Source organism: Kumtagia ephedrae (genome assembly GCF_003012745.1).
In the GTDB taxonomy this organism is placed as follows: Bacteria; Pseudomonadota; Alphaproteobacteria; order Rhizobiales; family Rhizobiaceae; genus Kumtagia; species Kumtagia ephedrae.
The window spans coordinates 1-57,349 of the sequence record NZ_PXYK01000014.1 but is presented as its reverse complement, the minus strand read 5'-3'; the positions used below and the strand labels follow the sequence as shown (position 1 = coordinate 57,349).

General features: G+C 67.7%; 48 protein-coding genes (1 of these 48 cut by a window edge). 27 read left to right on the top strand and 21 right to left on the bottom strand.

Features of this window, described 5'->3' with window-relative positions:
* The 4 genes from C7I84_RS15485 to C7I84_RS15470 form a co-directional block, all read right to left on the bottom strand.
* On the bottom strand, positions 1-143 hold the beginning of the coding sequence (locus C7I84_RS15485) for an ABC transporter permease (RefSeq protein WP_106773106.1). The gene continues 709 nt to the left of window position 1, outside the view; only the first 143 of its 852 coding nucleotides appear in the window; the start codon lies at positions 141-143; the stop codon falls past the left edge of the window.
* Complete coding sequence (locus C7I84_RS15480) at positions 136-1,146, bottom strand: ABC transporter permease (protein ID WP_106773105.1); 1,011 nt, start codon at positions 1,144-1,146, stop codon at positions 136-138. Before C7I84_RS15480 ends, C7I84_RS15485 begins: the two co-directional genes overlap by 8 nt.
* Before the next feature lie 140 nt (positions 1,147-1,286).
* Positions 1,287-2,822: an ABC transporter substrate-binding protein gene (locus C7I84_RS15475; protein WP_106773104.1), complete on the bottom strand. Its 1,536-nt coding sequence runs from the start codon at positions 2,820-2,822 to the stop codon at positions 1,287-1,289.
* 38 nt (positions 2,823-2,860) lie between these two features.
* On the bottom strand, positions 2,861-4,429 hold the full coding sequence (locus C7I84_RS15470) for a phytoene desaturase family protein (protein WP_106773103.1): 1,569 nt from the start codon (positions 4,427-4,429) through the stop codon (positions 2,861-2,863).
* Between the two features lie 136 nt (positions 4,430-4,565).
* On the opposite strand from C7I84_RS15470, the gene C7I84_RS15465 reads away from it, so the two are divergent.
* The 16 genes from C7I84_RS15465 (at position 4,566) to copM (ending at position 24,213) form a co-directional block, all read left to right on the top strand.
* Positions 4,566-5,357: a cyclase family protein gene (locus C7I84_RS15465; protein ID WP_106773102.1), complete on the top strand. Its 792-nt coding sequence runs from the start codon at positions 4,566-4,568 to the stop codon at positions 5,355-5,357.
* Between the two features lie 3 nt (positions 5,358-5,360).
* On the top strand, positions 5,361-6,926 hold the full coding sequence (locus C7I84_RS15460; RefSeq protein ID WP_106773101.1) for a phytoene desaturase family protein: 1,566 nt from the start codon (positions 5,361-5,363) through the stop codon (positions 6,924-6,926).
* Complete coding sequence (locus C7I84_RS15455; protein WP_106773100.1) at positions 6,923-7,408, top strand: MarR family winged helix-turn-helix transcriptional regulator; 486 nt, start codon at positions 6,923-6,925, stop codon at positions 7,406-7,408. Before C7I84_RS15460 ends, C7I84_RS15455 begins: the two co-directional genes overlap by 4 nt.
* Positions 7,409-7,418: 10 nt before the next feature.
* A complete protein-coding gene (locus C7I84_RS15450; protein WP_106773099.1) occupies positions 7,419-9,572 on the top strand; it encodes a thiamine pyrophosphate-dependent enzyme in 2,154 nt (717 codons plus the stop codon).
* Entirely contained in the window at positions 9,569-11,143 is a 1,575-nt protein-coding gene (locus tag C7I84_RS15445) for an indolepyruvate oxidoreductase subunit beta family protein (RefSeq protein WP_106773098.1), read from the top strand. The genes C7I84_RS15450 and C7I84_RS15445 overlap by 4 nt, the downstream gene beginning before the upstream one ends.
* Positions 11,144-11,324: 181 nt before the next feature.
* Positions 11,325-11,843: a MarR family winged helix-turn-helix transcriptional regulator gene (locus tag C7I84_RS15440; RefSeq protein WP_106773097.1), complete on the top strand. Its 519-nt coding sequence runs from the start codon at positions 11,325-11,327 to the stop codon at positions 11,841-11,843.
* A gap of 310 nt (positions 11,844-12,153) precedes the next feature.
* On the top strand, positions 12,154-14,487 hold the full coding sequence (locus tag C7I84_RS15435; protein ID WP_106773096.1) for a bifunctional salicylyl-CoA 5-hydroxylase/oxidoreductase: 2,334 nt from the start codon (positions 12,154-12,156) through the stop codon (positions 14,485-14,487).
* A 28-nt stretch (positions 14,488-14,515) separates the two neighbouring features.
* Positions 14,516-15,295, top strand: a complete 780-nt coding sequence (locus C7I84_RS15430; RefSeq protein WP_106773095.1) for an SDR family NAD(P)-dependent oxidoreductase — start codon at positions 14,516-14,518, stop codon at positions 15,293-15,295.
* Positions 15,296-15,344: 49 nt separating this feature from the next.
* A complete protein-coding gene (locus C7I84_RS15425; protein WP_106773094.1) occupies positions 15,345-15,803 on the top strand; it encodes a cupin domain-containing protein in 459 nt (152 codons plus the stop codon).
* Positions 15,804-15,843: 40 nt separating this feature from the next.
* Complete coding sequence (locus tag C7I84_RS15420) at positions 15,844-16,686, top strand: enoyl-CoA hydratase family protein (RefSeq protein ID WP_106773093.1); 843 nt, start codon at positions 15,844-15,846, stop codon at positions 16,684-16,686.
* Positions 16,687-16,689: 3 nt separating this feature from the next.
* On the top strand, positions 16,690-17,904 hold the full coding sequence (locus C7I84_RS15415; protein ID WP_106773092.1) for an acyl-CoA dehydrogenase family protein: 1,215 nt from the start codon (positions 16,690-16,692) through the stop codon (positions 17,902-17,904).
* Positions 17,901-18,338 (top strand): RidA family protein, encoded by a 438-nt coding sequence (locus tag C7I84_RS15410; RefSeq protein ID WP_106773091.1) that lies wholly within the window; start codon positions 17,901-17,903, stop codon positions 18,336-18,338. The genes C7I84_RS15415 and C7I84_RS15410 overlap by 4 nt, the downstream gene beginning before the upstream one ends.
* Before the next feature lie 6 nt (positions 18,339-18,344).
* Positions 18,345-20,306 carry a 3-hydroxyacyl-CoA dehydrogenase NAD-binding domain-containing protein gene (locus C7I84_RS15405; protein ID WP_106773090.1) on the top strand — a complete coding sequence of 654 codons (1,962 nt, stop codon included), beginning with the start codon at positions 18,345-18,347 and terminating at the stop codon, positions 20,304-20,306.
* Positions 20,307-20,815: 509 nt separating this feature from the next.
* Positions 20,816-23,308, top strand: coding sequence for a heavy metal translocating P-type ATPase (locus C7I84_RS15400; protein ID WP_245428453.1), 2,493 nt, complete (start codon positions 20,816-20,818; stop codon positions 23,306-23,308).
* A 78-nt stretch (positions 23,309-23,386) separates the two neighbouring features.
* On the top strand, positions 23,387-23,779 hold the full coding sequence (cueR, locus tag C7I84_RS15395; protein WP_106773089.1) for a Cu(I)-responsive transcriptional regulator: 393 nt from the start codon (positions 23,387-23,389) through the stop codon (positions 23,777-23,779).
* Positions 23,780-23,829: 50 nt separating this feature from the next.
* Complete coding sequence (gene copM, locus C7I84_RS15390; protein WP_106773088.1) at positions 23,830-24,213, top strand: CopM family metallochaperone; 384 nt, start codon at positions 23,830-23,832, stop codon at positions 24,211-24,213.
* A gap of 56 nt (positions 24,214-24,269) precedes the next feature.
* Here the strand turns inward: copM and C7I84_RS15385 are convergent, their stop codons facing one another.
* The 4 genes from C7I84_RS15385 to puuE form a co-directional block, all read right to left on the bottom strand.
* The gene (locus C7I84_RS15385; protein WP_106773087.1) at positions 24,270-24,863 is read right to left on the bottom strand and encodes a nucleoside deaminase; all 594 of its coding nucleotides are present in this window, start codon (positions 24,861-24,863) and stop codon (positions 24,270-24,272) included.
* The gene (locus C7I84_RS15380) at positions 24,860-25,366 is read right to left on the bottom strand and encodes an ureidoglycolate lyase (protein ID WP_106773086.1); all 507 of its coding nucleotides are present in this window, start codon (positions 25,364-25,366) and stop codon (positions 24,860-24,862) included. Before C7I84_RS15380 ends, C7I84_RS15385 begins: the two co-directional genes overlap by 4 nt.
* 202 nt (positions 25,367-25,568) lie before the next feature.
* Positions 25,569-26,402 carry a bifunctional allantoicase/(S)-ureidoglycine aminohydrolase gene (locus tag C7I84_RS15370; RefSeq protein ID WP_106773084.1) on the bottom strand — a complete coding sequence of 278 codons (834 nt, stop codon included), beginning with the start codon at positions 26,400-26,402 and terminating at the stop codon, positions 25,569-25,571.
* Positions 26,403-26,411: 9 nt separating this feature from the next.
* Positions 26,412-27,854 (bottom strand): allantoinase PuuE, encoded by a 1,443-nt coding sequence (gene puuE / locus C7I84_RS15365; RefSeq protein WP_106773083.1) that lies wholly within the window; start codon positions 27,852-27,854, stop codon positions 26,412-26,414.
* 174 nt (positions 27,855-28,028) lie between these two features.
* Between puuE and uraH the strand changes: the two genes are divergently transcribed.
* From uraH to xdhC, 4 genes are all read left to right on the top strand, one after another.
* A complete protein-coding gene (uraH, locus tag C7I84_RS15360; protein ID WP_106773082.1) occupies positions 28,029-28,394 on the top strand; it encodes a hydroxyisourate hydrolase in 366 nt (121 codons plus the stop codon).
* 233 nt (positions 28,395-28,627) lie between these two features.
* Positions 28,628-30,103, top strand: a complete 1,476-nt coding sequence (gene xdhA / locus C7I84_RS15350) for a xanthine dehydrogenase small subunit (RefSeq protein ID WP_106773081.1) — start codon at positions 28,628-28,630, stop codon at positions 30,101-30,103.
* A gap of 130 nt (positions 30,104-30,233) precedes the next feature.
* Positions 30,234-32,579 (top strand): xanthine dehydrogenase molybdopterin binding subunit, encoded by a 2,346-nt coding sequence (xdhB, locus tag C7I84_RS15345; protein WP_106773080.1) that lies wholly within the window; start codon positions 30,234-30,236, stop codon positions 32,577-32,579.
* A 262-nt stretch (positions 32,580-32,841) separates the two neighbouring features.
* Complete coding sequence (xdhC, locus tag C7I84_RS15335) at positions 32,842-33,837, top strand: xanthine dehydrogenase accessory protein XdhC (RefSeq protein WP_106773079.1); 996 nt, start codon at positions 32,842-32,844, stop codon at positions 33,835-33,837.
* Between the two features lie 392 nt (positions 33,838-34,229).
* On the opposite strand, the gene C7I84_RS15330 is transcribed toward xdhC, so the two are convergent.
* On the bottom strand, positions 34,230-34,772 hold the full coding sequence (locus C7I84_RS15330) for a winged helix-turn-helix transcriptional regulator (protein WP_106773078.1): 543 nt from the start codon (positions 34,770-34,772) through the stop codon (positions 34,230-34,232).
* A gap of 118 nt (positions 34,773-34,890) precedes the next feature.
* Between C7I84_RS15330 and C7I84_RS15325 the strand changes: the two genes are divergently transcribed.
* Positions 34,891-35,358 (top strand): SRPBCC family protein, encoded by a 468-nt coding sequence (locus C7I84_RS15325; RefSeq protein ID WP_106773077.1) that lies wholly within the window; start codon positions 34,891-34,893, stop codon positions 35,356-35,358.
* Positions 35,359-35,777: 419 nt separating this feature from the next.
* On the opposite strand, the gene dps is transcribed toward C7I84_RS15325, so the two are convergent.
* The gene (dps, locus tag C7I84_RS15320) at positions 35,778-36,260 is read right to left on the bottom strand and encodes a DNA starvation/stationary phase protection protein Dps (RefSeq protein ID WP_106773076.1); all 483 of its coding nucleotides are present in this window, start codon (positions 36,258-36,260) and stop codon (positions 35,778-35,780) included.
* A gap of 98 nt (positions 36,261-36,358) precedes the next feature.
* On the opposite strand from dps, the gene C7I84_RS15315 reads away from it, so the two are divergent.
* Together C7I84_RS15315 and C7I84_RS15310 are read left to right on the top strand one after the other, a co-directional pair.
* Positions 36,359-36,583, top strand: coding sequence for a hypothetical protein (locus C7I84_RS15315; protein ID WP_106773075.1), 225 nt, complete (start codon positions 36,359-36,361; stop codon positions 36,581-36,583).
* Positions 36,584-36,628: 45 nt separating this feature from the next.
* Positions 36,629-37,624, top strand: a complete 996-nt coding sequence (locus C7I84_RS15310) for a hypothetical protein (protein ID WP_106773074.1) — start codon at positions 36,629-36,631, stop codon at positions 37,622-37,624.
* 48 nt (positions 37,625-37,672) lie between these two features.
* On the opposite strand, the gene C7I84_RS15305 is transcribed toward C7I84_RS15310, so the two are convergent.
* Complete coding sequence (locus tag C7I84_RS15305; protein WP_106773073.1) at positions 37,673-38,593, bottom strand: LysR family transcriptional regulator; 921 nt, start codon at positions 38,591-38,593, stop codon at positions 37,673-37,675.
* A 145-nt stretch (positions 38,594-38,738) separates the two neighbouring features.
* On the opposite strand from C7I84_RS15305, the gene C7I84_RS15300 reads away from it, so the two are divergent.
* From C7I84_RS15300 to C7I84_RS15285, 4 genes are all read left to right on the top strand, one after another.
* Positions 38,739-39,959: a urate hydroxylase PuuD gene (locus C7I84_RS15300; protein ID WP_106773072.1), complete on the top strand. Its 1,221-nt coding sequence runs from the start codon at positions 38,739-38,741 to the stop codon at positions 39,957-39,959.
* Positions 39,960-40,431: 472 nt separating this feature from the next.
* A complete protein-coding gene (guaD, locus tag C7I84_RS15295; RefSeq protein ID WP_106773071.1) occupies positions 40,432-41,748 on the top strand; it encodes a guanine deaminase in 1,317 nt (438 codons plus the stop codon).
* A 163-nt stretch (positions 41,749-41,911) separates the two neighbouring features.
* Positions 41,912-42,415 carry a heme-degrading domain-containing protein gene (locus C7I84_RS15290; RefSeq protein WP_106773070.1) on the top strand — a complete coding sequence of 168 codons (504 nt, stop codon included), beginning with the start codon at positions 41,912-41,914 and terminating at the stop codon, positions 42,413-42,415.
* Positions 42,416-42,447: 32 nt separating this feature from the next.
* A complete protein-coding gene (locus tag C7I84_RS15285) occupies positions 42,448-43,713 on the top strand; it encodes a glycerate kinase type-2 family protein (protein ID WP_106773069.1) in 1,266 nt (421 codons plus the stop codon).
* A 561-nt stretch (positions 43,714-44,274) separates the two neighbouring features.
* On the opposite strand, the gene C7I84_RS15280 is transcribed toward C7I84_RS15285, so the two are convergent.
* From C7I84_RS15280 to C7I84_RS15235, 10 genes are all read right to left on the bottom strand, one after another.
* The gene (locus C7I84_RS15280; protein ID WP_106773068.1) at positions 44,275-44,964 is read right to left on the bottom strand and encodes a UdgX family uracil-DNA binding protein; all 690 of its coding nucleotides are present in this window, start codon (positions 44,962-44,964) and stop codon (positions 44,275-44,277) included.
* 133 nt (positions 44,965-45,097) lie between these two features.
* Positions 45,098-46,486, bottom strand: coding sequence for a glutamine synthetase family protein (locus C7I84_RS15275; RefSeq protein ID WP_106773067.1), 1,389 nt, complete (start codon positions 46,484-46,486; stop codon positions 45,098-45,100).
* Positions 46,487-46,518: 32 nt separating this feature from the next.
* Positions 46,519-47,895 carry an aspartate aminotransferase family protein gene (locus C7I84_RS15270; RefSeq protein ID WP_106773066.1) on the bottom strand — a complete coding sequence of 459 codons (1,377 nt, stop codon included), beginning with the start codon at positions 47,893-47,895 and terminating at the stop codon, positions 46,519-46,521.
* A gap of 302 nt (positions 47,896-48,197) precedes the next feature.
* Positions 48,198-49,868 carry an ABC transporter ATP-binding protein gene (locus C7I84_RS15265; protein WP_106773065.1) on the bottom strand — a complete coding sequence of 557 codons (1,671 nt, stop codon included), beginning with the start codon at positions 49,866-49,868 and terminating at the stop codon, positions 48,198-48,200.
* A complete protein-coding gene (locus C7I84_RS15260; RefSeq protein WP_106773064.1) occupies positions 49,868-50,692 on the bottom strand; it encodes an ABC transporter permease in 825 nt (274 codons plus the stop codon). The genes C7I84_RS15265 and C7I84_RS15260 overlap by 1 nt, the downstream gene beginning before the upstream one ends.
* 9 nt (positions 50,693-50,701) lie before the next feature.
* Entirely contained in the window at positions 50,702-51,658 is a 957-nt protein-coding gene (locus tag C7I84_RS15255) for an ABC transporter permease (RefSeq protein WP_106773063.1), read from the bottom strand.
* A 16-nt stretch (positions 51,659-51,674) separates the two neighbouring features.
* Positions 51,675-53,258 carry an ABC transporter substrate-binding protein gene (locus C7I84_RS15250; RefSeq protein ID WP_106773062.1) on the bottom strand — a complete coding sequence of 528 codons (1,584 nt, stop codon included), beginning with the start codon at positions 53,256-53,258 and terminating at the stop codon, positions 51,675-51,677.
* Between the two features lie 149 nt (positions 53,259-53,407).
* Positions 53,408-55,414 carry a CocE/NonD family hydrolase gene (locus tag C7I84_RS15245; protein ID WP_106773061.1) on the bottom strand — a complete coding sequence of 669 codons (2,007 nt, stop codon included), beginning with the start codon at positions 55,412-55,414 and terminating at the stop codon, positions 53,408-53,410.
* Positions 55,411-56,364, bottom strand: a complete 954-nt coding sequence (locus C7I84_RS15240; protein WP_106773060.1) for an alpha/beta hydrolase — start codon at positions 56,362-56,364, stop codon at positions 55,411-55,413. The genes C7I84_RS15245 and C7I84_RS15240 overlap by 4 nt, the downstream gene beginning before the upstream one ends.
* 175 nt (positions 56,365-56,539) lie before the next feature.
* On the bottom strand, positions 56,540-57,322 hold the full coding sequence (locus C7I84_RS15235; RefSeq protein WP_106773059.1) for a carnitinyl-CoA dehydratase: 783 nt from the start codon (positions 57,320-57,322) through the stop codon (positions 56,540-56,542).
* Positions 57,323-57,349: the final 27 nt, after the last annotated feature.

Sequence of the window (57,349 nt, the reverse complement as noted above, 5' to 3'; positions counted from 1 at the left end):
AGCATCAGGTCCTGCGCCAGCGGGTCCTGCGGGCTGATGAGCGGCGCGAAGATCGCGCACAGCGCGACGAAGCCGAGCCAGAGCGCCGACAGCCACAGGCGCGCCCCGGCGCGCCGCTTGATCGCACCGCGTCCGTCAAGCATTGCGCAGCCTCGGATTGAGCAGCGCGTAGGTCATGTCGACGGCCAGGTTGACGAAGGTGAACATCAGCGCGAACAGGATGACGATGCCCTGGATCAGCGGCAGGTCGCGGTTGATCACCGCGTCGATCGCCATGTTGCCGAGCCCCTCATAGGAAAACAGCCGCTCGATGATGACGGTGCCGCCCATCAGGAAGGTGAACTGCACGCCGATGAGCGTCAGCGTCGGCAGCACTGCGTTGGGCAGCGCCTCCGACAGGATGACGCGGGTCTCGGAATAGCCCTTGGTGCGGGCGAGCACGGCATAGTCGAGGTTGACCGTCTCCTTGAGCGACTGCTTGAGCAGCTGCGAGATGATCGCGGCGAGCGGCAAAGCGAGCGCCAGCGCCGGCATGAACATGTGGTCGACGAGGTCGGCCAGGATGTCGAAGCGCAGCGTCACGATGCTCTCGAGCAGGTAGAATTGCGTCGAGAACGGGATGTCGAGGCGCGGCGAGACGCGGCCGGAGATGTGGAACAGCGGCCACAGCACGCCGAACAGCAGGATCAGCACCAGGCCCCACAGGAAATCCGGCACCGACAGGCCGATGCCGTTGGCGAGATCGACGCCGGCCTCCGCCTTGCGGCCGCGGAAGCGCGTGCCGAGCACGGCGAGGCTGCCGCCGAGCGCCACGGCGATCAGCAGGGCCACCAGGCTGAGCTCCAGCGTCGCCGGCAGGCGGTTGAGCACCAGCGACAGCACCGGCTGGCGGGTCGAGATCGACGTGCCGAAATCGCCGTGCAGCACATTGCCGAACCAGATGGCGAATTGCTGCGGGATCGATTTGTCGAGCCCGTAGAGCGCCCGCAGCCGGTCGATGTCGGCGTCGGTCGCGCCGGGCGGCAGCATCATGGCGATCGGATCGCCGGGAACGATGCGGACGATGAAGAAAACGATCACCGCCACGCCGATTAGGGTGATCAGCGTGGTGGCGAGACGCCCGAAAATGGTACGCGCAAGCTGCATGTAGGGTGTCTGCTCGCCGGACTAGAGCGCAACGCGATCAATATGAATCGGCATTCCGCTCTGTCTCTTTATCTGGGCATGATCCGTCCCGAAGAATCTGCGATTTTTCGGGATCATGCACCGGCCGGCGGGCCACTGTCTCAGGCGCGCTTGATCAGGTGCGGCAGCAGCGCGCCCGACTTGTGCGGCGTCACGGTTATCCCGTCGCGATGGACGATCGGCTGCGCGTACTGGATGAGCGGGACCACCAGGCCCTCCTCGGCGATGTAGCGGGAGACGTCCTTCCAGCCCTGGATGCGCTTGTCCTCGTCCTTCTCGCCCCACAGCGGCCCGATCTTGTCGATGAGATCCTGGCCGTCCCACACCGAATGCGGGCTCGGGCCGAACATGGCGAAGCCGGTCGAGGTGGTCGGGTCGCCGACGGCGTTGCCCCAGTTGTAGAAGGCGGCCGGGGCCAGCTTGTCGGCGGCGCGCAGCTCGTAATGCTGGGCGATCTCGTAGACCTCGATCTCGGCCTCGATGCCGACCTTGCGCCACATGCCGACGATCGCCTGGATCATCTCGTAGTCCTTCGGCTTGAAGCCGCGCGTGGTCTGAAGCTTGAACTTCACCGGCTTGTCCGGCGAGTAGCCGGATGCGGCGAGCAGCTTAGTCGCCAGCTCGGCGTCGTAGGGGACCTTTATGGAGGCGTCGTAGGCGACGTATTCCGGCGTCTCCAGCGTCGACAGCGGCACGCCGTAGCCACGCAGCAGACGGTCGACCAGAAGCTGCTTGTCGATGGCGTGGTTGGCCGCCAGCCGCACGTTCTTGTCCAGCATCGGATCGACATCGTTGAGGAAGATCATGGCGATGTCGGAGATGGTCTCGTTGGAGCCCTTCAGCCCGCCGGCGGTCAGGCGGTCGTATTCCTCGTAGGGGATCTCCAGCGTGACGTCGGAATTGCCGGATTCGATCTCGGCGACGCGGCTCGCCGCGTCAGTGACGAATTTTATGGTGACCGTGTCGAAATCCGGCTTGCCGCCCCAATAGGTCGGGTTGGCCTTCAGCCGCACGAACGCGTTGCGCTCGTAGCGGTCGACCATGTAGGGGCCGGTGCCGATCGGCTTGGCCTCGAAACCTTCGGCGCCGACCTTCTCGTAATAGGCCTTGGGCAGGACGTAGCCGGTCAGGAACGACATCCACTTGAAGATGGTGGGCTCGAATTCCAGCACGTCGGCCTCGACCCGGTTGCCGTCGACCTTGAAGTTGCCGACCTTGGCCCAGACGAACTGGATCGGGTTGCCGGTCTCGGCCTTGCCGGCGCGCTCCAGCGACCAGGCGACGTCCTCGGCGGTGAAGGGGCTGCCGTCGTGCCAGGTGACGCCTTCGCGCACCACCAGGAAGATCTTGCTGCGGTCGCCGTTCCAGCCCCATTCGGTGACCAGGCCGGGACCGAAGCTCAGGTCCGGGTTCTGGTGGATGAACATGTCGAAGACGGACTGGTAGAAACCCTGGATGGTCGGGTTGACCGCCGAGGGGCCGACCGTCGGGTCCCAGGACGGCAGGTTGACGTTATAGGCGATGGTGAGTTCGTCGGCTTCCTGCGCGGAAGCGAGCTGCGGGATGCCGAGCCCCGCGGCGGCGATGCCGGCGCCGGTGAGCTTCAGGAGGGTGCGTCGATTCGGATGTCTGGTCATGTCTGCGTTCCCCAGGTGTCGTTATGAAATCGATGAAATCAGCCGCCCGCCAGCTGCTGGGCGAGCCGGTAGCCCGACCCCGCGCCGACGCCGGCCCCGGGCCAGGTCGAGGCGCCGGTGAGATGGAAATTCTTGACCGGCGTCTTCCAGCCGGCGGCGCCCGGCGCCGGGCGGAACAGGAAATTCTGCGACAAATGATGGCTGCCGCCGACCTGGTCGCCGCCGACCAGGTTCGCATTGTCGCGCTCGAGGTCGAGCGGGGTGACGACGCGGCGCGCGATGATCTTCGATGAAAGACCCGGCGCGTAGCGCTCGACGATGCCGATCACCCGCTCGGCGTAGAGGTCGCGCACCGTTTCCCAGTCCGTGCTGGCGATCGCGCCGGCGGCGTCGCCGCGGATTTCGGCCGGCACCATACGCACCTGCACCCACAGCACGTGCTTGCCCTCGGGGGCGCGGCTGGGATCGACGGCGGTGGGCTGGCCGACCACCAGCACCGGCTCGGTCGGCAGAAGGCCGGCCTGCGCCTGCGCATAGGCGAGCGCCATCGCGTCCATGCTCGGCGACAGATGCACATAGGCGAAGCGGCGGAGCGCCGCGTCCGGCCAGTCCGGCAGGTCGTCGAGGGCGAGATGGATCATCATCGTGCCCGGCGCATGGCGGAAGTCGCGCATGTGCCGGTCGAAGCGCTCGTCGCCGGAACCATGCGGCAGCAGTTTTGCGAGCGCCCGCGGTGCGACCGAGCCGATGACGGCCTTGGCAGCGGCGATGCGGCGCCCGTCGGCGAGCACGACGCCTGCAGCGCGGCCGCCCGCGGTCTCGACCCGCTCGACGGCGGTGCCGCATTCGACGCTGCTGCCGCCGGCCTTCACCATGGCGACGAGGGCGGCGATCATGGTGTCGGCGCCGCCCTTGCCGAGCGCCATGCCGAAACTCTGGTTGGCCATGCCTTCGAGGTAAGGAAACACCGCGCCGCCGGCGATGTCGGGAGCGAAGTCGAGATGCATACCCCAGGCGGCGAGCAGCGCCTTGACCTGCGGGCTTTCGAAGGTCTCGTCCAGCCAGGCGCGCGGCGACGACAGCAGGAAGCGCAGCAGTTCCTGCGCCCCGGAGAAGCCGTGGCGACGCAGGGTTGAAAACAGGATACTTGCAATCGCACGCTTTTTCATGGGGCTGCCGAGCAGCGCGAACAAGGTCTCCGCGCGCGCCGGGAACTCCGCCACCAGCCGCGCCCAGGTCTCCGCATCGCGCGGCGAGAAGGCGCGGATGCGTTCCTGCGTCGTGGCTAGGTCGGTCGACACGCCGAGCCAGCGGCCGTCCGGAAACAGCGAGGCGAAACAATCGGCCACCGGCACGAAGGCAAGGCCGTGCGCCGCCAGATCGGATGCATAGGTCTTATGGAAAGCCGAGCCTGCGAACAGGCTGAGGTTCATCGCCGCGAAGTCGTGGCGGAAGCCGGGCGCGGTCAATTCCAGCGTCTTCACGGCGCCGCCGGGCCGCTCCGCCGCCTCGAACAGCGCCACCTTCCAGCCCCGCCTCGTCAGATGCGCGGCGCACGCCAGCGCATTGTGACCGGCGCCGATGATCACGGCATCGTATGTGGTCATTCGTTTTGTTCACCCTCGACAGAGATATTTGCATATGCATCTAATTCCGTCTAGGCTGTTTTTCGGAGCGGGCCGGAAGAGGCCGCGCCAGGGAACGCGGCGCCGTTGGGGGCGCCCATAGCGAGGAGATTTCGACATGAGTGCTGCGACCGCGCTGGGCGATTTCGCCGAGTTGCTGCTGACCGGAAGGATCGAGGTCGTCGACCTGTCGGCGCCGCTCGGGCCGGACACGCCGATCCTGAAGCTGCCGCCTGAACTGGCCAGGGACACGCCGAAGATCGAGGTGCACCGCATTTCCGAATACGACCAGGACGGTCCGTTCTGGGCCTGGAACTGGCTGAAGCTCGGCGAGCATTCCGGCACGCATTTCGACGCGCCGCACCACTGGATCACCGGCAAGGATTTTTCCGACGGCTACACCGACACTATTCCCGTCCGCAATTACGTGGCGCCGGTCAACGTCATCGACTGCTCGGCCGAGGCGGCGGAGAACGCCGATTACCTGCTGACCGCCGACGCGGTGAAGGCGTGGGAAGCGAAACACGGCGCCATCGGCAAGGGCGAGTGGGTGCTGATGCGCACCGACTGGGACCGCCGCAACGGCTCCGAGGAAGCGTTCCTCAACGCCGACGCCAACGGCCCGCATTCGCCCGGACCGACGGTCGACTGCATCGAATACATCCTCGAGCGCGGCGCCATCGGCTGGGGCACGCAGTGCATCGGCACCGATGCGGGTGCCGCCGGCGGCATGACCCCGCCCTTCCCGGCGCACAATCTGGTGCACAAGGCCAACCGCTACGGCCTAGCCAGCCTGTGCAACCTCGACAAGCTGCCGGCCAAGGGCGCGATCCTGATCGCCGCCCCGCTGAAGATCGTGAACGGCACCGGCAGCCCGGTGCGCGCGCTGGCGCTCGTGCCCAAGGGCTGAGGCGTGGCCTACGATCACGTCATCATCGGCAGCGGCGTCAACGGCCTCGTCGCCGCGGCGCTGCTGTCGGGCAAGGGCGGCAAGGTGCTGCTGCTGGAGCGCTCCGACCGCCTCGGCGGCTGCATGATGAGCGCCGAGGCCACCTTGCCCGGCTTCGTCCATGACGTGATGGCGGCAACCTTCGTGCTGTTCATCACCGGTCCCGCGCATGGCGCGCTCGGCGCCGACCTTGCCCGCCACGGGCTGGAGTTCTGCCATACGCCGCATCCGACCGCCGTGCTTCGGCCGGACGGTACGAGCGCGGTGCTCACCACGGACCGGGTGGCCAATGTCGCGGCCTTCAACACGCTCGCCCCCGGCGACGGCGAGCGCCACGCGGCCGATGTCGGCGGCATCGAGGCGAACGCGCCGCTGCTGTTCGGCCTGCTCGGCGGTGATCTGTGGAGCACCGCCACCGCAAAGCTTTTGGGCCGCGAGGCGTGGCGGCGCGGGCCGCGTGGCCTGGCCGCCTATCTCGGCGGCGCGCTCGCACCGGCGCGCGGCTGGCTGGAGAACGGATACGCTTCACCAGAACTGCGGGCGCTCTATGCGCCGTGGACGCTGCATTGCGGCCTATCGCCGGAAGACGCCTATTCCGCCGAGATGGGCAAGGTCGTCGCCTTCGCGCTGGAGGCCGCCGGAGCGCCCATCGTGAAGGGCGGCGCCGGAAAGGCGGCGGCGGCGTTCCGGGCCCTGATCGAGGAACGCGGCGGCACGGTGCGGGCCGGCGCCGAGGTCGAGCGCATCCTGGTGCGCAACGGCCGCGCCGCCGGCCTGCGGCTGGCGGGCGGCGAGGAGATCGCGGCGGCGAAATCGGTCATCGCCTCGGTGGCACCGGGGCAGCTTTATGGCCGGCTGCTCGGCCAGGACGCGCCGGAGCCGGAGAAGAAGGCTGCCAAGGCGTTCCGTCACGGCCGCGGCGACTTCCAGCTTCACTACGCGCTGGACCGTGCACCGCGCTGGATCGCCGACGGGCTGGAGAAGGTTGCGCTCATCCATCTCACCGACGGCATCGACGCGGTGTCGAAATCCCACAACGAGGCGACGCGCGGCCTGCTGCCGGAGACGCCGACGCTGTGCGTCGGCCAGCCGGCGGCGCTCGACCCGTCGCGCTGCCCGGACGGCAAGGCGATCCTGTGGATCCAGGTGCCCGACGCGCCGCGCGTCATCAAGGGCGACGCGGCCGGCAAGATCGCGACGTCCGGCGGCTGGGACGAGCCGACGCGCGAGGCGTTCGCCGACCGCATCGAGGCGATGCTGGCGCATCACATCCATGGCTTCCGCGACACCGTGCTGGCCCGGCGCGCCTATTCGCCGGCCGACCTCGAGGCGCTCAACGTCAATCTGGTCGGCGGCGACCCCTATGGCGGCGCCTGCACCATCGACCAGTTCTTCGCCTGGCGGCCGTTCCCCGGCTCGGTCAACCACCGCACGCCGGTGAAGGGCCTCTACCATATCGGGGCGTCGACCCATCCGGGGCCGGGCCTGGGCGGCGGCTCCGGCTTTCTCGTCGCGAAGGAGATCGGATGAACGACCGGGTGGTCATAGGCGACGACACCGAAGGCCCGCGGCTGGGCGAGATCGGCCTGCAGCAGTTCGCGCCCTATCTGATGAACCGCATCATGGGGCGCTACAATGCCTCGCTGCGCGACGACCTGGCCAAGCTCGGCCTGACCACGCCGAAGATGCGGACGCTCGCCGTGCTGTCGGTCATCGACAATCTGGTGATCAGCCGGCTCGCCGTCTATGCCATCGTCGAGCAGTCGACGCTGAGCCGCGCTCTGGACGCGCTGGAGGCCGACGGCCTGGTGCGCCGCGCCGCCGACCCCGACGACAGCCGCGCCACGCGCGTCTCGATCACCGATGCCGGCCGGGCGGCGTTCGAGCGGCTGTGGCCGACCATGCGGCGGAGCTACACCAGGATGTTCGCGGGCATCGATGCGGAAGAGCGCGCCAACTTCGTGGCGACGCTGCAGAAGATGCTCGTCAACGTCCGCAAGCACGACTTCTGAGGAGATACCCATGGCCGAACGGTCATTCGCGAAAGAGGTCCGGAAGCTCAAGCTGGGCGAGGGCGAGACGTTCACCGGCGAAGGCATTCTGGCCATCACCAAGGCGCTGCTGCAATGCGGCGTCGGTTATGTCGGCGGCTACCAGGGCGCGCCGATCAGCCACCTGATGGACGTTCTCGCCGACGCGCAGGAGATTCTGGGCGAACTCGGCGTGCATTTCGAGGCGAGCGCCTCGGAGGCGACGGCGACCGCCATGCTGGCGGCCTCCGTGCACTACCCGATCCGCGGCGCCGCGACCTTCAAGTCGACCGTCGGCACCAATGTCGCGTCGGACGCGCTCGCCAACCTCGCCTCGGGCGGCGTCACCGGCGGCGCGCTGATCATCGTCGGCGAGGACTATGGCGAGGGCTCCTCCATCATGCAGGAGCGCAGCCATGCCTTCGCCATGAAGAGCCAGGTGTGGCTGCTCGACCCGCGTCCCAACCTGCCGTCGATCGTCGCCGCGGTCGAGCACGGCTTCGAGCTGTCGGAGGCGTCGAACACGCCGGTGATGCTGCAGGTGCGCATCCGCTGCTGCCATGTTCACGGCTCCTTCACCACGAAGGACAACAAGCGGCCGGCGATGACGGTGGCCGACGCGCTGGAGAACCCGCGCCGCGACACGCAGCGCATCGTCCTGCCGCCCGCCTCCTTCCTGCACGAGAAGGAGAAGATCTCCAAGCGCCTGCCGGCGGCCATCGACTACATCAAGCGGCACCGGCTGAACGAGACTTTTGGCGGCTCCGGCAAGGTCGGCATCATCTGCCAAGGCGGCATGTACAACGGCGTTATCCGCGCGCTGCAGCGGCTCGGCCTTGCCGACCTCTACGGCGAGACCGAAGTGCCGCTGCACGTGCTCAACGTCACCTATCCGCTGGTCGAGGACGATCTCGTCGCCTTCTGCGAGGGCAAGGAGGCGGTGCTGGTCGTCGAGGAGGGCCAGCCCGACTACATCGAGCAGGCGCTCGGCGCCATGCTCTACAAGGCCGGCGCGACGGTGCGCCTCGAAGGCAAGGGCGTGCTGCCGATGGCCGGCGAATATACCGGCGACACGCTGCTGTCGGGCCTTGGCGCGTTCCTGCGCCAGCATGCCGGCGGCATGCTGGCGCCGGAGATCAGGGCGCCCAACGTACCGGCGCCGCCGATCTTCGAGGATCTCGCCAAGACCGTGCCGATGCGCCCGCCGGGCTTCTGCATCGGCTGCCCCGAGCGCCCGATCTTCGCGGCGACGAAGCTCGCGGAGCAGGAGCTCGGCAAGCACCACATCGCCTCCGACATCGGCTGCCACCTGTTCTCGATCATGCCGCCATTCGAGCTCGGCGCCACCACCATGGGCTACGGGCTGGGGCCGGCTTCGGCTTCGGCCTTCAATTCGCCCGACGCCAAGCGCCGGTCCATCTCCTTCGTCGGCGACGGCGGCTTCTGGCACAACGGCCTGACCTCCTCGATCGGCAATGCCGTCTTCAACAAGAACGACGGCGTCATCGTGGTGGTCGACAACTATTATTCGGCCGCGACCGGCGGGCAGGACGTCTTGTCGTCGCGCGCCAGCAACCGGACCAAGTCGACGAAACATCCGATCACCGACGCCATCAAGGGCATGGGCGTGAAATGGGTGCGCCACATCGAGCGCACCTACGACGTCGGCCAGATGCGCGACACGCTGAAGGAGGCGCTGACGACCGAGGAGAAAGGCCCCAAGGTCATCGTCGCCTCGTCGGAATGCATGCTCAACCGGCAGCGGCGCGAGGCGCCGCTGAAGAAGAAGGCGGCGGCCGAGGGCAGGCGCATGGTCAAGACCAAGTTCGGCGTGGACGAGGACGTCTGCACCGGCGATCACGCCTGCATGCGGCTCTCCGGCTGCCCGTCGCTGACGGTCAAGCATCTCGACGACCCGCTGCGCGACGATCCGGTGGCGGCAATCGACGAGAACTGCGTCGGCTGCGGCAATTGCGGCGAGGTCGCCGACGCGGCGGTGCTCTGCCCGTCCTTCTACCAGGCCGACGTGGTCAGCAACCCGACGGGCTGGGACCGCTTCTGGTTCCGGCTGCGCCAGCGGGTGATTTCGGCGCTGCAGTCGCGGCGCGAGCGCCGGCGGCTGACCTTCGGAGCACAGGCGGCATGAGGCTCGGTCTGGCGGAAGGGCCCGACCGCACGGGTTCGGTCATAAAACTCTGCATCCTGGCGGTGGGCGGCCAGGGCGGCGGCGTGCTCACCAACTGGATCACCGACCTGGCGCAGCGGGCCGGCTGGCATGTGCAGTCGACCTCGGTTGCCGGCGTGGCGCAGCGCACCGGCGCCACGATCTACTATGTCGAGATGATGCCGAGCGATCCGGCCCGGCCGGACGCCCGGCCGGTGCTGGCGCTGAGCCCGGCGCCGGGCGACGTCGACATCCTGATCGCCGCCGAACTGGCGGAAGCCGGACGGGCGGTGCTGCGCGGCTTCGTCACGCCCGACCGCACCACGCTGATCGCTTCCAGCCATCGCATGCTGGCGGTGTCGGAGAAGATCGTGCCGGGTGATGGCCGCGCCGATGGCGGCACGGTGCAGCGCCGGGCGGCCGAGGCGTCGCGGCGCTTCGTCCATTTCGACATGGAGGCGCTGGCAAAACAGGCCGGCAGCGTGATCTCCTCCAGCCTGTTCGGCGCGCTGGCCGGCACCGGCGAACTGCCCTTTTCGCGCGCCGATTTCGAGGCGACGATCAAGGCCGGCGGCAAGGGCACGGAAGCCAGCCTGCGCGCCTTCGCGCTCGCCTACGACCGCGCCGCCGGCGTCGCGGCGACCGAAAGCGCGGCGGTAATTCCAGCTGGCGACACCGGGTCGGCCGTGCGCGGCCCGCGACGGCTCGAGGCGCAATGGGAGGAGCTGCTGCACCGCGTCGCCGAGCTTCCGGAGCCGGTGCGCGAGCTTGCCGAGCCGGGCCTGCGAAAAGTGGTCGACTTCCTCGATCCGGCCTATGGCGGCGAATATCTCGAGCGCATCGAGCGCATCGCCGCCGACGACGAGGAGACGCAAGGCTTCGCCTTTTCGCGCGAGGCGGCGAAATACGTCGCCAACGCCATGGTCTACGACGACATCGTGCGCGTCGCCGACCTGAAGACCCGGTCGGCGCGGGCCGAGCGCGTGCGCCGCGAGGTGAAGCTGGGCGAAGGCCAGGCGCTGCTCACCACCGAATATTTCCATCCGCGCATGGAGGAGATCTGCGGCACGCTGCCGGCCCGGCTGGGGGCGGCGATCGAGGCACGGCCCGGCCTGATGAAGGCGCTCAACCGCGTGGTCGACCGCGGCCGCCGCATCCGCACCGACAGCATCCTCGGCTTCGGCATGCTGTGGGCGATCGGCGGCATGCGGCGCTGGCGCCGCGGCCTGCTGCGCCATCGCGTCGAGACGGCGCATCTGGAGGAATGGCTGGCGACGGCGCTGCGCGAGCGCGACGGCGACTATGCTCTCGGCGTCGAGGTGCTGAAGTGCCGTCGCCTGATCAAGGGTTATTCCGACACCCATAGCCGCGGCCTGTCGAAGTTCGACCGGGTGCTCGGCTGCCTGCCGCTGCTTCGCGGCCGCGCCGACGCCGCCGACTGGATCCGGCGGCTTCGCGAGGCAGCGCTTGCGGATGCGGACGGGGTGGCGCTCGACGGAGCGATCCGTACGGTGCGCTCCTTCACCGAGGAAGTCGGCGAGCATGCAGGCTGACACCTCCGCTTCCCGCTCCGGGCTCATACGCACACGCGCGACCGGCCAGCGCAGCGCCGGCCTGGTCTCGCGCGGAGCGGCCACATAGTTTAAGCTTAGACAATCCGGCGCGCGACGCGCCGGCACCGCTTCGCGCACCGACTGCTGGCGAGGAGGGGCGCGCTTCAGGAGGGATGCCCGTTTGACCGAGCAAGGCGGCGTGGACTGGATCGACAGCGAGACCAAGGTCGCCGAGGCGCCCGCCGACCATGGCGACGACCTGCGGCTGTGGCTGCGCCTGCTCACCTGCTCTACGCTGGTCGAGACCGAGGTGCGGCGGCGCCTGCGCGAGGATTTCGACTTCACCCTGCCGCGCTTCGACCTGCTGGCACAACTCGAGCGCGCCGAGCAGGGCATGGTGCTCGGGGAGCTGTCGAAACGCATGATGGTGTCGGCAGGCAATCTCACCGCGCTGGTCGAGCGGCTGGTCGAGAGCGGCCATGTCAGCCGCACGACCTCGCCGACCGACCGCCGCGTCCAGATCATCGCGCTCACCGATTTCGGCCGCGCCGCCTTCCGCGAGATGGCCGACCGCCACGGCGACTGGATCGGCGACCTGTTCAAGGACCTTTCCGCACGCGACCGTGTCGCGCTGATTGACGAACTCGGCAAGCTGAAGCGTTCGATCCGCGCGTCGCTCGCGGCGGGCGGGGGTTCCTGAAGCGTTCGATCCGCGCGTCGCTCGCGGCGGGCGGGGGTTCCTGAAGCGGAGTTCGTCCGGCTGGCCTGCGCCGTTGGCACGCCAGTTTTCCCAAGGACAGACGGATGCCCGAATCGCCGCTTTCTTCCTCAACGTCTCATGCTTCGAGGCGGGTGACACTGGGAGCCGCTGACGACTTGCGTGCTCCCGAAACCTATCGCGGAAAAAACTTTAAGCTTGAAATTTCTCGCGATCGAGTCCACCTTGTGTGCAAGGGTCGGCGCAGCGAATCCGTGTGCCCGCGCCCAGCTCGACCAACCGGAGGACGGCCATGCGGATAGTCTGTATCGGAGGCGGCCCGGCGGGACTCTATTTCGCCCTGCTGATGAAGAGCCGACACCCCGAGCACCGCGTCACCGTGGTCGAGCGCAACCGGCCCTACGACACCTTCGGCTGGGGCGTGGTCTTCTCCGACGCCACCATGCAGTCGATGCGGCAGTGGGATCCCAAGACCGCCGAGGCCATCGAGGTGGCGTTCAACCACTGGGACGACATCGAGCTGGTCTTCAAGGGTCGCAAGATCCGCACCTCCGGCCACGGCTTCGTCGGCATCGGCCGCAAGAAGATGCTCAACATCCTGCAGGACCGCTGCAAGGAGCTCGGCGTCGAGCTGGTGTTCGAGCACGAGGTCGAGAGCGACGCGGAATTTTCCGACGCCGACCTGATCATCGCCGCCGATGGCGTCAATTCGCGCATCCGCGCCAGATATGCCGACGTGTTCAAGCCGGACATGCTGATGCGGCCGAACCGCTTCGTCTGGCTAGGCACCGACAAGCCGTTCGACGCCTTCACCTTCGACTTTCGCAAGACCGAGCACGGCTGGTTCCAGGCGCATGTCTACCGCTTCGACGCCAACACCTCGACCTTCATCGTCGAGACGACGGAGGACGTGTTCAAGGCGCATGGCCTCGACGAAATGGACCAGGACCAGTCGATCGCCTTCTGCGAAAAGCTGTTCGCCGAGACGCTCGACGGCCACAGCCTGATGAGCAATTCGCGCCACCTGCGCGGCTCGGCCTGGCTGAATTTCGGCCGGCTGATCTGCGACAAGTGGAGCCATTTCAACGGCCGCAGCCATGTCGTGCTGATGGGCGACAGCGCCCACACCGCGCATTTCGCCATCGGCTCCGGCACGAAACTCGCCATCGACGACGCCATCGAGTTGACCCGCCAGTTCGACATCGCCGGCCACGAGGCGAAGACCATCCCGGCCGTGCTCTCGGCCTACGAGGAGGTGCGCCGGGTCGACGTGGCGCGCATCCAGAACGCGGCGCGCAACGCCATGGAATGGTTCGAGGTGGTCGGCACCCGCTATGCCGACACGCTCGAGCCCGAGCAGTTCATGTATTCGATGCTGACCCGCTCTCAGCGCATCAGCCACGAGAACCTGCGCCTGCGCGACAAGGCCTGGCTGGAGGGCTACGAGCGCTGGTTCGCCGAGCGCGCCGGCATCCATCCTGCCGCCAACGGCGCCGTGCCGCCGCCGATGTTCACGCCCTTCAAGCTGCGCGGCCTGACGCTCGCCAACCGCATCATGGTGTCGCCGATGGCGATGTACTCGGCGGTCGACGGCCTGCCGGGCGATTTCCACCTCGTCCATCTCGGCGCCCGCGCCATGGGCGGGGCGGCGCTGATCTTCCCGGAGATGACCTGCGTGTCGCCGGACGCGCGCATCACCCCGGGCTGCCTCGGCCTGTGGAGCGACGAGCAGATGCCGGCGTGGAAGCGCGTCGTCGACTTCGTCCACAACCAGACGCCCGCCAGGATCGGCATCCAGCTCGGCCATGCCGGCCGCAAGGGCGCGACGCGGCTGGCATGGGAGGGCATCGACCAGCCGCTCGACGAGGGCGGATGGCCGCTGATCTCGGCGTCGGCGATCCCCTATCTCAAGAATTCGCAGGTGCCGCGGGCGATGACGCGCGCCGACATGGACCGGGTTCTCGAAGACTTCGTAGCGGCGACGCGGCGCGCCGCCGAGCTCGGCTTCGACATGCTCGAGCTGCACGCCGCGCACGGCTATCTGCTGTCGAGCTTCCTGTCGCCGCTCACCAATGTGCGCGGCGACGATTATGGCGGCGATCACGCGGCGCGGGCACGCTTTCCGCTGGAGGTCTTCCGCGCCGTCCGCTCCGTCTGGCCCGAGGACAGGCCGATGTCGGTGCGCCTCTCCGCCAACGACTGGTTCGAGGGCGGCAACACGCCGGAGGACGCGGCGATCTTCGCCCGCATGTTCAAGGAGGCCGGCGCCGACCTGATCGACTGCTCGTCCGGTCAGGTGGTCAAGGAAGAGAAGCCTGTCTACGGCCGCCTGTTCCAGACGCCGTTCTCCGACAAGATCCGCAACGAGATCCGCATGCCGACCATCGCCGTCGGCGCCATCTCGGAGGCCGACCACGCCAATTCGATCATCGCCGCCGGCCGCGCCGACCTCTGCGCCGTGGCGCGTCCGCATCTCGCCGACCCGTCCTTCGTCCTGCACGAGGCCGCCAGGATCGGCTTCGCCGGGCAGGCATGGCCGAAGCAGTATTATTCGGCGCGGGCGCAGTACGAGAACAATCTCGCGCGCGCCGCCGCTGCCGCCGCCGAGGCGGGCAAGCCGCGATGACCCGCCGGAATCGCGCAGGGGCAACAGGATGAGCGCCGGCCGCCACGCCCTGGTCACCGGCGCCGGCAGCGGCATCGGCCGGGCGGTCGCGCTGGCCCTCGCGGCGAGCGGCCACCGCGTCTCGCTGGCCGGCCGCCGCGCCGGACCGCTCGAGGAGGTAGGCCGCGAGATCGCCGTGGCAGGCGGCACGAGCGCGGTCGTCGACGGCTTCGACGTCGCCGACCCGCGGGCGGTGGAGCGGGGTGTCGCACGCGCGCTTGAAGCCGGCGGCGGCGTCGCCGTGCTGGTCAACTGCGCCGGCGAAGCACCCTCGGCGCCGTTCGACAAGACCGGCCTCGACCTGTGGAACCGGGTGATCGGCATCAACCTCACCGGCGCCTTCCTGGTCACGCAGGCGCTGCTGCCGTCGATCCGGTGCGCCGGCAACGGCCGCATCGTCAATGTCGCCAGCACCGCCGGACTGACCGGCTATGCCTATGTGTCGGCCTATTGCGCGTCCAAGCACGGGCTGGTCGGCCTGACCCGCGCGCTGGCGCTGGAGCTGGCGCGCACCGACGTCACCGTCAACGCGGTCTGCCCGGGCTTCACCGACACGCCGCTGATCGCCGGCGCGGTCGAAACCATCGCCGGCAAGACCGGCCGCAGCCGCGACGAAGCCCGCGCCAGCCTCGCCCGCGTCAATCCGCAGGGCCGCCTGGTCACGCCGCAGGAAGTGGCCGACACGGTGCTGTGGCTGGTGTCGGAGAAGTCGTCCGCAATCACCGGCCAGGCGATCCCGGTCGCCGGCGGCGAGGTCATGAGCGGCTGACGACGCGCCCGAAAACGCAAAACGGCAAAACCAGAGGGAGGAGCAGGACATGACGACCGAAGCAACACTGGACAAAGGCATAACCCGCGACGGCGCCGGCTACCGCGAGACGACCTGGAACATTCTTGGGCAGGTGTACTTTCCCAAGGCGATCTGCGACTCGACCTTCGCTTTCGAGACCAACAGCGCGCCCGGCCAGTTCGTGCCGGTCCACATCCATCCGACCCAGGACGAATTCATCCTGGTCCAGGAAGGCGAGCTGGACCTGAAGCTCGACGGCCAGTGGGTCAAGGCGAAGGCCGGCGATCTGGTACGCATGCCGCGCGGCATCCCGCACGGCTATTTCAACAAGTCGGACAAGCCGGCGCGCGCGCTGTTCTGGGTGTCGCCGACGCGCATGCTCGACCAGCTGTTCGAGAAGCTGCACGACCTCAGTGACCCCGCCGAGGTGGTGCGGATCTCGGCGGAGCACGAAGTCGAGTTCCTGCCGCCCTCGGCCAACGACTGAGCGCGATAGCGGGGGTTCGCAGGGACGGAAAGGCATGAGCATGAGCAACGCGATCCAGGACAAGAAGCGCCCGTTCAAGGGCCATCAGGCGCGGCATTTCGGCTTCGAGACCGACGCTGACGGCCGCGTTGCCACCATCACGCTGAACCGTCCGGAGAAGAAGAACCCGCTTACCTTCGACAGCTACGAGGAACTGGCGGACCTGTTCCGCTCGCTGCGCTGGGCAAGCGATGTACGAACGGTGGTGCTGACCGGCGCGGACAACAACTTCTCGTCCGGCGGCGACGTGTTCGAGATCATCGAGCCGCTCACCAGGATGACGATGCCTGATCTTTTGACCTTCACCCGCATGACCGGCGACCTCGTGCGCCAGATGCGCGCCTGCCCGCAGCCGATTCTTGCGGCCGTCGACGGCATCTGCGCCGGCGCCGGCGCCATCCTGGCGATGGCGTCAGACTATCGCCTCGCCACGCCGGAAGCGAAAACCGCCTTCCTGTTCACCCGCGTCGGCCTGGCCGGCGCCGACATGGGCGCCTGCGGCATCCTTCCGCGCATCATCGGCCAGGGCCGAGCCGCCGAGCTGCTGTTCACCGGCCGGGTGATGACGGCAGCCGAAGGCCATGCCTGGGGTTTCTACAACGGCCTTCACGATCGTGCCGCGCTGCTGGACGAGACCCGCCGCTTTGCCGGCAACCTCGCCGACGGGCCATGGTTCGCCCATTCCATGACCAAGAAGATGCTCGACCAGGAATGGTCGATGGGCATCGAGGAGATGATCGAGTCGGAAGCGCAGGCGCAGGCGATCTGCATGGCCACCGGCGACTTCCGCCGCGCCTTCGAGGCGTTCGCCGCCAAGGCCAAGCCCGACTTCAAGGGTGACTGAGCGATGACGGCGCATTCTTCCGCCCCGGCCGCCGGCCCGGCGCGCGACCACCTCGACTGGCCGTTCTTCGACGACGAGCACCGGCGGCTTGCCGGCGAGCTCGACCGCTTCGTCGCCGGCGGCGGCCTCGGCACCATCGACCACGCCGATGCCGATGCCGCCTGCAAGGCGCTGGTGAAGCGGCTTGGCGACGCCGGCATCCTGCGCCACTGCGTGCCGCGGGCGTTCGGCGGCGCTTCCGAGGCGATCGACAGCCGGGCGCTCTGCACAATCCGCGAGACGCTGGCCTATGCCGACGGGCTGGCCGACTTCGCCTTCGCCATGCAGGGGCTGGGCACCGGGGCGATCAGCCTGTCCGGCTCCGACGCGCTGAAGAGCCGCGTGCTGCCGAGGGTCGCCGGAGGCGAGCTGATCGCGGCCTTCGCGCTGACCGAGCCGGAGGCCGGGTCGGACGTTGCCGCCATGGCCTGCGCCGCCCGCCGCGACGGCGACGCCTACGTGCTCGACGGCGAAAAGGTCTTCATCTCCAATGGCGGCATCGCCGACGTCTACACGCTGTTTGCCCGCACCGGCGAGGCGCCGGGCACGCGCGGCATATCGGCCTTCGTCGTGTTCGCCGACACGCCCGGCTTCACCATCGCCGAGCGCATCGAGACCATCGCCCCGCATCCGCTGGCCCGCATCCGCCTCGACGCCTGCCGCATCCCGGCGTCGCAGCTTCTGGGAACGCCGGGCGAAGGCTTCAAGATCGCCATGCGCACGCTCGACATCTTCCGCCCGTCGGTGGCGGCTGCGGCGCTCGGCTTCGCCCGCCGCGCCCTCGACGAGGCGGCCGCCCATGCGCGGGCGCGAAAGATGTTCGGCGCGACGCTGGCCGACCTGCCGACGGCGCAGAGCACGCTCGGAGAGATGGCGACGGCGATCGACGCGGCGGCGCTGCTGACCGCCCGCACCGCCTGGCGCCGCGACGTGCAGAAGCTGCCGACCACGCGCGAGGCCGCCATGGCCAAGCTGACCGCCACCGAGAACGCGCAATGGGTCATCGACCAGGCGCTGCAGCTCTTCGGCGGGCGCGGCGTGCGCGTCGGCGAGATCACCGAGCGCCTCTACCGCGAGATCCGGGCGCTGCGCATCTACGAGGGCGCCACGGAAGTGCAGAAGCTGATCATCGGGCGCGCCGTAACGGCCGCCCCCTCGACCGACCGGAAGCCATCATGACCGTAGCCAAACTGACCGACCACGTCCCCGCCGGGACACCGCACCGCGTGCTGCAGCCGCAGGGCTGGGCCAAGCCCATCGGCTACGCCAACGGCATCGAGGCGCGCGGGCGCACCGTCTTCGTCGGCGGGCAGATCGGCTGGAACGCCCAGTGCAGGTTCGAGGCGCACGACCTGCCCGGCCAGGTGCGGCAGGCGCTGGCGAACATCGTCGCGATCCTGCAGGAGGCCGGCGCCGGACCCGAGCACGTCACGACCCTGACCTGGTACGTGCTCGACCGAAAAGTCTACTCCGCCTCGCTCAAGGAGATCGGCGCCGCCTACCGGGCGACGATGGGCCGCAATTTTCCGGCCATGGCCGTGGTCGAGGTCTCCGGCCTGGTCGAGGACGAGGCGCTGGTCGAGATCCAGGCCACCGCCGTGGTCCCGGACTGAGCCGGCATGAGCGTCAGCCTGAGCCGCGACGGCGATGTCGCCGTCATCCTGATCGATAACCCGCCGGTCAATGCCGCATCGCAGGCGGTGCGCGCCGGGGTGGTGGACACACTCGCGACCGCCAACGCCGATCCCGCCATTGCGGCGATCGTCATCGCCTGCGCCGGAAAAACCTTCGTCGCCGGCGCCGACGTCAGGGAATTCGGCAAGCCGCCGGTTCCGCCCTTCCTGCCCGACGTGGTGCTTTCGATCGAGAACTCGGCCAAGCCGGTGGTTGCCGCCGTGCATGGCACGGCGCTCGGCGGCGGTTTCGAGATCGCGCTTGCCGCCCACGCCCGCATCGCCATCGAAGACGCTTCGTTCGGCCTGCCGGAGGTGAAGCTCGGCATCGTGCCGGGCGCCGGCGGCACGCAGCGGCTGCCGCGGCTGGCCGGCATGGTGACCGCCATCGAGCTCGCCGCCAGCGGCCGGCGCATATCCGCCGGCGAGGCGCAAAAACTCGGCGTGATCGACCGCATCGCCGAGGGCGGGCTGATCGCCGCCGCGACGGCCTTTGCACGCGAGCTGGCGGGAAAGCCGCTGCGCCGCACCGGCGACCTGCCGGTGCGGCCCTTCGACGAGCAGCAAGCTGCCGCGCAGATCGCCGCGGCGGACAAGAAGGCGCGCGGCCAGATTTCGCCGGGCGAGGCGGCGCGCCTGGTGAGGCTTGCGGCCGACCTACGTCTGTCCGAGGGGTTGGCGCGCGAGCGCGCAAAATTCCTGGAGCTCGTCGGCTCGGAGCAGGCGGCGGCGCTGCGCTACGTCTTTGCCGCCGAACGCGCCGCCGGCAAGATTCCCGGCCTGGAGGACGTCGCGCCGCGCGCGATCGGAAACGTCGGCGTGGTCGGCGCCGGGCTGATGGGGGCGGGCATAGCCGTCTCCTTCGCCGATGCCGGCTATTCCGTCACGGTCGTGGAACGGGACCAGCCATCGGCTGAAGCTGGCCGCTCACGCGTCGAGAGCCTCTATGACCGGATGGTCAAGTCGGGGCGGATCGACGCGGCCGGCAAGGCCGAGCGCCTGGGGCGGATGAACTTCTTCGCCGACCGAGCCGCGCTGTCGGGCAGCGACCTGGTGATCGAGGCGGTGTTCGACGACCTCGACGTCAAGCGGGAGCTGTTTTCCGCGCTCTCCGGCATCGTGCGGCCCGATGCGATCCTCGCCACCAACACCAGCTACCTCGATCCCGACGCGATCGCCGAGGTGGTCGCCAATCCGCAGCGTTTCGTCGGCCTGCACTTCTTTTCGCCGGCAAACGTCATGCGGCTGGTCGAGGTGGTACGCACCGCGACGGTCAGTCCTGAGGTGCTGGCAACCGGCCTCTCCGTGGTCAAGCGGCTCGGCAAGCTCGGCGTCGTCAGCGGCGTCTGCGAAGGTTTCATCGGCAACCGCATCTTCACGGTCTACCGGCAGCATTGCGACTTCATGCTGGAGGAAGGCGCCCTGCCGCACGAGATCGACGCCGCTATGGAGGCGTTCGGCTTCCCGATGGGCCCCTACGCTGTCAACGACCTCGCCGGGCTGGACATCTCGTGGGCGCGGCGCAAGCGCAACGCGGCGACACGCGATCCTTCGGAGCGCTATGTCGTTATCGCCGACCGCCTGTGCGAAGCAGGCCGCTTCGGCCAGAAGACCGGCAAGGGTTATTATTCCTATGCCGACGGCCGCAAGACGGTCGACCCGGAGGTCACGGCGCTGATCGAAGCGGTGTCGCGCGAGGGCGGCCATGTCCGTCGCAGCTTCGGCCCCGACGAGATCGTCGAGCGGATCATGACGGCGATCGTCGAAGAGGGCCGCAAGATCCTCGACGAGGGCATCGCGCTGCGTGCCTCCGACATCGACCTGGTGCTGATCAACGGCTACGGCTACCCGGCCTGGCGCGGCGGCCCGATGTATCAGGCCGGGCTGGCGGCGGCGGACGCGCAATAGCGATTTGGGCCGGTGATCAGTCAAAGCCGGCGCCTCACCCGGCCTCCGCTTCGCTCGGTCAGCCGCTTTCATAGCTGCGACCGTATGAATCCGGTTGCTCTTTATCGGCTTTGACGTCTTCTAGTCCGAGGCTTGGATTCCCGACACTCTCCGCTCGCTTCGCTCGCTCACGAGGTCGAGAATGACGACATCCACAGACGCTTCCGACACTCGCCAAGGTTGGTGCTTGAAGGCGGCGGATCATGTTGTCGTCATTCCCGACCTCGCGAGCGAGCGAAGCGAGCGGAGAGTGTCGGGAATCCAGGCCTCGGACTCGAAGACGTCAAAGCCGATGCAGAAAATCCGACTGCTCACCGGAGCAGAGAGCCGATCCTGAAATGGCAGCAGAAGGTAGCCGAGCGAAGCGGAGGCCGGTGAGGGGTGTCTATCTTCCGGCAATCGTCCCCTTGACCTTCCAGCGACTGGAAACATTACGTTGCCTTCCCAGATAGCAGGGAAAGGTACGCGGCGTGGCCCATCACCATCATCATGACCATCATTGCTGCGCGGGCAAGGCGCCGGCCGCACACGCCGTGCTGCGCGACCCCGTCTGCGGCATGACCGTCGATCCCAAAGCCGGCAAGCCGATGCTGGAGCATGGCGGGCGCACCGTCCATTTCTGCTCGGCCGGCTGCAAGGCCAAGTTCGAGGCGAATCCCGATGCCTATCTGGAAGCGAAGGATCCGGTCTGCGGCATGACGGTGCAGCGCGCCGACGCCAGGCATTTTGTCAGGCACGAGGGGCGCGGCTATTATTTCTGCTCGGCCGGCTGCAAGGAGAAGTTCGAGGCGGCGCCAGACAAGTATCTTGGCGAAAGGCAGCCTGAGCCGCCGGCGCCGAAGGGCACGAAATACACCTGCCCGATGCATCCCGAGATCGTGCGCGACGGACCGGGCTCCTGCCCGCTCTGCGGCATGGCGCTGGAGCCGATGGGCGTGCCGACCGGCGAGGAAGGCCCGAACCCGGAGCTGGTCGACTTCACCCGCCGCTTCTGGGTGAGCGCGGCGCTGTCGGTGCCGCTGCTCGTCATCACCATGGGACCGATGCTCGGCCTGCCGGTGCGCGACTGGCTGGGCGAGCGCATCGCGGTGTGGATCGAGCTGGTGTTGGCCACGCCCGTGGTGCTGTGGGCGGCGCTGCCCTTCTTCCACCGCGGCTGGCAGTCGGTCCTCAACCGCAGCCCGAACATGTGGACGCTGATCTCGATCGGCGTCGGCGCGGCCTATCTCTACAGCGTCGTCGCGACGCTATTCCCGGACATTTTCCCGCACCAGTTCCGCGGCCATGGCGGCGCCGTGCCGGTCTATTTCGAGGCGGCGGCGGTGATCGTCGCGCTGGTCTTCCTCGGCCAGGTGCTGGAGCTCAAGGCGCGCGAGCGCACGGGATCAGCGATCCGCGCCCTGCTCGACCTCGCGCCGAAAACCGCCCGGCGGATCGGCGCCGGCGGCGCCGAAACGGATGTGCCGCTCGACGCGGTGCAGGCCGGCGACCTGCTGCGCGTGCGGCCCGGCGAGAGCGTGCCGGTCGACGGCGTGGTCGAGGACGGGCGCTCCTCGGTAGACGAATCGATGCTCACCGGCGAGCCGCTGCCGGTCGAGAAGGACAAGGGCGATGCGCTGACCGGCGGCACGCTCAACCGCAACGGCACGCTGGTGATGCGCGCCGAAAAGGTCGGCGCCGACACCATGCTGTCGCGCATCGTCGAGATGGTCGCCAAGGCTCAGCGCAGCCGCGCGCCGATCCAGGGCCTCGCCGACCGCGTCTCCTACTATTTCGTGCCGGCGGTGGTGCTGGTCGCGGTCCTCGCCTTCGTCGCCTGGTCGCTGTTCGGGCCGCAGCCCAGCCTGGTCTACGCCATCGTCGCGGCGGTATCGGTGCTCATCATCGCCTGCCCCTGTGCGCTCGGGCTCGCCACGCCGATGTCGATCATGACGGCGACCGGCCGCGGCGCCCAGGCCGGCGTGCTGGTCAAGGACGCCGAGGCGCTGGAGCGGCTGTCCAAGGTCGACACCCTCATCGTCGACAAGACCGGCACGCTCACCGAAGGCCGGCCGAAGCTGACCGATGTCGTTGCCGCGGAGGGTTTTGACGAGGCGGAGTTGCTGTCCCTCGCCGCCGCGCTGGAGCAGGGTTCCGAGCATCCGCTCGCCGAGGCCATCGTCGAGGGTGCGCGCGAGCGCGGCACGACGGTCGAGAAGGTGACGGATTTCGAGTCCGTCACCGGCAAGGGCGTCAGGGGCACGGTCGATGGCCGCGCCGTCGCGCTCGGCAATGCCGCGATGATGGGCGACATCGGCGCCGATCACGGTGCGCTGTCCGAACGGGCCGACCGGCTGCGCGCCGACGGGCGCACCGCCATGTTCGTCGCCGTCGACGGCAAGGCGGCCGGCATCGTCGCCGTGGCCGACCCGATCAAGGCCAATGCCGCCGATGCGATCCGCGCCCTGCACGACAGCGGGCTGAGGATCGTCATGGCAACCGGCGACAATGCCGTCACGGCGAAGGCGGTGGCTGCCAGGCTCGGCATCGACGAGGTGCGCGCCGACATGACGCCGGAAGCAAAACACCGGCTGGTCGAGGAACTGCGCGGCCGGGGCGGCGCCGGCGTGGCCATGGCCGGCGACGGCGTCAACGACGCGCCGGCGCTGGCCGCCGCCGATGTCGGCATCGCCATGGGCACGGGCGCCGACGTGGCGCTGGAAAGCGCCGGCATCACGCTGCTCAAGGGCGACATCTCCGGCATCGTGCGGGCAAGGCGCCTGGCACGCGCGACGCTGCGCAACATCCGCCAGAACCTGTTCTTCGCCTTCGTCTACAACGTCGTCGGCGTGCCGATCGCGGCGGGCGTTCTGTACCCGATCTTCGGCACGCTCCTGTCGCCGATGCTGGCGGCGGCGGCGATGAGCCTGTCCTCCGTCTCGGTGATCGGCAACGCGCTCCGGCTGCGCGGCTTGAAGCTGTGAGCGTCGCACCGATATGGGCCTTGAGCTTCCAGCAGGTGGAAGGTTTAGCCTGCTGCAAGCGAATACTGGAGACTGACTGTGAACATCGGAACCGCCGCGGAAAAATCCGGGCTGCCGCCCAAGACCATCCGCTACTATGAGGATATCGGCCTGCTTCGGCCGGACAGGGCCGGCAACGGCTACCGCGACTATTCGACCGCCGACGTGCACCGGCTGAAATTCCTGCAGCGCTCGCGCAGCCTCGGCTTCTCGGTCGAGGAATGCCGCCAGCTGCTGTCGCTCTACGGCGACCGGGAGCGGGAAAGCGCCGAGGTGAAGGCGCTGGCCGAGACCAAGCTGGCCGAGATCGACCGCAAGCTCGCCGAGCTGGCGGAGCTGCGCGCCGCGCTCAGCCACCTGGTCGAGGCCTGCCACGGCGACCACCGGCCGGACTGCCCCATTATCGACGGGCTTGCCGGGCACCGCCACTGACGTGCCGGGCAAAAGGCCCAACCGAATACTCGAAGCCTGAAAGGACACCCATGATCCGCAAGATTCTCGTCGCCGCGTCCGCCCTGACGCTGGCCGCCTTCGTCGCCGGCGCATCGCTCGCCCAGACCGACCACAGCGGCCACGGCGCCGACGCGGCAGCCAACACCCATGCCGGCGCGGCCGAGGCTGGCTATCGCCGCGCCATGGACGTCATGCATCAGGCCATGTCGAAGATGCCCTATTCGGGCAATCCGGACGTCGACTTCGTGCGCGGCATGATCCCGCACCACCAGGCGGCGATCGACATGGCCAAGGTGGTGATCGCGCATGGCAAGGACCCCGAGATCCGCAAGCTCGCCCACGACATCGTCGCCGCGCAGGAGAAGGAGATCGACCAGATGGAGGCGTGGCTGAAGGCCAACGCGCCGAAATAGGCCGTTCCGCCGCGGGCGCACCTCTTCGAACTCGGCCGGCGCACCCGTCGGGAAGCTCAGTTCAGCGGGATGTCGTTGTCGTCCTTGCCGCCCTGGTATTCGGCCGAAAGCCCATCATAGATCTTGGCGATGCCGGCAATGCGGGCTTCCAGCCTGGCGCGGTCGGCTCCCGGCAGGTCGCGCACCAGCTTGCGGAGGGAAAAGCTCTTCCAATAGGCGTTCTCGGCCCGGTAGCCGCCGGGATCGAGGGTGAACACCTCCTTCAAGATCTTCAGATCGTGCGGGATGGCAAAGCTGTCGCGCGAATCCTCATGGCTGAACAGGTAGTAGAAATTGTCGAAGCCGGTCCAGGTGATGGCCGACAGGCAGAGCGAGCACGGCTCGTGGGTCGCGACGAACAGGCAGTCCTTCGTGTCCGGCCGGTCCGCCTTGGGCAGTTCGTAGAAGCGCTTCAGGCAATGCATCTCGCCATGCCAGAGCGGATTTTCCGTCTCGTTGTTGGTCTCCGCAAGCACCAGCTCGCGATCCTCCTTGCGCAGGATGGCAGCGCCGAACAGCTTGTTGCCGTGCGCCACGCCCGCTTCGGTCTTCGGCACGATGTCGTGCTCGATCACGTCGAGCAGGCGGGTAATAAGGGAAACGTCGCTCATCGCGCGGCCTCCGGCAGGCGGATTTCGTAGGGTTCCTCGAAGAAGAATTCCTCCAGATTGTTGCCGTCGCCGCCGCGGTCGACGATGGCGAAATCCTGCGCCTCGCCGATCGGCGTCAGCACGCCGTGCCACGAATTGCGCGGGTAGTTGATGCCCTGGCCGGGCGCGGTCAGGAACGCATGCGGCATGCCCGGCCGGCCGTCCTCGTCATGGCACACGACCACCAGGAAGGGCCGCCGGTCGAGCGGGATGAAGGCCTGGCTGCCGAGCGGATGGCGCTCCACCATGGCGAGCTTCAGCGGGAATTCGTAGGGCGTGCCGCGCACCGTCGAGATCAGCACGCGGGCGTCGGGGCCAGCGGCGTCCGCCGCCGCCAGCGCGTGAAAGCGTTCCGCCTTGCCGCCATTGATCGGGAAATGATCGTCGCCGCCGATCTCTATGACCTGGCCGAACTCGGCGAAGTTTTCGCGGGTGAGCGGTTGGGCGGTGATGATGCGGGTCATTGGATCGACTCCGAATAACCGCGTTCCTCCGCACCCCCCTCTGTCCTGCCGGACATCTCCCCCGCAAGGGGGGAGATCAGCAGCGTTGACCTTGCCGCTGTTCCTGCGCCGTTGGCGATTGGCGAAATCAAGGCGGTCGGCCAATCTCCCCCCTTGCGGGGGAGATGTCCGGCAGGACAGAGGGGGGTGCGAAGGAACGCGATCATCGCCCGAATCCCCCCAGCTTCGCATGCCGGTTGACGTCCTTGTAGAGCAGGTAGCGGAATTTTCCGGGGCCGCCGGCATAGCAGGCCTGCGGGCAGAAGGCGCGCAGCCACATGAAGTCGCCGGCCTCCACCTCGACCCAGTCCTGGTTGAGCCGGTAGACGGCCTTGCCTTCCAGCACGTAGAGGCCGTGCTCCATGACATGCGTCTCCGGGAAGGGAATGACGCCGCCCGGCTCGAACGTGACGATGGTGACGTGCATGTCGTGCCTGACGTCCGTCGGGTCGACGAAACGCGTGGTCGCCCAGCGCCCGCCCGTATCCGGCATGGCGGCCGGCTCGATCTCCTGCTCGTTGGCGAAGACCGCCTGTGGCGGCTCTATGCCGTCGACGAACTCGTAGGCCTTGCGGATCCAGTGGAAGCGCGCCGGCGCGCCGCCGGTGTTGCGCAGGCTCCAGGCACTGGCGGGCGGGATGAAGGCATAGCCTCCCGGCGCCATCGCATGGGCTTTCCCGCCGAGCGTGACCGTCACTTCGCCTTCGACCACGAAGATCACGCCCTCGGCGTCCGCATCCGGCTCCGGCCTCTCGCTGCCGCCGCCGGGCTGCACCTCCATCACATATTGCGAGAACGTCTCGGCGAAGCCGGAGAGCGGCCGCGCGATCACCCAGGCGCGCGTCTTCTCCCAGAACGGCAGGTAGCTGGCGACGATATCGCTGAACTCGCGGCGCGGGATGACGACATAGGCTTGCGTGAACACGGCCCTGTCGGTGATCAGGTCGGTCTGCGGCGGCAGGCCGCCTTTGGGCGCGTAATAGCTGCGGGCGGTCATGGTCGCTCCTCAGGCGGGCAGGATGTCCTTCAGCCTGAGAAGCGCGATGCGCTCCACCTGGCCGCAGGCTGTTGCGAATTCCGTGGCACGGTTATTGGCGATGCGGCTCTCGAAGGCAGCCAGAATATCCGCCTTGGTCCGCCCCTTGACCGCGATGATGAAGGGAAAGCCGAATTTTTCGATATAGGCGCCGTTCAGCTCGGTGAAGCGGGCGCGCTCGGCGTCGGTCAGCGCGTCGAGCCCGGCCGAGGCCTGCTCCTTCGCCGATTCCGGCGTCAGGCGTTTTGCCTGCGCCAGCTTTCCGGCGAGATCGGGGTGAGCCTTGAGGACGCCGAGCCGTTCCTCCTCGGAGGCCGAGCGGAAGGCGCGGCAGAGCGCGTTGGCGAGGCCGCCGGCGCTGTCATGCGCCGCGCCGAGCTCGAGCTCGAAGGCGCGCTCGGCGATCCAGGGCGAATGCTCGAAGATGCCGCCGAATTTTTGCACGAACTCCTCACGGCCCATGCGCGACGGCCGTAGCGCCGGCGCCTGGTAGGGGTGCGTCTCGCGCCAGTGGCGGGCAATGTCGATGCGCCGCGGCAGCCATACGCGCTCGTGGCCTTTCACATAGTCGATGAAGCGCTTCAGCCCGAGCACGCGGCCGGGCCGGCCAACGAGTCGGCAATGCAGGCCGATAGACATCATCTTCGGCCGGCCCGCCTGGCCTTCGGCGTAGAGCGCGTCGAAGGCGTCCTTCAGATAAGCGAAGAACTGGTCGCCATTGGTGAAGCCGGCCGAGATGGCGAAGCGCATGTCGTTGGCGTCGAGCGTGTAGGGGATGATGAGCTGCGGTGGGATCGCGGTGCCGTGGCCGTCATGATCGAGCCAGTAGGGCAGGTCGTCGTCATAGGTGTCGGAGACATAGTCGAAACCGCCCTCCTCCGCCGCCAGCCGCACCGTATTGGTCGATGTGCGGCCCGTATACCATCCGGTCGGCCGTTCGCCGGTGACCTCCGCATGCAGGCGGATCGCCTCGGCCATGTGGGCGCGCTCCTCCTCGGCCGGATAGTCGCGATAGTCGATCCACTTCAGGCCGTGCGAGGCGATCTCCCAGCCGGCCTCCTGCATCGCCGCGACCTGGTCGGGCGAGCGGGCGAGTGCCGAGGCGACGCCGTAGCAGGTAGCCGGCACGCCCGCCTCCGTGAACAGCCGGTGCAGCCGCCAGAAGCCGGCGCGCGCGCCGTATTCGTAGATCGATTCCATATTCCAGTGGCGTATGCCGGGCCACGGTTGCGCGCCGGTGATCTCCGACAGGAACGCCTCCGAGGCGGCGTCGCCATGCAGCAGGCAGTTCTCGCCGCCCTCCTCGTAGTTGACGACGAACTGGACGGCGACGAAGGCGCCGTTCGGCCAGCGCGGATCGGGCGGATTGGCGCCGTAGCCGCGCATGTCCCGGATATAACGTTTGGGAGTCATGGGTTGGCCGTTTCCTCTTTGTTGTCTGAACGATAGCGGATGCCACGGGAAGCCGATCCCCCCGAAAAATTTGAAAGTCTTTTTGTGGCGCTCCGCTTCCCTGCGACCGCGGCATGGCCTTTAATCCATGTACGATCCAGGATCGCGTTCGAACGTACCACGGAGGGAGGCCGAATGGCGAAGGCAGAAGGCGGGCGGCTGACCACCCATGTGCTCGACACCGCGTCCGGAAAGCCGGCGGCCGGGCTCTCGATCTCCCTCTACAAGCTCGACGGCGAGCGCCGGTCGCATCTGAAGACGGTCGTCACCAATGCGGACGGCCGCTGCGACGCCCCGCTCCTGGAAGGCGACGCCTTCGCCGCCGGCGAATACGAGCTGGTCTTCGCCGCCGGCGACTATCTGCGCGCCCTGGGCACGGCGCTGCCGGAGCCGGCCTTTCTGGATCAGGTCCCGATCCGCTTCGGCATGGCCGAGCAGACGCACTACCACGTGCCGTTGCTGATCTCGCCCTACGGCTATTCGACCTACAGGGGGAGCTGATGGTTGTGTTCAGCCCGGCGCTCCTTCGCACCCCCCTCTGTCCTACCGGACATCTCCCCCGCAAGGGGGGAGATTGGCCTGCCGCTTTCCTTTCGCCAATCTCCAACTTCGCAGAAGATGCGAAGTCGTCGAAGCTGCCAATCTCCCCCCTTGCGGGGGAGATGTCCGGCAGGACAGAGGGGGGTGCGAAGGAGCGCCGCCCATACCGCTGGTCCCTGGAAAGGCGCTGAGCCATGGCAAGGACAGAAACCCGCGCCGAAATCCGCTTCATCCTCAATGGAGAGGACGTGGCGCTCTCCGACGTCGCGCCCGACGAGACGCTGCTCGACTGGCTGCGGCTCGAGCAGCGCCTGCGCGGCACCAAGGAGGGCTGCGCCGAGGGCGACTGCGGCGCCTGCACCGTGCTGGTCGGCCGGCTCTCCGGCGGAAAACTCGTCTATGAGAGCGTCAATGCCTGCATCCGCTTCGTCGGCTCGCTCGACGCCACCCATGTCGTCACCATCGAGCATCTGAAGGGCAAGGACGGCAGGCTGCATCCGGTGCAGCAGGCGATGGTCGGCTTCCACGGCTCGCAATGCGGCTTCTGCACGCCGGGCTTCGTCATGTCGCTCTACGGCCTGTGGATGCGCTCCCCTAACCCGTCGGATGCCGAGATCGAGAAGGCGCTGCAGGGCAATCTCTGCCGCTGCACCGGCTACGAGGCGATCATGCGCGCCGCGCGCGCCATCTCCGATTACGGCCAGGCGGCGAAGGACCCGCTGCTCGCCGAGCGCGAGCAGATCGCGAAGAGGCTGACGACACTCAGGGACGGCCGCCGCGTCGACATCGGCGAGGGCAAGGCACGCCTCGTCGTGCCGGCCTCGCTCGACGATTTCGCCGAGATCTATCAGGCCGAGCCGAAAGCAACCGTGGTGGCCGGCTCCACCGACGTCGGCCTGTGGGTGACGAAATTCATGCGCGAGATTTCCCCGGTCGTCTTCATCGGCGGGATCGACGAGCTGAAATTCATTTCCGAAGCGGATGGCGTCATCACCATCGGCGCCGGCGTCACCTACACCGAGGCCTTCGCGCTGCTCGCGGACCGCATCCCGACCATGGGCACATTGCTGAACCGCCTCGGCGGCGAGCAGGTGCGCAACATGGGCACGATCGGCGGCAACATCGCCAACGGCTCGCCGATCGGCGACACGCCGCCGCCGCTGATCGCGCTGGGCGCACGGCTCACGCTGCGCAGGGGCGCGGAGCGCCGGACCATCCCGCTGGAGGATTTCTTCGTCGCCTACGGCAAGCAGGACCGGCGGCCCGGCGAATTCGTCGAGAGCGTCACCGTTCCGCTGCCGGCAAAGGACGAAAAATTCGCCGTCTACAAGGTGTCGAAACGGCGCGACGAGGACATCACATCGACGCTCGGCGCGTTCCGGCTGCGGCTCGCCGAAGACGGCACGGTGGCGTCGATCCGCATCGCCTTCGGCGGCATGGCGGCGACGCCGAAACGCGCGCTCGCCGTCGAGGCCGCGCTGGAAGGAAAACCATGGACGGAAGCGACGGTCGAAGCGGCGCTCGCCGCCTTCGAGTCCGACTTCACGCCCTTGACCGACATGCGCGCCAGCGCGGAATACCGTATGCTGGCGGCGAAGAACCTGCTCCGCCGCTTCTTCGTCGAGACGACCGGCACGAGGGCGCCGGTCCAGGTCGGACGCGCTGCGTGATGATGAAGAGTGCCGGGGACAGTTTACTTTCTTTCCGCGGAAAGGCTCCGGCAGTTGAGATCTCGCGCAAGCGGAAAAAAGTAAACTGTCCCCAGAGCGCGAATGAGCGCAAGGCTGGGAGGGCACACCAGTGAACAAACATACGTCACCCGACTTCAAGGCCGCAAAGATCGCCGGCGCCGTCCACACCGACCAGCGCCACGATTCCGCCCACAAGCACGTCACCGGCGAAGCAATCTACATCGACGACATGCCGGAACCGGCCGGCACGCTGCACGGCGCGCTCGGGCTGTCGACGGTTGCACATGCAACCATTCGCGGCATCGACCTCTCCGCCGTCGGAACCGCTCCCGGTGTCATCGCCGTGCTGACCGCCGCCGACGTGCCCGGCGAGAACGACATTTCCCCGACCGGCCGCCACGACGAGCCGATCCTGGCCGAAGGCGCGGTGCAGTTCTTCGGCCAGCCCATCTTCTGCGTGATCGCCGAAACCCGTGAGCAGGCGCGCCGCGCCTGCCGGCTGGCGAGGATCGAGTACGACGAACTGCCGGCCGTCATCGACGTGTGGGACCTCGATCCGGCGAAGGACAGGCTCGTCACGCCGCCGCTGACGCTCAAGCGCGGCGACGCGGCCGGCACGATCGCCGCCGCGCCGCGCCGCGTGAAGGGACGCATGCGCGTCGGCGGCCAGGATCATTTCTACCTGGAAGGCCACATCTCGCTGGCCGTGCCCGGCGAGGACGGCGACGTCACTGTCCACTGCTCGACCCAGCACCCCAGCGAGGTGCAGCACATGGTGGCGCACGCGCTCGGCGTGCCGAGCCACGCGGTCACCGTCGAGATTAGGCGGATGGGCGGCGGCTTCGGCGGCAAGGAGACGCAGGGCAACCAGTTCGCCGCCCTGGCTGCGATAGCCGCCAAGCGGCTCGGCCGTGCGGTAAAAATCCGGCTCGACCGCGACGACGACATGCTTGCCACCGGCAAGCGCCACGACTTCGTCGTCGACTACGACGTCGGATTCGACGATGAAGGCAATATTCTTAGCGTCGACTACATCTATGCGGCGCGCTGCGGCTTCTCGTCCGACCTCTCAGGCCCGGTGACCGACCGCGCCCTGTTCCACTGCGACAACGCCTATTTCTGGCCGGCCGTCCATGCGAAGTCCGCGCCGCTCTACACCAACACCGTCTCCAACACCGCCTTCCGCGGTTTCGGCGGCCCGCAGGGCATGGTCGGCGCGGAGCGCATCATCGACGAGGTCGCCTTCGCCACCGGCAAGGACCCGCTGGAGGTCAGGAAGCTCAACTTCTACGGCACGCGTGAGCGCAACGTGACGCCTTACCACCAGACGGTGGAGGACAACATCATCCACCGCATCGTCGCGGAACTGGAGGAGAGCGCCGACTACGACGGCCGCCGCCGCGAGATCGCCGCCTTCAACAACCACAGCCGAATCGTCAAGCGCGGCCTGGCGCTGACGCCGGTGAAGTTCGGCATCTCCTTCACCGCCACCCACTACAACCAGGCGGGCGCGCTGGTGCATGTCTACACCGACGGCTCCGTGCACCTGAACCACGGCGGCACCGAGATGGGCCAGGGGCTCTACGTCAAGGTGGCGCAGGTCGTGGCGGAAGAATTCCAGATCGACATCGACCGGGTGAAGATCACCGCCACCACGACCGCAAAAGTGCCGAACACCTCGGCCACCGCCGCCTCCTCCGGCTCGGACCTGAACGGCATGGCGGCACAGGACGCGGCCCGCCAGATCAGGAAGCGGCTCACCGACTTCGCCGCGGACAAATATTCGGTGCCGGTCGACCAGATCGCGTTCCTGCCCAACCGGGTGCGGATCGGCAACCAGGAGATTCCCTTCCCCGACCTGGTCAAGCAGGCCTATATGGCGCGCGTCCAGCTGTCGGCCGCCGGCTTCTACAAGACGCCGAAGATCCACTGGAACCGTGACAAAGGCGAAGGCCATCCGTTCTATTACTTCGCCTATGGCGCCTCCTGCTCGGAGGTGTCGGTCGACACGCTGACTGGCGAGTACGTGGTCGAGCGCACCGACATCCTGCACGAGACCGGCCGCTCGCTGAACCGGGCGATCGATCTCGGCCAGATCGAGGGCGGTTTCATCCAGGGCATGGGCTGGCTGACCACCGAGGAGCTTTGGTGGGACGGCAAGGGCCGGCTCCGCACCCACGCGCCGTCGACCTACAAGATCCCGCTCGCCTCGGACCGCCCGAAGATATTCAACGTGCGGCTCGCCGACTGGCCGGAGGCGCACGAGCCGACCATCCACCGCTCCAAGGCGGTGGGCGAGCCGCCCTTCATGCTGGCGATGTCGGTGCTGCACGCACTGTCGGACGCGGTGGCCAGCGTCGCCGACCACAGGATCTGCCCGCGCCTCGACGCCCCCGCCACGCCGGAGCGCGTGCTGATGGCGATCGAGCAGCTGCGGAGGGAGGCGGGAAGGTAGGCTCCGCCGGTCAATCGGCGGAAATGCTGGTATAGTTGCTCGTGATGTTTGCGCTCCGTCGCACCCCCCTCTGTCCTGCCGGACATCTCCCCCGCAAGGGGGGAGATTTGCCGGCCGCCTTGATTTCGCCAATCGCCAACGGTGCAAGAATGGCGGCAAGGTCAACGCTGCCGATCTCCCCCCTTGCGGGGGAGATGTCCGGCAGGACAGAGGGGGGTGCGACGGAACGCGGCCTTCCCACAAATCGGTGGGTCACCGCGCTATGACTTCCGCCGTCCAGTCCCTGGCTGTCTTCATCGATACCGGCCCCACCGCCCTGGTCGAGGTCGCCTCGGCAAAAGGCTCGACGCCGCGCGAGAAGGGCGCCTGGATGCTGGTGTCGCCGGAAAAAATCTTCGGCACGATCGGCGGCGGCCAGCTCGAATTCATGGCGATCGACAAGGCGCGCGAGATGCTGCGCAGCGCCCTCTCCCCCCTCGAGGGGGAGATGTCGCCGAAGGCGACAGAGGGGGTTGTTGCGGCAGCGCGCCGACCTGATCTTGCGGCGCGGCAAGGAACGTCGAGCGCGGCCGCACCGACCCCACCCGGCGGCTTCGCCGCCACCCTCCCCTCAAGGGGGAGGGAGACCCTGCTCTCCATCCCGCTCGGCCCCGAGATCGGCCAGTGCTGCGGCGGGCGGGTCGAGCTGTCGATTCGCCTGGTCGATGAACCGCTCAAAAACCGGCTTCTCGACCAGGCCACGGCCGAAGCTGCCCGGCTGCCGCATGTCTATCTCTTCGGCGGCGGCCATGTCGGCCACGCGCTGGCCTCGGCCTTTTCGCTGCTGCCGCTGAGGACCATCGTGGTGGAGACCCGCGCCGAAGCCCTGGAAGGCATGCCCATGGCGGTCGAGGCAAAACTGACGCCTGTGCCGGAGGAGATGGTGCGCGCGGCGCCGGCCGGCTCCGCCTTCGTCGTGCTCACCCACGACCACGCATTGGATTTTCTGATCGTCGCCGAGGCACTGAAGCGCGACGACGCGGCCTATGTCGGCATGATCGGCTCGAAGACCAAGAAGGCGACCTTCCGCGGCTGGTATCTCAAGACCGCCGGCGGCAGCGAACGGACGTTTGCGCGCCTCGTCTCGCCGATCGGCGGCGATGCCGTCAGGGACAAGCGCCCCGCCGTGATCGCGGCACTCGCCGCCGCCGAGATCATGACCGCGCTGGCGACCGCTTGCGCCGGCGCGCAGGCAAAACCCTCGACCGCTCGGGCCTGACACCGGCGTCTTTCACCCCACCCGCCTTGCTTCGCTCGGCACCCTCCCAATCGAGGCACGGAGTGGCGCCAGGCTCGCTGCCTTCCTCCCCCTTGAGGGCAGGGCAATCGCATATGAGTTTACCCCACCCCTAACCCCTCCCCACAAGGGAGAGGGGAACTGGTTGGCATCACCGCAAGGCGTCAATCCTCGACGGTTTCGTGCGGCATGACGGCCGCAAAGTTCCCCTCCCCCTTGTGGGGAGGGGTTAGGGGTGGGGGTACGAGGCGGCGAAAGTCCTCGTCGATTGCCATATGCAATTGCCCTGCCCTCAAGGGGGAGGTCTCTGGCCCGAAGGGCCGGAGGGGGTAGAGCAACCAAATCGTGCGGATCGCTGTAGCGGGCTGAGGCGGTCAGTCGCCGGTCTGACCCGCACCGCCCTCGCCGGCCTTGCGTGCCATCACCGCCTCATAACCCGCCCTGAGCTGCATCCACACCGGCAACTCGTCCGGGTCGGCGTCGGCGGCGCTCTCGCCGAGATGCTCGCGGCGCAGCTCGCGCATGAACTGCTCCCACATCCTCGGGCCGCCCTGCTCCAGCAGGATGGCGCGGATCGACAGCTCCTCGCTCACCGGCAGCCATTTCGAGCCCCAGGCGCCGATCTGGGCGAACACGGGAACAAGCTCGATCGCCTTCTCGGTCAGGCTGTAGATCGCCTTCTGCTTATGCGTCGGGTCGTCCGCCCTGGTGAGCATGCCCTGCTCCACCAGCTTCCTCAGCCGGTCGGCAAGAATGTTGGAGGCGATGCCCTCCTGCGAGTTGGTCAGCAGCTCGCGAAAATGCCGGCGGTTGCCGAACATCATGTCGCGCAGGATCAGCAGGCTCCACCGGTCTCCCAATATCTCGACGGTCAGGTTGATGGGGCACCCCGATCGATGCTCGGAAACGGCATCCATTCTCTTCTCCAAAAAACCAGTTGCAAAGTACTACCGGTTTCGCTAGATATCAACTGCTTGCAAATCGCAACTGGTTGCATCAAAGCCGATGGGCCGGTGCACAGAGAGGAGAAGTCCGATGACCGCGCATTCCGTCCAGCACGGCACTTTCACCATCGAGCGGCGTTATGCTTTCGCGCCGGCCGTCGTCTTCGCGGCTTTCGCCGACCCTGCCGCCAAGCGGAAATGGTTCATCGAGGGCGAGGGCTGGACGATCGACGGCTACGAGGCCGACTTCCGCGTCGGCGGAGCCGAGCGCAGCCGCTTCCGCTTCGGCGACGGCCCGCCCATGGGCAACGAAACGCTCTACATGGACATCGTGCCCGACCGCCGCATCGTCATCGCCTATGCGATGACGCTGGAGGGCACGCCCTTCTCGGCCTCGCTCGCGACCATCGAGTTCCTGCCCGACGGCGACGGCACGAAGCTCGTCTACACCGAGCAGGCCGCCTTTCTCGACGGCAAGGACGAGGTGGCGAGCCGCAGGGATGGCTGCGGCGGCCTGCTTGAGGCGCTCGCCCTTTATCTCGACGGGGGCGCAGCTTGAGCGGGAAAGGTGCCGCCGGCATTCAGGCTGGAACCCTCCCCCAGGGGCAGGGCGATCGCATATGAGTTGTATCGGCGCGGCAGACACCTCGGCGTCGTCATTCCGGGGCCGCGCAGCGGAACCCGGAATCCAGAGTGCCGATGCTGCTCGAATTCCCGGATACTTTGGGATAGTTCGCTTTTCCTTGGACACCAACGCTCTGGATTCCGGGTTCCGCTGCGCGGCCCCGGAATGACGACCACCATCGGCATATGCGATTGCCCTGCCTTGAGGAGAGGGGTTAGGGGTGGGTAACTCCATAGGCAATTGCCCTGCCCAAGGGAGGGTCTGGGAGCTTGGGCGACGAGATGCGCCGTCGCTTGTGACTGGCGGCGGGAGGGCGGGCGGCGGGCAGCCCCGCCTCTGCCAGCGCCGCGAGACTACGCGCCCTCCTGCGTATGCGCCTCGAGGAACCACAGCGACTTGTCGAGGGCGCGCGAATAGGCGGTGAAGATGTCGGCGGTGTCGGCATCGCCAGCCTCGTCCGCCTCCTCGATCGCGGCGCGGGCGTTCTTGGCGCAGTCGGCATAGCGGTCGATCAGCGCCGCCAGATGGTCGGCGATCTTGTGGATGTCGGTCGGATAGGCGGCAAGCGGCGAGTCCTTTGCGACCACCTGAGAAGTGCCGAGCGCGGTCCCGCCGAGCTGCACGGCGCGCTCGGCGATGGTGTCGACATGCCCGTCGAGCTCCTTGCGGAAGCCGTCCAGCATCTCGTGGACGGCGATGAACTGCGGTCCCTTCACGTTCCAGTGCGCCTGCTTGGTGATCAGCGCCAGGTCGATCGCCTCGGCCAGCCGCGCGTTGAGCAGCTCGATCGATGTCCTTCTGACGTTGGATTTCAGGTCGTTGCGCGTCGGGATCATGAAAGTCTCTCCAAAGTTGGAACGGGACTGGCGCGAGGCCGCGTCTGCGGATGTCTACACGGCCGGCAACGCACCGTCGTGACGCAAGTTCAATCGCCATGCCGATCTTTGCAAGGGCCGTCGGGGAGCAGGAAGTGGCCCAGGCGGCCGTCCGGCAAGTCTTCCGGACCGCGAAAACGTCATTGTGGCGGAACTTTGTTCCTTTCCGTCTGTTTGGCCTGCACTGCAGCACGCAGCAGGAGGCTATCATGCACGGCATCATCTATCTTGTCGGCCTTATCGTCATCGTCCTCGCGATCCTGTCGCTGTTCGGGCTCCGCTGAGCATCCGCCAGCCGGGACAAGGCACAACCAGTCGGAGGAACGATCATGGCACTCGCCGAAAATCCCCAAGTCACACCCGCGGCCCTCGTCACGGACGACCGCAGCTACGTCGACTGGCCCGCCATCCTGGCCGGTACGTTTCTCGCCACGGCCGTATCCTTCGTCCTGTTGACGTTCGGGTCGGCGCTCGGTCTGTCGCTCACTTCGGCCTATGAAGGCGAGGGCATCTCGCTTACGGGCTTTGCCATCGCCGCGGCGCTGTGGCTGCTGTGGGTGCAGATTTCCAGCTTCTTTGCCGGCGGCTATCTCGCGGGCCGGCTGCGCCGCCGCTTCGGCGACGCCAGCGAGCTGGAATCGGACCTGCGCGACGGCGCCCACGGCCTCACCGTCTGGGCGCTGGGCGTGCTGATCAGCGCCTTCATCGCCTATTCCGGCATCAGCGGCGCGGCCTCCACCGCGGCATCGGCAGTGTCCGCCGCGGGCGGCGCGGCGGCAACCGCCGTCTCGGGCGTGGCCGGAGCGGCGGGCGAGGCGCTCGACCAGAACGAGCTCCTGCTCGACCGGCTGCTGCGCCCGGGTACTGCCGCGCCGGCCGAGGGCGCCGCCGCTCCCGCTGCGCCTGCTCCGGATACCGCAGCCCCGGCCCCCGGCGCGGCCAGTCCCGCTCCAGCTCCGGATGCCGCGGCGCGCGACACGACCGGCGATCGCGGCGAGTTCACCCGCATCCTGCTGTCGACCATCGCCGACGGCCAGATGGACGACGCCGACCGGCAATATCTGGTGTCGACCGTCGCCCAGCGCGCCGGCATTCCGCCGGAAGAGGCGCAGCAGCGCGTCGATCAGCTCGCCCAGCAGGCGGCCGAGCTGGAGGCGCAGGCACGGGCCGCCGCCGACCGCGCCCGCCGCCTCACCATGCTGGCCGCCTTCATCACCGCCGCGTCGCTGTTCGTCAGCGCCGTCGCCGCCTATTATGCGGCGACGCTGGGCGGCAACCACCGCGACAAGCAGACCTTCTTCGCCGACTGGGCGCGACCCTGGTAGGCGCGTTGGACTCCGCGACGAGTCAGCCCGCATCCAATTGGATGCGGGCTATTTTCCTGCCAGAATATCCTTGATCAGCCGCTGGCAGCGCTCGGCCATGAAGTCGAGCAGCAGCCGCACCTTCGGATCCTGCAGCTTCTTGTGCGGATAGACGGCGGCGAGCTGGATCGGCGGCGGCGGCGTGTCGGCAAGGATCACCTTCAGCCGGCGGTCGCGGATGAACGGCTCGACCTCGAAGCGCGGCTTGTTGATGATGCCGCGGCCGGCCAGCGCCCAGCCGGTGATGACGTCGCCGTCGTCGGAATCGAACGGCCCCCTCACCTCGATCTTCATCGGGCCCGACGGCGTCGCCAGCGTCCAGAAATATTCGCGCACGCCGGGGAAGCGCAGCAGCAGGCAATCGTGGCCGTCGTCGACCAGCTGCTGCGGCGCGGTCGGCTCGCCGCGCGCCTCCAGATATTTCGGCGAGGCGACCAGCACCCGCTCGCACTCCATGACGCCGCGCATGCGCAGGCTGGAATCCTCGAGCAGGCCGAGCCGGAAGGCGACGTCGATGCCCTCCTTCATAATGTCGACATTGTGGTCGGAGAGCCTCAGCCGCACCTCGATCTGCGGATAGCGGTCGCGGAATTCCGGAATGCCCGAGGCGATCAGCCGGCGCCCCATGCCGAGCGGCGCGGTGACCCGGATAGTGCCGCGCGGCTGGCCCGACAGCGCGCTGACCGCGGCTTCCGCCTCGGCGATGGCGTCGAGCACACGCTTGGCGCCGTCATAGAACACCGTGCCCTGCTCGGTCGGCATCAGCTGCCGCGTCGTGCGGTTGAACAGCCTGACGCCAAGATGCTTCTCCAGCTCCTTGATGCGGTTGGACGCCACAGCCGGCGAGACGCGCAGGTCGCGTCCGGCGGCCGACAGATTGCCGAGCTCCACCACGCGCACGAACACGGTGAGATTGTCGAGATAGGCCATCCAGCCTCCGGTTCCCCGGCCGACGCGTCGCGACCCCGGCCGGCGCCATTATTTTCCAGTTTTTTTTGAAAGTCATCGTGCATCTTTGCCCTTTCCAGCGGGGCCGGATGCCGCGACAATCGGACGGACAGGGTGAGGTGCCGTAATGCTGGATATCGCGATCCTTTGGGACTGGCTGAGTTTCGCCGCCCGCTGGCTGCACGTCATCACCGGCATCGCCTGGATCGGCTCGTCCTTCTATTTCGTGGCGCTCGACCTCGGCCTTCGCCAGCGTCCCGGCCTGCCCGCCGGCGCCCATGGCGAGGAGTGGCAGGTGCATGGCGGCGGCTTCTATCACATCCAGAAATACCTGGTGGCGCCGGCCGAGATGCCGGAGCATCTGACCTGGTTCAAATGGGAATCCTACGCCACGTGGCTGTCGGGCTTCGCCTTGCTGGCCATCGTCTATTACGCCGGCGCCGACCTCTTCCTGATCGACCGCAACGTGCTCGACGTCTCGGCGCCGGTGGCGATCCTGATCTCGCTCGCCTCGCTGGCGCTGGGCTGGCTGGTCTACGACCTGTTGTGCAAGTCGCCGCTCGGCAGGAACGACACGCTGCTGGTGCTGGTGCTCTATGCCATCGTCGTGTTCATGGCCTGGGGTTATACGCAGCTCTTCTCCGGCCGCGCCGCCTTCCTGCATCTCGGCGCCGTCACCGCCACGATCATGTCGGCCAACGTCTTCATGATCATCATCCCCAACCAGAAGATCGTGGTCGCCGACCTGATCGCCGGCCGCACGCCCGACCCGAAATACGGCAAGATCGCCAAGACGCGCTCGACCCACAACAACTACCTGACGCTGCCCGTCCTATTCCTGATGCTGTCGAACCACTATCCGCTGGCGTTCGGCACCGAGTTCAACTGGATCATCGCCTCGCTGGTGTTCATGATCGGCGTGCTGATCCGCCACTATTTCAACACGCGGCATGCCCGCAAGGGAAACCCGACCTGGACCTGGCTCGCCGCGGCAATCCTGTTCGTCGTCATCATCTGGCTGTCGACCGTGCCCAAGGTGCTGACCGGCGAGCCGCAGGCCGCCGCCACCGCCGTCGATCCGACGCTGGTCGCCTCCACGCATTTCCCGGCCGTGCGCGACACCGTGCTCGGCCGCTGCGCCATGTGCCACGCCGCCGAGCCCTCCTACGAGGGCATCTATTTCGCCCCCAAGGGCGTCGTGCTGGAGAGCGACGCTGCCATCGCCGGCCATGCCCGCGAGATCTACCTGCAGGCCGGCCGCAGCCACGCCATGCCGCCCGGCAACGTCACCCAGATGACGCCGCAGGAGCGGGCGCTGCTGGTGGCGTGGTTCGAGGAGGCGCGATGATGCGCCATACGCCCCCTCCACCGCCGGAGCCTGTCCTCGGGCCGGCCTTCGGCCGGACCCGGGGGGCGGTCCCCCTCCACCGTAAACGGGCAGGGCAATCGCATATGCCGATGTTGATCGTCATTCCGGGGCCGCTCAGCGGAACCCGGAATCCAGAGCGTTGGTGTCGAAGGAAAAGCGAAACGTCGCAAATATCCAGGAATTTCGAGCAGCGTCGGCACTCTGGATTCCGGGTTCCGCTGCGCGGCCCCGGAATGACGACGCAGAGCTGTCTGCCACTCCGATACAACTCATATGCGATAGCCCTGCGTAAACGGGGGAGGATCAAGGGCGTGGACGGCCGCAGCGTCGGTTCCTCCCCTACGAAGCGGGGGAGGGGGACCGCCCCCCGGGTCCGGCCGAAGGCCGGCCCGAGGACAGGCTCCGGCGGTGGAGGGGGCGCATCGCCTGGCAAGAGGGAAAGGGCCGCAATATGACCACCCTACTTCGCGGCCGCACCCTTTCCTTCCTGCGCTGGCCGGAGGGGCCCGACGATCTCGCCGCCTGCCGCTACGAGGAGGACGGCGGCCTGCTCCTCCGCGACGGCAAGATCGCCGCCGCCGGCACTTTCGCCGAAGTGAAGGCGCAGGCCGGCGATGGCGTGAAAATCGTCGACCACCGGCCGCATCTCATCCTGCCCGGCTTCATCGACTGCCACGCCCACATGCCGCAGATGCAGATCATCGCCTCCTACGGCGCCGAGCTGCTCGACTGGCTGAACACCTACACGTTCCCGGAAGAGTCGAAATTCCGCAACACCCAGCACGGCCGCCGCATCGCCCGGCTCTTCCTCGAGGAGCTGATCCGCCACGGCACCACCAGCGTGGTCGCCTACTGCTCGGTGCACAAGGAATCGGCGGACGCCTTCTTCGCCGAATCGCACGACCGCAACATGCTCAACGTCGCCGGCAAGGTGATGATGGACCGCAACGCGCTGGACGGCGTCCTCGACACCCCGCGGTCCGGCTATGACGACAGCAAGGCGCTGATCGCCGAATGGCACGGCAGGGGCCGCCAGCATTATGCGGTGACGCCGCGCTTCGCCATCACCTCGTCGCCCGAGCAGATGGAGATGGCGCAGGCGCTGATGCGCGAGCATCCCGACCTGCACATGCAGACGCACCTGTCGGAGAACCTCGCCGAGATCGCCTTCACCCAAAAACTCTATCCCTGGTCCAGGGACTACACCGACGTCTACGAACACTATGGCCTGCTCGGCGCAAAAAGCCTGTTCGGCCACTGCATCCACCTGTCGGAACGCGAGGCCGACGCCCTGTCGGCATCCGGCTCGGTGGCCGTCTTCTGCCCGACCTCCAATCTCTTCCTCGGCTCCGGCCTGTTCGACTACCAGCGTTTCCGCACCCGCGAAAACCCGCTGCGCATCGCCACGGCGACCGACGTCGGCGGCGGCACCAGCTATTCGATGCTGCGCACCATGGACGAGGCCTACAAGGTGATCGCGCTAAACGGCGAGAAGCTGAACCCGCTCGCCTCCTTCTGGCAGATGACGCTGGGCAATGCCGAGGCGCTGTCGCTCACCGAGCGCATCGGCACGCTGGAGCCCGGCACCGACGCCGACATCGCGGTGCTCGATTCACGCGCCACGCCGGTCATGCGGCTCAGGATGGAGACCGTCGCGACGCTGGCCGAGGAGCTGTTCCTGCTGCAGACGCTGGGCGACGACCGCGCCGTGCGCGAGGTTTATATCGCGGGCCGCCCGGCCAAGAGCGATCTGGCCGTCCAGGCATAGGCAATCCTCGGAGCGTGCGCCGACCTTTCAAGCGACCTGACCCGGCAGGCGGTTTACTTTTCCCCGCCGGTGTGAGACCTCCGCGTCGGAGCCGATCACGCAAACGTCATCCGTCGCCGGTGCTTCCAGCCGGTGACTTGCCGAAATTTTTGCAAGGATTGTCATGGCCGCTGCGGAAGACATAGCCAGAATCGCCCGGCAGGAAGCCGCGCTTGCCTTCGACGCCTTCGACGAGACGACCGCCTTTGCGCTCGGCTCGCGCATCCGCGACCGGGCGCTGGCGGAAAAACTGCCGATCGTCATCGACATCCAGCTCTGGGACCGCCCGCTCTTCTACGCCGCCCTGCCGGGATCGACCGCTTCCAACCCCAACTGGGCGCGGCGCAAGCGCAACGTCGTGCGCATTTTCCAGCGCAGCACCTACCGCATGGTGCTGGAAAAGGCCCGGCCGGACCGCACCTTTCCGCCCGGCGACGGGCTCGACCCGGCCGACTACGTGCTTGCCGGCGGCGGCTTCCCGATCACGGTCAAGGGCGCCGGCGTCATCGGCGCGATCGCGGTTTCCGGCCTGCCGGAGCGGCAGGACCATGCCGTCGTGGTCGCCGCACTCTGCGCCCAGCTCGGCCTCGACCATGAGGCGCTGGCCCTGCCGGCCGCCGCAAGCTGATCACCCGCCCGTCGATCCCAGCGAGTAAAGCCATGACCGTCGAGCCGCGCTCCCTTCTCACGTCGATCTTCAGGGCGGCGGTCGCCGCCGCCGACCCCGAGCTCACGATCCGCAAGCATCTGCCGGCGAAGCCGAAGGGCCGCGTCGTCGTCATCGGCGCCGGCAAGGGCTCGGCCCAGATGGCCGCCGCCTTCGAGAAGGCCTGGGACGGGCCGATCGAGGGCGTCGTGGTGACGCGCTACGGCTATGGCGCGACCTGCGAGCGCATCGAGGTGCTGGAAGCCGCGCACCCTGTGCCGGACGAAGCCGGCCTGCGCGCCGGGCGCCGCCTGCTGTCGGCGGTTTCAGGGCTGACCGGGGACGATCTCGTCGTGGCGCTCGTCTCCGGCGGCGGCTCGGCGCTGCTGCCGTCGCCGCCGGAAGGGCTCACGCTGGCCGACGAGATCGCCGTCAACGAGGCGCTGCTCGCCTCCGGCGCGCCGATCTCGGCCATGAACACGGTGCGCAAGCATATGTCGGCCATCAAGGGCGGACGGCTCGCGGCCGCCGCCTGGCCGGCAAAGGTCGTGTCGCTGGTGGTCTCCGACATTCCCGGCGACAATCCCGCGCTGGTCGCCTCCGGCCCGACGGTGCCGGACGCGGCGGCGCGCGGGGAGGCGCTCTCCATCGTGGAGGCCTACCGCATGAGCCTGCCGGACGCCGTGACGGCGCATCTGCGCTCGAAAGGCGCCGACGCGCCGCGTCCGGACGATGACCGTTTCGCCGGCAACGAGGTGCATGTCATCGCCTCCGCCGCCGTGTCGCTCGAAGCCGCTGCCGAGGAGGCCCGCCGCCACGGCGTCGAGGCGGTGATCCTCTCGGATTCGATCGAGGGCGAGGCGCGCGACGTCGGCTCCGTCCATGCTGCGATCGCCCGCGAGGTCGCGCTGCGCGGCCGCCCCTTCGCCCGGCCGGTGCTGATGCTGTCGGGCGGCGAGACCACCGTCACCTTGCGCGGCAAGGGTGGCAAGGGCGGGCGCAACAGCGAGTTCCTGCTGTCCTTCGCCGTCGGCATCGACGGTTTCGACGGCATCCACGCGCTTGCGGCGGACACCGACGGCATCGACGGCTCGGAGGACAACGCCGGCGCCTTCGCCGACGGCGCGAGCGTCTCACGCATGCGCGCCGCCGGCGCCGACGCCAAGGCGCTGCTTGCCGCCAACAATGCCTGGACCGCCTTCAGTGCCGCCGGCGACCTGTTCGTGCCGGGGCCGACGGGGACCAACGTCAACGATCTCAGGGCGATTTTGGTGCGGTGACTACCGCCTGAGGCCTTGCCGCTTGGGCCGTTGCCAAGCACCATCCCCCCTCTCCGTCTCGCCCTTCGGGCTCGCCACCAATCCTCCGCTTTGCGGGGCGAGGAACCCAAGCTGGAGGAGCGCCCGTACTGCGGCAGCGCTGCCTCGCCCCACGAAAGTGCTAGGGTATATACATATGTCGGCAGCAGAGTCTTGGTAGGCAGAAACGTCTTCACCGACTTTGACTTCGCCATCGCCGAGGCCTGGATTCCCGACACTCTCCGCTCGCTGCGCTCGCTCACGAGGTCGGGAATGACGACAGTTATCGACGTCTCCGCTAGTCACCAACGTTGGCGATTGGCTGAAACAGAACATCACTGTCGTCATTCCCGACCTCGTGAGCGAGCGCAGCGAGCGGAGAGTGTCGGGAATCCAGGCCTCGGACTCGAAGCTACAAAGCCGACGCAGAACCAAGCCGGCTCAAAACTGATGGCCGAGATGTGCATATGCCTTAGCGCGAAGCAGGAGGTGAGCTAGAGGTGGCGAGCCCGAAGGGCGAGACGGAGAGGGGGCCGTTCGACGTCACGCCGCCATCAGCTTCTTCACCGCCCGCATATCCTGTCGGAACCGCGCCCGTTCGGCGTCCTTGTCCGCCGGCTCGCGGATGCGCAGGATGAACGACGGGTGGATGGTCAGAAAGACCTTCAGCCCGTCCTCGCGCTCCACCACCTGCCCGCGCATTTTCGTCACCGGAACCGCCTTGCCCAGCAGGGATTGCGCCGCCGTGGCGCCGAGCGCCACGACCAGATCCGGCTTGACCAGCGCCAGCTCCTTGTCCAGCCACCAACGGCAGGCCTGTATCTCGCCGGCATTCGGCTTGGAATGGATGCGCCGCTTGCCGCGCGGCTCGAACTTGAAGTGTTTCACCGCATTGGTGACATAGGTCTTCTGCCGGTCGACGTCGGCCTCCTCGAGAATCGCGTCGAACACTTTTCCGGCCGGCCCGACGAACGGTTTGCCCGCAAGATCCTCCTGGTCGCCAGGCTGCTCGCCGACGAAAACGACGCTGGCGCTTTGCGGCCCCTCGCCGAAGACGGTCTGCGTGGCGTTGCGCCACAATGGGCAGCGGCGGCAGCCTTCGGCCACCTCCCTGACCGCCGCGATGGTGCGCGCGGCGGCGGCGCTTTCGCCAGTCGGGTCGGCCGGCAGATCGCGCGACAGCGGCCGCCTCGCCTCGGTTCTTTGCTGATGCGGTGCGGGTGCGGTCGGCATTCTGCATCTCCCGGCCTGGCAGGACTGCGATGCTCGGACCCGTCTGGTCGGCCGCGCGGCCTGCGCATCGGCTCTCCCTCAACCGCCCTGCGGCGGAGAGGTTCCGGCGAGCCGCGATCGCGACTCGGTCCGCTCACACCTCGTGCAGATACAGGTGGTAGTCGAGCTCGCTGACCGTGCGGGCGACGCGCAGATATTCCGCGAATTTTATCTCGGTGAAGGTGCGGTGCAGGTCCTCGCCCAGCGCCTGCCTGAGGAACGCCGACCCCTTGGCCGCCTCGATGGCGCCGCGCCAGTCGGACGGCATGGTGCCGCCGGCCGGCGCTTCGGCGGCGTAGCCGTTGCCGGTGGTCTCCGGGCCGGGATCGAGCTTTTCGTCGAGGCCCTTGGCGATGCCTGCGAGCACGGTTGCGGCCACCAGGTAGGGATTGGCGTCGACACCGGACGGCCGGTGCTCGATGCGCCGGTTCTTCACGTCGCCGGCCGGAACGCGCAGCGCCACCGAGCGATTGTTGACGCCCCAGGTCGGCGCCACCGGCGCATAGGACTGGGCCACGAAGCGCCGCCAGGAATTGGCGTGCGGGGCGAACACCAGCATGGATTCGGCCATAGTGCCGGCAAGCCCGCCCAGCGCGTTCAGCAGGGTCGGCGCCCATTTGCCTTCCGTGGCCTCGGAAAACACGTTGCCGCCGGCGCCGTCCAGCATCGAGACATGGAAATGCATGCCCGAGCCGGCATATTTCTCGATCGGCTTGGCCATGAAGCAGGCGGTGACACCGTGGCGGCGCGCCTGCGCCCGCACGATGCGCTTCAGCATCACCAAATCGTCGGCGGCACGCATCGCGTCCTTGCGGTAGCGCAGCGTCAGCTCGTACTGGCCCGGCGCATATTCGGAGATGATGGTCTCGGCCGGGATGTCCTGCGCCGCGCAGGCGGCGTAGATGTCGGAGAACAGCGGCTCCATGCCGTGCAGATGGTCGACCGAATAGACCTCGGTCTTGCCGCTGCGGCGGCCGTCGAGCACGGCGCTGGCGGGCTGCACGCGGCCTTCCGCGTCGCGCTCGTTGGCGAGCAGGAAGAACTCCAGCTCGAAGGCACCGGCGGGGTGAAGCCCCTTCTCGGCAAGCTTTCCCACCTGCCGGGCGAGCGCGTGGCGCGGGTCCGAAGTCATCGGCGTTCCGTCGAGGTGGTACATCGCCATCAGCACCTGCCCGCGCGCCGGGCTGGTGCCATGCAGCCGCACCAGCGTGCCGGGGATCGGCCAGGCGCGCAGGTCGCCGTCGCCGGAATCCCAGATCAGCCCGGTCTCGTGCACGTCCTCGCCGGTGATGTCGAGGCCGAGGATGGAGATCGGCAGGTGACGTCCGCTCTCGTAGACGCCGGCGAGCTCGTGGCGGCGGATGATCTTGCCGCGGCCGATGCCGTTCACGTCGGTGAGCACGATGTCGAAGGCTTCGATATCGGGATTGGCGTCGAGAAAACGCTTCGCCTCGTCGAGGCTGGAGCCGGAAGGTGAGGTCATTTTCCGCCTGATTGCTTGTCCGGGCGCTTTTCTCACGCCGCGAGCGCCGCGGCAATATCCGCGAAGGCGGCCACCAGCCGGTCGACCTGGCGCTGCGAGGTCGCCGGCGACACCAGCATCATGTTGTGGAAGGGTGCGATCAGCACGCCGCGATTGACCAGCGCGACATGGATCGCCGCCTCCAGCTCCGGCGCGTGCGCGGCGTCGGCCTCGCCGCCGTTGCGCAGCGGCCCGGGCGCGCAGATGAACTCGACCCGGGCGCCGACGCGGGCGACGTGCCACGGCAGCCGGTGGCGCTCGATCGCCGCCTGCAGGCCCGCCTGCAGTAGCCCGGCGAGCCGCTCCATGCCGGCATAGTTCTCCTCCGTCATCACCTCTTCCAGCGTGGCGCGCATGGCGGCGAACTGCAGCGGGTTGGCCGACAGCGTCGTGCCGATGCCGGAATAGCCGGGCTCCTTGGCCGAGAGATAGCGGTCGTAGCGCTCTGCGGTTTCGGCCGACAGGCCCCAGACGCTTGCAGGTACGCCGCCGGCGACAGGCTTGCCGAGCACGAAGAGATCCGGCTCCAGCCCGTGCCCACGCGTGAACCCGCCCGGCGCGGTCGAGATCGTATGCGTCTCGTCGATCAGCAGCAGCGTGCCGGTTTCCCGCGTCAACCGCCGAAGCGCGTCGTGAAAACCGGGCTGCGGCGGCACAATGCAGCAATTGGTCAGCACCGGCTCGGTGATCACGCAGGCGACGTCCCGTGCCGCCAGCGCGGCTTCCAGCGCAGGAGCGTCGTTGAACTCGACAACCTTGGTATGCTCGGTGAGATCGCGATATTCGCCGGACAGGCCGCGCTTGTTTGCCGGCTTACCATGATCGAGGCGAACGAAGGTCTCGTCGACGGCGCCGTGATAGCAGCCGTTGAAGACGAGGATCTTGCCGCGGCCGGTGACGGACCGGGCGACCCGCAGCGCGAAGCGGTTGGCGTCGCTGGCGGTGGTGGCGATCTGCCAGCGCGGCAGCCCGAATTGTTGCGCGAGCAACTTTCCTACCGCCACGGCATCGTCGGAGGGCAGCATGTAGGTCAGCCCGCGCCCGCTCTGGCGGCGGATGGCGCGCGCCACCGGCGCCGGCGAGTGGCCGAACATCGAGCCGGTGTCGCCCAGGCAGAAATCGGCGAGGCGGTTGCCGTCGACGTCGACGATGGTCGCGCCCTTCGCCTTCTCGACCATGATCGGAAACGGCGTCGGCCAGTCCTGCATCCACAGCATCGGCACGCCGCCGAGATAGTCTTGCAGTCCTTCGCCGAAGGCCTTTGCCGATTTGGGCCGCGCCGCGCGGAAGACCGCCGCCTCCCTCTCGCGCAGCTCCGCGATCCGCGCCGGCGCGATGCCGCCGGAATTTTTGGATGACATGGTGTCCATGTGGCCCCCTGCTTGCGCCGGCACTCTAGTCGAGGCGGCGGCGGCGCGGCAATGGCGACGAAATGGCCGCCGGAAGCACCAGCTTGAACGGAATTTGCGCTTTCCTGGCCATGCACCGAAGGGTGTGAACAAATTCCGGCCGGCATAAAGGGGTTTGGATCAGCAGGCCGCTGAAATCCCTTCGTTTTTTCGTGCCGCAAAGAGGCCAGGGTGGAAGTTTATCCCCTCGTCAAATCTCTCCGCCCTCCTGCTGGAGGCCGAGTGAAATGACAAATGGTTCGCCCGAAATCGCGACGTATCAATCAGTTGCCCGCGCTCTCCATGCGCCGGCCCTTGATCGCCTTCTCCAGCCAGCCGATCTCCATCTCGGGGACGGAGGAAAGCAGCAGGTCGGTATAGGCGTCGAAGGGCGGCGCCAGCACCTGGCTTTTCGGTCCGTAGCGCACCACCTCGCCGCGATACATCACCGCGATCGAATCGGCGATCGACCTCACCGTCGCGAGGTCGTGAGTGATGAAGAGGTAGGCAACCTCCTCCTCTTTCTGTAAGTCCAGCAAAAGCTTGAGGATCCCGTTCGCCACCAGCGGGTCGAGCGCCGAGGTCACCTCGTCGCAGATGATCAGCTTGGGCTTGGCTGCAAGCGCCCGGGCGATGCAGACGCGCTGCTTCTGCCCGCCCGACAGCTCGGCCGGATAACGGTCGACGAAGCCCTTGCCCATCTCGATCTTGTCGAGCAGTTCCGCGACCTTGGCGTCGCGCTCCCGGCCGCGCAGGCCGAAATAGAACTCCAGCGGCCGGCCGATGATCGTCCCCACCGTCTGGCGCGGGTTCATCGCCACGTCGGCCATTTGGTAGATCATCTGCAGCTGGCGCAGATCCTCCTTCGGCCGGTCCGCGAGCCGGTTGCCGAGCGTCCTGCCGGCAAAGGTGACGGACCCCTGCTCGGGCGGCAAAAGCCCGGTGATCGCCCGCGCCAGCGTCGACTTTCCCGACCCGGATTCGCCGACGACGGCCAGCGTCTGGCCGGGAAAGATGTCGACCGAGACGTTCTTCAGCACCTTGACGTGGCCCCCGCCATAGGCGGCAGTGACGTTCTTGACCGAGAGCGCCGGCGTTTTCCCCGGCTGCTGCTCCTGATGCGCGATCTCGTGCACCGACACCAGCGCGTTGGTGTATTCCTGCCGCGGCTCCTTGATGATCTGGCGCGTGCCGCCCCATTCCACCAGCCGGCCGTGGCGCAGCACCATGATCTCGTCGGCGACCTGCGCCACCACGGCGAGGTCGTGGGTGATGTAGAGCGCCGCCACGCCGGTATCGCGGATCGCCTCCTTGATGGCGGCGAGCACGTCGATCTGGGTGGTGACGTCGAGCGCCGTCGTCGGCTCGTCGAAGACGATCAGGTCCGGCTCCGGGCACAGCGCCATCGCCGTCATCACGCGCTGCAACTGCCCACCCGAGACCTGGTGCGGATAGCGCTGGCCGATCGTCTCCGGGCTGGGCAGGCTGAGCTTCCTGAACAGCGCCATCGCCCGCCGCTCGGCCTCGGCGCGGCTGGCGACGCCGTGCAGCAGCGAGGCCTCCACCACCTGGTCCATCAGCCGGTGCGCCGGGTTGAAGGCGGCCGCCGCCGATTGCGCGACATAGCAGACCTCGCGGCCGCGCAGCCTGCGCAGTCCGCCGACGCCGCCCTTCAGGATGTCGCGGCCGTTCAGCACCACCTCGCCGCCGGTTATCTTCACGCCGCCGCGGCCATAGCCCATGGAGGACAGGCCGATCGTCGACTTTCCCGCGCCGGACTCGCCGATCAGCCCCAGCACCTTGCCGCGTTCGAGCGTCAGCGACACGTCGTGCACCAGCGTGATCGTCTTCGGCGGCTCGCCCGGCGGATAGACCGTCGCCTCGATGCGCAGGTTGCGGATGTCGAGCAGCGGACCGGTTCTTGCCGCCTTCGGGGCAGTTGCTTTTGCAACCATCAGCCGCGTCCTCCCTTCAGGCTCGTCGTCCGGTTGAGGATCCAGTCGGCGACGAGGTTGACCGAGATAGCCAGCGCCGCGATGGCGCCGGCCGGGATCAGGGCGGCCGGAATGCCGAAGACGATGCCGTCCTTGTTTTCCTTCACCATGCCGCCCCAGTCGGCCGACGGCGGCTGCACGCCGAGACCGAGGAAGGACAGCGCCGACAGGAACAGCACCGCATAGATGAAGCGCAGGCCGAGTTCCGACACCAACGGCGACAGCGCGTTGGGCAGGATCTCGCGGAAGATGATCCAGCGAGTGCCCTCGCCTCGCAGCTTTGCTGCTTCCACGTAATCCATGATGTTGATGTCCGCGGCGACGGCGCGCGCCAGGCGGTAGACCCGCGTGGAGTCCAGGATGCCCATGACCAGGATCAGCGTGACCAGAGTCGTGGGCAGCACGGAGAGCACGACCAGCGCGAAGATCAGCGTCGGGATCGCCATCAGCAGGTCGACGAAGCGCGACATGGTGGTGTCGAACCAGCCGCCGACCACGGCCGCGGTGAAGCCCAGCACCGAGCCGAGGATGAAGGACAGTGCCGTGGCGAGCACGGCGATGAAGATGGTGGTGCGGGCGCCGTAGATCATGCGCGACAGCAGGTCGCGGCCGAGATTGTCGGTGCCGAGCAGGAAGCTGGCCGAGGACGGCTCCCACACCTGGCCGACGGTCTCGCCCAGCCCGTAGGGAGCGATCCACGGCGCGAGGATGGCGGCGAGCAGGAACAGCGCCGTGAATACGAGGCCGATCAAGGCGCCGATCGGGATTTTTCTGAGCTCAGACATCGTCGCGCCTCACTTCGGATGCCTGAGCCGGGGATTGGCGAGGATCGCCGCGATGTCGGCCACCATGTTGAGGCCGATATAGACGGCGGCGAAGATCAGCCCGACCGCCTGGACCACCGGCACGTCGCGTTTGGCGACATGGTCGACGAGATATTGCCCCATGCCCGGATAGACGAAGATCACCTCGATCACGACCACCCCGACGATAAGGAAGGCGAGGTTGAGCATGACGACGTTGACGATCGGCGCGATGGCGTTGGGGAAGGCGTGCTTGCGAATGATGTCGAAGGCCCTGAGCCCCTTCAGCTCGGCCGTCTCGATATAGGCCGATTGCATGACGTTGAGGATCGCCGCCCGCGTCATGCGCATCATATGGGCGAGCACGACCAGCGTCAGCGCGGTTGCCGGCAGCGCGATCGCCATCATGCGCTGGCCGAACGGCATGCCGTCATAGACGGTGGAGATGCCGGGAAACCATTGCAGCTTCACCGCGAAGAAGAACACCAGCAGGTAGCCGACGAAGAATTCCGGCAGTGAGGTGGAGGCCAGCGCCAGGCCGGAGATCAGCTTGTCGACGAAGCCGTTGCGGTAGCGCACGGCGAGCAGGCCGAGCACGATCGCCAGCGGCACCGACACCAGCGCGGCCCAGAACGCCAGGAAAAGCGTGTTCTTCAGCCGTGGCCAGATCGAGGCCGCGATGTCCTGCCGGCTCGACAGCGCCGTGCCGAGGTCGCCCGTCAGCACGCCGCCCAGCCATCTCAGGTAGCGGATATAGGCGGGATCGTTGAGTCCGAGCTCCTCGCGCAGATTGGCCAGCGCCTGCGGCGTCGCCGACTGGCCGAGGATCGATTGGGCGACATCGCCGGGCAGGATCTGGGTGCCGGCGAAGATCAGGACCGAGACGGCCAAAAGCAGGAGCACGCCCAGCGCGATGCGCTGGGCGATGAGCTTCACGATGGGGGACATCTCCGCAAGGCCGGTCTCAGGCGTTGAGCCAGCACTTGGACAGCGCGTAGCCGCCCATCATCTCCTGGTTGCCGTCCGGTGCCCAGCCGCCGACGTTCGGCCCGGTGGCGTCGATGAAGTCGTTGAACATCGGCGTGATGACACCGCCCTCGTCGCGCACCATCTGCCCCATGTCGGCGTAGATCTTCTTGCGCTTCTCGACGTCGAGCTCGGCGCGTGCCGCAAACAGCATCTTGTCGAAGTCCTCGCGCTGGAAGCGGGTGTCGTTCCAGTCCGCCTTGGAATAGTAGGCGGTGGAATACATCTGGTCCTGCGTCGGCCGACCGCCCCAGTAGGAAGCGGAGAAGGGCTGCTTGTTCCAGACTTCCGACCAGTAGCCGTCGCCCGGCTCGCGCTTGATCTCCAGCGTGATGCCGCATTTGGCGGCGCTCTGCTGGTAGAGCTGGGCGGCGTCGACCGCGCCGGGGAAGGCGACGTCGGAGGTGCGCAGCAGCACCGGGCCGCTATGCCCGGACTTCTTGTAGTGCTCGGCCGCCTTCTCGGGGTCGAACGTGCGCTGCTCCATCTCGGTGTACAGCGGATAGGCCTTGTTGATCGGCGTGTCGTTGCCGACCGAGCCGTAGCCGAACAGGATCTTCTGCACGAGTTCCTCGCGGTCGAGCGCGTATTTCAGCGCCAGCCGGAGGTCGTTGTTGTCGAACGGCGCCGTGTTGCAGTGGGCGATGAAGACATAGTGGCCCTTGCCGGCGACGTTCTGGATGGTGACGCCCGGCACGCGCTTGATCAGCTCGACGATCTTCGGCTCGACGCGGTTGATCATGTTGACCTGGCCGCCCTGCAAGGCGGAGGTGCGGGCGGTAGCGTCGTTGATGACGATGATCTCGATCTGGTCGGCGAAGCCGCGGTCGTCACGCCAGTAGCCGGCGAACTTCTCGCCGCCGAGCCGGACGCCCGGCTCGTTGACCGTCACCTTGTACGGCCCGGTGCCGATGCCCTCGGTCGGATTGTCTTTGCCGCCGTTCGGCTGGATCATCAGGTGATAATCGTCGAGCAGGAAGGGCAGGTCGGCGTTCGCCTCCTTGAGTGTGAAGACCACGTTCTGGCCGTCGACCTTGACGTTCTCTATGCCGCCCATGATGCCGAGCGCGCCGGACTTCGACGCCTCGTCGGAGTGGCGCTCCATGGTGGCGAGCACGTCGGCGGGCGTCATCTCCTTGCCGTTGTGGAACTGCACGCCCTGGCGGATCTTGAAGGTCCACACCTTGGCGTCGTCGGAGGCGCCCCATTCCTCGGCCAGGGCCGGCTGAAGAACGCCGGTCGCATCGATCTGCACGAGCTGCTCGCCCCACTGGCGGCCGAAGAAATACGGCACCTGGCTCGACCAGGAGGCGGGATCGAGGCTGTCGGTGGCGGCACCACCCTGCATGCCGGCGCGCAGGATGCCGCCCTTTACCGGCGACTGCGCCTTGGCGGCGGAGGAGAGCAGCGAGTTGGCGAAGACGGCGGTTGCGCCCAGCGCCGCGGCACGCCCCAGAAAGTCGCGCCGGCTGAGCTTGCCGGCAACCACCCCACGACTCAGGAATTCCAGTTCTTTCGACATTCTATGTTCCTCACTCGGTTGGGTTTGACCCTTGGATTTATGGTTGTGATTGTCAGGATATTGACGGCATCGGGCAAGTGCGTGCGGTACGGATTACGACATGACGTGGCGTAAATGACAACGCTCCGCTGGCCCAAACCTCAATCGGTTTAAATATGGTCGCGCGGCACCTCCTCCTTGAAGTCGCGTTCGAAGATCAGCGTCTCGCCCTCATAGGCTTCGATGCGGCCGGTCAGGTGGAAAGTGTCAGCATCGGAGCGCATGGCGGAGAAGGTTTCGGTGCGCAGCGACCAGCCGTCGCGCGATAGCGTTGACGTCCAGTGCGTGACACCGCGCGCCGACAGCGGATCGTCGGGATGGATAGTCCAGCGCTCGCGCGCGATGCCGCCATTGACCAGCCCATGGTCGGCATCGCGGATTTCGCCGAAATCGTCGACGATGGCGAGCGTCACCGCACCGGTCGCGGCGTCCCGCTCGACCTTGCGGCTGTTGCTCGACGGCCGGACGGTCTGCGTGTTCCACGGACGCGCCGCCTCCGGCTCCTCGAACGTCGCCTCGTCGCCGCTGCCCGCCGGGCGCTCGGGGACGTCGACATGGCCGGCAAGCAGCGTCAGCATGACCGGCTGCGGCGAGGGCCACACCATCGGCCAGTAAGCCGAGGACACCGCCACCCGCAGCCTGTGTCCGGCCGGCATCTGATAGGCGATGTCGTCCAGCTTGAATTCCACCTCCATCGCCTCCCCAGGCACGATGGCTTTCGGGAACTCATGGCTTTCGCGATGGCAGAGATTGAAGACGCCATAGGTGATGCGCGTCGAGGCGCCGTCGGGATGCACGTCGCAGAGCCGAACCGCCACCAAGGCGACAGGCTTGTCGGCTGACAGCGTCAGCCGAATGACCGGTGCGCCGACGATATCGATCGACGCTCCGAGCGGCCGGGTGTCGAAGCAGACCGACTTCGCATCGTCCGCCCGCTGGTCGCCCGGCATTTCCGGCCCGAGCCAGATCGCGCAATATTCGCCGCCGTCCATGCCGCAATCCTGCGGCGAGGCGACAGGCGTCGGCTCGAGCGCGGCCTCGCCTTCCGTGAGCACGCCGCCTCCGGCCAATGAGAAGCGCCGCGCCCTGATCGCCGGTGGCGGCCATTGCGCTTCCGCGATCCAGCGGCCGGCCCGCTCCTCGTACCAGTCGCGCGGCGGCGCGGAGTCCATCAGGTAGAGCCGCATCGCCGGGTCGTCCTCGACGCCGGTCTCCTTGTCCTTGAGCCAACGATCCCACCAGCGCAGGGCCTCCTGCAGAAAGCCGATAGCCGGCTTGGGAACCGCGAAGTGCGGGTATTTGTGGATCCAGGGACCGACGATGCCTTTTGTCGGCCCGCCGATCCCTTCGACGAGGCGCGCCACGGCGTTCTTGTAGGCGTCGCCCCAGCCGCCGATTGCGAGCGTCGCCGCCTTGATCTTCGAAAAATCCTCGCCGACCGAGCCGCGCTTCCAGTAGGCGTCGCGCCGCTGGTGCCGCAGCCAGACGGCCGGCAGGAACGGTTCATTCTCCAGCCGCTCCAGCCACATCGCCTTCCAATTGTCGCCGACGACGGCTGGATCGGGCGAGCGCGAGGAATAGCTGAGCATGGTCGAACCCCAGCCGAGATTCTCGTTGAGCAGCAGCCCGCCCTTGTAGTGGATGTCGTCGGCATAGCGGTCGTCGGTGGAGCACAGCGTGATGATCGCCTTCAGCGCCTCCGGCTGCCTGGCCGCGACCTGCAGCGCGTTGAAGCCGCCCCAGGAGATGCCCATCATGCCGACCTTGCCGTTGCACCAGGGCTGACGCGCCGCCCACTCGATCACGGCGCAGGCGTCCGCCAGCTCCTGCTCGGTATACTCGTCCTCCATCAGCCCTTCGGAATCGCCGTTGCCGCGCATGTCGACGCGGATCGAGGCATAGCCATGGCCGGCGAAATAGGGATGGGTCAGGCAGTCGCGCGCCGTCGTGCCGTCGCGCTTGCGGTAGGGCAGGTGCTCGAGGATCGCCGGCACCGGATCCTGCTCGGCATCGGCCGGCAGCCAGATGCGCGCCGACAGCACGCAGCCGTCGCCCATGGCGATGCCGACGTCGGGGTTCTCGACGATCTTTCTCGGGAAGCTGGTGATGGTTTTCATGACTTCTTCCCGCCCTCTTCATAGGGCCACGAACCACGGCCGAGCGCCGACACCGCCTCGACGATCCGCGAGAAGCTGGCGCCCGCCCGGCCGACCGCGTGCCGGCCGCGCAGGTAACCATGCACCAGCCCCTGCTCCTCATGCCACCACGCCTTGCCGCCCGCCGCAAGGATGCGGTCGCGATAGGCTTCGCCGTCCGAGGACAGCGGATCGCATTGCGCCGCGATCGCGACCGTCGGCGGCAGGGCGGAAAAATCCGTGTCGGCGAGCGGGCTCTGCGTGGCGTCGCCGGACGAGCCGCCACGGATGGTGGCGTAGAAGTCGAGGTCGCGCACCGTCAGCATCGGCGCCTCGGCATGCTCGCGGTAGGAGCGCAGGTTCCGGTCGCCGCCGAGGCCGGGATAGATCAGCACCTGGCCGGCCGGGGCGCGGACTCGACCGCGCGTCGCATGGCTGACCGCCGCGGCAAGGTTGCCGCCAGCCGAATCGCCGCAGAGCACGACAGGACGCGCATAGGCCGCCGCCGCCCAGTGGAAGGCCGCAACTGCGTCGTCGAAGGCCGCCGGGTGCCTGAATTCCGGCGCGAGCCGGTAGTCGACGGCCACGACCTCGAAGCCGGTGCGGCCACAAAGCTCCGCGCAGACGTCGTCATGGCTGTCCAGCCCGCCGAGCATGAAACCGCCGCCGTGGAGATAGAGCACCATCGCCGCCGTGTCCGGCGTGGCGCTGCGGTAGACGCGGATCGGGATGGCACGGTCTGAGAGCTGTATCGCGGTCGTTTCCGCCGTCACGCCTTCGGGATAGCCAACGAAGAACGCGCGGCACATGCGGTCGTAGATCGCCCGCTGCTCGGCGACCGTGTAGTCGACGGTGTCCGGCGGGTAGTGGCTGTTGGTGCGCTCGATGAACGCCCAGGTCTCGGCATCAATCAGCGCGGCGTAGTCGGTCATGGCATCCCTCCCCCTCGAGGTGAGGGTGGACAATCGCCAAAGGCGATTGGACGGGTGGGGTCGGTGCGGCAGCGCGCGGCATCGATTGGCGTCGCGCACGTCCGGGGCGACCCCACCCGCCTCGCTTCGTTCGGCACCCTCCCCTCGAGGAGGAGGGATTGCGCCGCGTCCATTCTCACCGCCCCTTCCACACCGGGTCACGCTTTTCTGCAAACGCTCGGAATCCCTCCATCCCGTCCTCCGACGCATAGAGCTCGTCCACCGTGCGGAATTTGCGCTTGGTGATGCGGTTCATCGCGTCCTGGAAGGTCATGGCCTCGGCCTCCCGCGCCACTTCCTTGATCGCCGCGAAGACGAGCGGCGGGCCGCCTGCGAGCAGCCGAGCGATCTCCCACACCCGCTCCTCCAGCCGGTCGGCCGGCAGCACGTCGTTGACCAGACCCCAGCGATGCGCCTCGGCCACGTCCATCCAGCGGCCGGTGAGCAGCAGGTCCATGGCGACATGATAGGGAATGCGCTTCGGCAGCTTCACCGTCGCCGCATCGGCCAGCGTGCCGGCGCGGATCTCCGGCAGGGCGAAGCTCGAATGCTCGGAGGCGTAGATCAAGTCGCAGGACAGCGCCAGCTCGAAGCCGCCGCCCACCGCCATGCCGTTGACGCAGGCGATCACCGGCTTGTTCATGTCGCGCAATTCCTGCAACCCGCCGAAGCCACCGACACCATAATCGCCGTCGACCGCGTCGCCGCTCGCCGCCGCCTTCAAGTCCCAGCCGGCCGAGAAGAACTTTTCACCGGCCGTCCTGACGATGGCGACCCGCAGCTCCGGGTCGTCGCGGAAGGCGCGAAACGTTTCTCCCATCAGCCGCGAAGTTTTCAGGTCGATGGCGTTGGCCTTCGGCCGGTCGAGCGTGACTTGGAGAATGGCGCCTTCGCGGCGGGTGGTGATCACGTCGGTCATTGCAGGTGCTCCAGCGTTTCCTCCCCC

What these genes read in the sequence shown, in the direction of transcription:
- C7I84_RS15480 (WP_106773105.1), bottom strand. Translation starts at nt 1,146, where the DNA reads ATGCAGCTTGCGCGTACCATTTTCGGGCGTCTCGCCACCACGCTGATC.
- C7I84_RS15475 (WP_106773104.1), bottom strand. Translation starts at nt 2,822, where the DNA reads ATGACCAGACATCCGAATCGACGCACCCTCCTGAAGCTCACCGGCGCC.
- C7I84_RS15470 (WP_106773103.1), bottom strand. Translation starts at nt 4,429, where the DNA reads ATGACCACATACGATGCCGTGATCATCGGCGCCGGTCACAATGCGCTG.
- C7I84_RS15465 (WP_106773102.1), top strand. Translation starts at nt 4,566, where the DNA reads ATGAGTGCTGCGACCGCGCTGGGCGATTTCGCCGAGTTGCTGCTGACC.
- C7I84_RS15455 (WP_106773100.1), top strand. Translation starts at nt 6,923, where the DNA reads ATGAACGACCGGGTGGTCATAGGCGACGACACCGAAGGCCCGCGGCTG.
- C7I84_RS15450 (WP_106773099.1), top strand. Translation starts at nt 7,419, where the DNA reads ATGGCCGAACGGTCATTCGCGAAAGAGGTCCGGAAGCTCAAGCTGGGC.
- C7I84_RS15445 (WP_106773098.1), top strand. Translation starts at nt 9,569, where the DNA reads ATGAGGCTCGGTCTGGCGGAAGGGCCCGACCGCACGGGTTCGGTCATA.
- C7I84_RS15435 (WP_106773096.1), top strand. Translation starts at nt 12,154, where the DNA reads ATGCGGATAGTCTGTATCGGAGGCGGCCCGGCGGGACTCTATTTCGCC.
- C7I84_RS15430 (WP_106773095.1), top strand. Translation starts at nt 14,516, where the DNA reads ATGAGCGCCGGCCGCCACGCCCTGGTCACCGGCGCCGGCAGCGGCATC.
- C7I84_RS15425 (WP_106773094.1), top strand. Translation starts at nt 15,345, where the DNA reads ATGACGACCGAAGCAACACTGGACAAAGGCATAACCCGCGACGGCGCC.
- C7I84_RS15420 (WP_106773093.1), top strand. Translation starts at nt 15,844, where the DNA reads ATGAGCAACGCGATCCAGGACAAGAAGCGCCCGTTCAAGGGCCATCAG.
- C7I84_RS15415 (WP_106773092.1), top strand. Translation starts at nt 16,690, where the DNA reads ATGACGGCGCATTCTTCCGCCCCGGCCGCCGGCCCGGCGCGCGACCAC.
- C7I84_RS15410 (WP_106773091.1), top strand. Translation starts at nt 17,901, where the DNA reads ATGACCGTAGCCAAACTGACCGACCACGTCCCCGCCGGGACACCGCAC.
- C7I84_RS15405 (WP_106773090.1), top strand. Translation starts at nt 18,345, where the DNA reads ATGAGCGTCAGCCTGAGCCGCGACGGCGATGTCGCCGTCATCCTGATC.
- copM (WP_106773088.1), top strand. Translation starts at nt 23,830, where the DNA reads ATGATCCGCAAGATTCTCGTCGCCGCGTCCGCCCTGACGCTGGCCGCC.
- C7I84_RS15385 (WP_106773087.1), bottom strand. Translation starts at nt 24,863, where the DNA reads ATGAGCGACGTTTCCCTTATTACCCGCCTGCTCGACGTGATCGAGCAC.
- C7I84_RS15380 (WP_106773086.1), bottom strand. Translation starts at nt 25,366, where the DNA reads ATGACCCGCATCATCACCGCCCAACCGCTCACCCGCGAAAACTTCGCC.
- C7I84_RS15370 (WP_106773084.1), bottom strand. Translation starts at nt 26,402, where the DNA reads ATGACCGCCCGCAGCTATTACGCGCCCAAAGGCGGCCTGCCGCCGCAG.
- puuE (WP_106773083.1), bottom strand. Translation starts at nt 27,854, where the DNA reads ATGACTCCCAAACGTTATATCCGGGACATGCGCGGCTACGGCGCCAAT.
- uraH (WP_106773082.1), top strand. Translation starts at nt 28,029, where the DNA reads ATGGCGAAGGCAGAAGGCGGGCGGCTGACCACCCATGTGCTCGACACC.
- xdhA (WP_106773081.1), top strand. Translation starts at nt 28,628, where the DNA reads ATGGCAAGGACAGAAACCCGCGCCGAAATCCGCTTCATCCTCAATGGA.
- xdhC (WP_106773079.1), top strand. Translation starts at nt 32,842, where the DNA reads ATGACTTCCGCCGTCCAGTCCCTGGCTGTCTTCATCGATACCGGCCCC.
- C7I84_RS15330 (WP_106773078.1), bottom strand. Translation starts at nt 34,772, where the DNA reads ATGGATGCCGTTTCCGAGCATCGATCGGGGTGCCCCATCAACCTGACC.
- C7I84_RS15325 (WP_106773077.1), top strand. Translation starts at nt 34,891, where the DNA reads ATGACCGCGCATTCCGTCCAGCACGGCACTTTCACCATCGAGCGGCGT.
- dps (WP_106773076.1), bottom strand. Translation starts at nt 36,260, where the DNA reads ATGATCCCGACGCGCAACGACCTGAAATCCAACGTCAGAAGGACATCG.
- C7I84_RS15315 (WP_106773075.1), top strand. Translation starts at nt 36,359, where the DNA reads ATGCCGATCTTTGCAAGGGCCGTCGGGGAGCAGGAAGTGGCCCAGGCG.
- C7I84_RS15310 (WP_106773074.1), top strand. Translation starts at nt 36,629, where the DNA reads ATGGCACTCGCCGAAAATCCCCAAGTCACACCCGCGGCCCTCGTCACG.
- C7I84_RS15305 (WP_106773073.1), bottom strand. Translation starts at nt 38,593, where the DNA reads ATGGCCTATCTCGACAATCTCACCGTGTTCGTGCGCGTGGTGGAGCTC.
- C7I84_RS15300 (WP_106773072.1), top strand. Translation starts at nt 38,739, where the DNA reads ATGCTGGATATCGCGATCCTTTGGGACTGGCTGAGTTTCGCCGCCCGC.
- guaD (WP_106773071.1), top strand. Translation starts at nt 40,432, where the DNA reads ATGACCACCCTACTTCGCGGCCGCACCCTTTCCTTCCTGCGCTGGCCG.
- C7I84_RS15290 (WP_106773070.1), top strand. Translation starts at nt 41,912, where the DNA reads ATGGCCGCTGCGGAAGACATAGCCAGAATCGCCCGGCAGGAAGCCGCG.
- C7I84_RS15285 (WP_106773069.1), top strand. Translation starts at nt 42,448, where the DNA reads ATGACCGTCGAGCCGCGCTCCCTTCTCACGTCGATCTTCAGGGCGGCG.
- C7I84_RS15280 (WP_106773068.1), bottom strand. Translation starts at nt 44,964, where the DNA reads ATGCCGACCGCACCCGCACCGCATCAGCAAAGAACCGAGGCGAGGCGG.
- C7I84_RS15275 (WP_106773067.1), bottom strand. Translation starts at nt 46,486, where the DNA reads ATGACCTCACCTTCCGGCTCCAGCCTCGACGAGGCGAAGCGTTTTCTC.
- C7I84_RS15270 (WP_106773066.1), bottom strand. Translation starts at nt 47,895, where the DNA reads ATGGACACCATGTCATCCAAAAATTCCGGCGGCATCGCGCCGGCGCGG.
- C7I84_RS15265 (WP_106773065.1), bottom strand. Translation starts at nt 49,868, where the DNA reads ATGGTTGCAAAAGCAACTGCCCCGAAGGCGGCAAGAACCGGTCCGCTG.
- C7I84_RS15260 (WP_106773064.1), bottom strand. Translation starts at nt 50,692, where the DNA reads ATGTCTGAGCTCAGAAAAATCCCGATCGGCGCCTTGATCGGCCTCGTA.
- C7I84_RS15255 (WP_106773063.1), bottom strand. Translation starts at nt 51,658, where the DNA reads ATGTCCCCCATCGTGAAGCTCATCGCCCAGCGCATCGCGCTGGGCGTG.
- C7I84_RS15250 (WP_106773062.1), bottom strand. Translation starts at nt 53,258, where the DNA reads ATGTCGAAAGAACTGGAATTCCTGAGTCGTGGGGTGGTTGCCGGCAAG.
- C7I84_RS15245 (WP_106773061.1), bottom strand. Translation starts at nt 55,414, where the DNA reads ATGAAAACCATCACCAGCTTCCCGAGAAAGATCGTCGAGAACCCCGAC.
- C7I84_RS15240 (WP_106773060.1), bottom strand. Translation starts at nt 56,364, where the DNA reads ATGACCGACTACGCCGCGCTGATTGATGCCGAGACCTGGGCGTTCATC.
- C7I84_RS15235 (WP_106773059.1), bottom strand. Translation starts at nt 57,322, where the DNA reads ATGACCGACGTGATCACCACCCGCCGCGAAGGCGCCATTCTCCAAGTC.